General features: G+C 67.3%; 49 protein-coding genes and 1 pseudogene. 25 read left to right on the top strand and 25 right to left on the bottom strand.

Going from position 1 to position 50,493, the window contains the following annotated elements:
- Positions 1–458, top strand: a 458-nt coding sequence (locus MMG85_RS15375; protein ID WP_241046826.1) for an SRPBCC family protein, incomplete at its 5' end; no start/stop codon positions are given.
- Positions 459–557: 99 nt separating this feature from the next.
- Here the strand turns inward: MMG85_RS15375 and MMG85_RS15370 are convergent.
- On the bottom strand, positions 558–920 hold the full coding sequence (locus MMG85_RS15370) for a DUF6164 family protein (RefSeq protein WP_241046825.1): 363 nt from the start codon (positions 918–920) through the stop codon (positions 558–560).
- An 86-nt stretch (positions 921–1,006) separates the two neighbouring features.
- On the opposite strand from MMG85_RS15370, the gene MMG85_RS15365 reads away from it, so the two are divergent.
- Positions 1,007–1,441 carry an FKBP-type peptidyl-prolyl cis-trans isomerase gene (locus MMG85_RS15365; RefSeq protein WP_241046827.1) on the top strand — a complete coding sequence of 145 codons (435 nt, stop codon included), beginning with the start codon at positions 1,007–1,009 and terminating at the stop codon, positions 1,439–1,441.
- A gap of 144 nt (positions 1,442–1,585) precedes the next feature.
- On the opposite strand, the gene MMG85_RS15360 is transcribed toward MMG85_RS15365, so the two are convergent.
- Positions 1,586–3,184, bottom strand: a complete 1,599-nt coding sequence (locus MMG85_RS15360; protein WP_241046824.1) for a serine hydrolase — start codon at positions 3,182–3,184, stop codon at positions 1,586–1,588.
- Between the two features lie 97 nt (positions 3,185–3,281).
- On the opposite strand from MMG85_RS15360, the gene MMG85_RS15355 reads away from it, so the two are divergent.
- On the top strand, positions 3,282–4,544 hold the full coding sequence (locus MMG85_RS15355) for a TIGR03862 family flavoprotein (RefSeq protein ID WP_241046823.1): 1,263 nt from the start codon (positions 3,282–3,284) through the stop codon (positions 4,542–4,544).
- Between the two features lie 175 nt (positions 4,545–4,719).
- On the opposite strand, the gene MMG85_RS15350 is transcribed toward MMG85_RS15355, so the two are convergent.
- The 3 genes from MMG85_RS15350 to MMG85_RS15340 are packed head-to-tail and all read right to left on the bottom strand — an operon-like array spanning position 4,720 to position 5,930.
- Positions 4,720–4,932 (bottom strand): hypothetical protein, encoded by a 213-nt coding sequence (locus MMG85_RS15350; RefSeq protein WP_241046822.1) that lies wholly within the window; start codon positions 4,930–4,932, stop codon positions 4,720–4,722.
- A 3-nt stretch (positions 4,933–4,935) separates the two neighbouring features.
- Positions 4,936–5,280 (bottom strand): RidA family protein, encoded by a 345-nt coding sequence (locus MMG85_RS15345; protein WP_241046821.1) that lies wholly within the window; start codon positions 5,278–5,280, stop codon positions 4,936–4,938.
- 29 nt (positions 5,281–5,309) lie between these two features.
- A complete protein-coding gene (locus MMG85_RS15340) occupies positions 5,310–5,930 on the bottom strand; it encodes a DUF998 domain-containing protein (RefSeq protein ID WP_241046820.1) in 621 nt (206 codons plus the stop codon).
- 194 nt (positions 5,931–6,124) lie between these two features.
- Here MMG85_RS15340 and MMG85_RS15335 point away from each other — a divergent pair, with 194 nt between their 5' ends.
- Complete coding sequence (locus MMG85_RS15335) at positions 6,125–7,237, top strand: diguanylate cyclase (RefSeq protein ID WP_241046819.1); 1,113 nt, start codon at positions 6,125–6,127, stop codon at positions 7,235–7,237.
- A 9-nt stretch (positions 7,238–7,246) separates the two neighbouring features.
- Here MMG85_RS15335 and MMG85_RS15330 read toward each other — a convergent pair whose 3' ends face one another.
- The 4 genes from MMG85_RS15330 to trxC all read right to left on the bottom strand — a co-directional run bounded on the left by MMG85_RS15330 (position 7,247) and on the right by trxC (position 11,407).
- Entirely contained in the window at positions 7,247–9,217 is a 1,971-nt protein-coding gene (locus tag MMG85_RS15330) for a GGDEF domain-containing protein (protein ID WP_241046818.1), read from the bottom strand.
- 291 nt (positions 9,218–9,508) lie between these two features.
- Positions 9,509–10,318: an SAM-dependent methyltransferase gene (locus tag MMG85_RS15325; protein WP_241046817.1), complete on the bottom strand. Its 810-nt coding sequence runs from the start codon at positions 10,316–10,318 to the stop codon at positions 9,509–9,511.
- A gap of 41 nt (positions 10,319–10,359) precedes the next feature.
- A complete protein-coding gene (locus MMG85_RS15320) occupies positions 10,360–10,929 on the bottom strand; it encodes a GNAT family N-acetyltransferase (protein ID WP_241046816.1) in 570 nt (189 codons plus the stop codon).
- Between the two features lie 37 nt (positions 10,930–10,966).
- Complete coding sequence (gene trxC / locus MMG85_RS15315; protein WP_241046815.1) at positions 10,967–11,407, bottom strand: thioredoxin TrxC; 441 nt, start codon at positions 11,405–11,407, stop codon at positions 10,967–10,969.
- Positions 11,408–11,494: 87 nt separating this feature from the next.
- Between trxC and MMG85_RS15310 the strand changes: the two genes are divergently transcribed.
- Complete coding sequence (locus MMG85_RS15310; protein ID WP_241046814.1) at positions 11,495–12,574, top strand: tetratricopeptide repeat protein; 1,080 nt, start codon at positions 11,495–11,497, stop codon at positions 12,572–12,574.
- 10 nt (positions 12,575–12,584) lie between these two features.
- On the opposite strand, the gene thpR is transcribed toward MMG85_RS15310, so the two are convergent.
- The 3 genes from thpR to MMG85_RS15295 all read right to left on the bottom strand — a co-directional run bounded on the left by thpR (position 12,585) and on the right by MMG85_RS15295 (position 22,465).
- Positions 12,585–13,175: an RNA 2',3'-cyclic phosphodiesterase gene (thpR, locus tag MMG85_RS15305; protein WP_241046813.1), complete on the bottom strand. Its 591-nt coding sequence runs from the start codon at positions 13,173–13,175 to the stop codon at positions 12,585–12,587.
- Positions 13,176–13,592: 417 nt separating this feature from the next.
- Positions 13,593–15,713 (bottom strand): M13-type metalloendopeptidase, encoded by a 2,121-nt coding sequence (locus MMG85_RS15300; RefSeq protein WP_241046812.1) that lies wholly within the window; start codon positions 15,711–15,713, stop codon positions 13,593–13,595.
- A 209-nt stretch (positions 15,714–15,922) separates the two neighbouring features.
- Positions 15,923–22,465 (bottom strand): fibronectin type III domain-containing protein, encoded by a 6,543-nt coding sequence (locus tag MMG85_RS15295; RefSeq protein ID WP_241046811.1) that lies wholly within the window; start codon positions 22,463–22,465, stop codon positions 15,923–15,925.
- A gap of 376 nt (positions 22,466–22,841) precedes the next feature.
- Here MMG85_RS15295 and MMG85_RS15290 point away from each other — a divergent pair, with 376 nt between their 5' ends.
- Positions 22,842–24,917 carry a bifunctional diguanylate cyclase/phosphodiesterase gene (locus tag MMG85_RS15290; RefSeq protein WP_241046810.1) on the top strand — a complete coding sequence of 692 codons (2,076 nt, stop codon included), beginning with the start codon at positions 22,842–22,844 and terminating at the stop codon, positions 24,915–24,917.
- A gap of 64 nt (positions 24,918–24,981) precedes the next feature.
- On the opposite strand, the gene MMG85_RS15285 is transcribed toward MMG85_RS15290, so the two are convergent.
- On the bottom strand, positions 24,982–25,848 hold the full coding sequence (locus MMG85_RS15285; RefSeq protein WP_241046809.1) for an HDOD domain-containing protein: 867 nt from the start codon (positions 25,846–25,848) through the stop codon (positions 24,982–24,984).
- A 404-nt stretch (positions 25,849–26,252) separates the two neighbouring features.
- On the opposite strand from MMG85_RS15285, the gene MMG85_RS15280 reads away from it, so the two are divergent.
- A complete protein-coding gene (locus tag MMG85_RS15280; RefSeq protein ID WP_241046808.1) occupies positions 26,253–26,708 on the top strand; it encodes a PA2169 family four-helix-bundle protein in 456 nt (151 codons plus the stop codon).
- A gap of 118 nt (positions 26,709–26,826) precedes the next feature.
- Here the strand turns inward: MMG85_RS15280 and MMG85_RS15275 are convergent, their stop codons facing one another.
- Together MMG85_RS15275 and MMG85_RS15270 are read right to left on the bottom strand one after the other, a co-directional pair.
- Positions 26,827–27,093 carry a DksA/TraR family C4-type zinc finger protein gene (locus tag MMG85_RS15275; protein WP_241046807.1) on the bottom strand — a complete coding sequence of 89 codons (267 nt, stop codon included), beginning with the start codon at positions 27,091–27,093 and terminating at the stop codon, positions 26,827–26,829.
- A 94-nt stretch (positions 27,094–27,187) separates the two neighbouring features.
- Positions 27,188–28,114, bottom strand: coding sequence for a M14 family metallocarboxypeptidase (locus tag MMG85_RS15270; protein ID WP_241046806.1), 927 nt, complete (start codon positions 28,112–28,114; stop codon positions 27,188–27,190).
- A gap of 121 nt (positions 28,115–28,235) precedes the next feature.
- Here MMG85_RS15270 and MMG85_RS15265 point away from each other — a divergent pair, with 121 nt between their 5' ends.
- From MMG85_RS15265 to MMG85_RS15240, 6 genes are all read left to right on the top strand, one after another.
- Positions 28,236–29,078, top strand: coding sequence for an MnmC family methyltransferase (locus MMG85_RS15265; protein ID WP_241046805.1), 843 nt, complete (start codon positions 28,236–28,238; stop codon positions 29,076–29,078).
- A 213-nt stretch (positions 29,079–29,291) separates the two neighbouring features.
- Positions 29,292–29,453: a hypothetical protein gene (locus MMG85_RS15260; RefSeq protein WP_200947400.1), complete on the top strand. Its 162-nt coding sequence runs from the start codon at positions 29,292–29,294 to the stop codon at positions 29,451–29,453.
- Positions 29,450–29,920 (top strand): YaiI/YqxD family protein, encoded by a 471-nt coding sequence (locus tag MMG85_RS15255; protein ID WP_241046804.1) that lies wholly within the window; start codon positions 29,450–29,452, stop codon positions 29,918–29,920. The genes MMG85_RS15260 and MMG85_RS15255 overlap by 4 nt, the downstream gene beginning before the upstream one ends.
- Positions 29,921–29,934: 14 nt before the next feature.
- Complete coding sequence (locus tag MMG85_RS15250) at positions 29,935–30,246, top strand: DUF6122 family protein (protein WP_345778860.1); 312 nt, start codon at positions 29,935–29,937, stop codon at positions 30,244–30,246.
- Between the two features lie 270 nt (positions 30,247–30,516).
- Positions 30,517–30,825: a YkgJ family cysteine cluster protein gene (locus tag MMG85_RS15245; protein WP_241046802.1), complete on the top strand. Its 309-nt coding sequence runs from the start codon at positions 30,517–30,519 to the stop codon at positions 30,823–30,825.
- A gap of 10 nt (positions 30,826–30,835) precedes the next feature.
- Positions 30,836–31,102 (top strand): hypothetical protein, encoded by a 267-nt coding sequence (locus MMG85_RS15240; RefSeq protein ID WP_241046801.1) that lies wholly within the window; start codon positions 30,836–30,838, stop codon positions 31,100–31,102.
- 86 nt (positions 31,103–31,188) lie between these two features.
- Here the strand turns inward: MMG85_RS15240 and MMG85_RS15235 are convergent, their stop codons facing one another.
- A complete protein-coding gene (locus MMG85_RS15235) occupies positions 31,189–32,238 on the bottom strand; it encodes an LD-carboxypeptidase (RefSeq protein ID WP_241046800.1) in 1,050 nt (349 codons plus the stop codon).
- 153 nt (positions 32,239–32,391) lie between these two features.
- On the opposite strand from MMG85_RS15235, the gene MMG85_RS15230 reads away from it, so the two are divergent.
- The 3 genes from MMG85_RS15230 (at position 32,392) to MMG85_RS15220 (ending at position 35,208) form a co-directional block, all read left to right on the top strand.
- The gene (locus MMG85_RS15230; RefSeq protein WP_241046799.1) at positions 32,392–33,918 is read left to right on the top strand and encodes a hypothetical protein; all 1,527 of its coding nucleotides are present in this window, start codon (positions 32,392–32,394) and stop codon (positions 33,916–33,918) included.
- A 116-nt stretch (positions 33,919–34,034) separates the two neighbouring features.
- Positions 34,035–34,652, top strand: a complete 618-nt coding sequence (locus MMG85_RS15225; RefSeq protein WP_241046798.1) for a dihydrofolate reductase family protein — start codon at positions 34,035–34,037, stop codon at positions 34,650–34,652.
- A gap of 76 nt (positions 34,653–34,728) precedes the next feature.
- Complete coding sequence (locus tag MMG85_RS15220) at positions 34,729–35,208, top strand: VOC family protein (protein ID WP_241046797.1); 480 nt, start codon at positions 34,729–34,731, stop codon at positions 35,206–35,208.
- Positions 35,209–35,228: 20 nt separating this feature from the next.
- On the opposite strand, the gene MMG85_RS15215 is transcribed toward MMG85_RS15220, so the two are convergent.
- Both MMG85_RS15215 and MMG85_RS15210 read right to left on the bottom strand, forming a co-directional pair.
- Complete coding sequence (locus tag MMG85_RS15215) at positions 35,229–35,411, bottom strand: DUF2892 domain-containing protein (RefSeq protein WP_241046796.1); 183 nt, start codon at positions 35,409–35,411, stop codon at positions 35,229–35,231.
- A gap of 64 nt (positions 35,412–35,475) precedes the next feature.
- Complete coding sequence (locus tag MMG85_RS15210) at positions 35,476–36,018, bottom strand: hypothetical protein (protein WP_241046795.1); 543 nt, start codon at positions 36,016–36,018, stop codon at positions 35,476–35,478.
- 158 nt (positions 36,019–36,176) lie between these two features.
- Here MMG85_RS15210 and MMG85_RS15205 point away from each other — a divergent pair, with 158 nt between their 5' ends.
- The 4 genes from MMG85_RS15205 (at position 36,177) to MMG85_RS15190 (ending at position 41,020) form a co-directional block, all read left to right on the top strand.
- Positions 36,177–37,325, top strand: a complete 1,149-nt coding sequence (locus MMG85_RS15205; RefSeq protein WP_241046794.1) for an SPFH domain-containing protein — start codon at positions 36,177–36,179, stop codon at positions 37,323–37,325.
- 13 nt (positions 37,326–37,338) lie between these two features.
- Positions 37,339–38,664, top strand: a complete 1,326-nt coding sequence (locus MMG85_RS15200) for a TFIIB-type zinc ribbon-containing protein (RefSeq protein ID WP_241046793.1) — start codon at positions 37,339–37,341, stop codon at positions 38,662–38,664.
- Positions 38,661–38,921, top strand: a complete 261-nt coding sequence (locus MMG85_RS15195) for a hypothetical protein (protein ID WP_241046792.1) — start codon at positions 38,661–38,663, stop codon at positions 38,919–38,921. Before MMG85_RS15200 ends, MMG85_RS15195 begins: the two co-directional genes overlap by 4 nt.
- A gap of 1,244 nt (positions 38,922–40,165) precedes the next feature.
- A complete protein-coding gene (locus tag MMG85_RS15190; protein WP_241046791.1) occupies positions 40,166–41,020 on the top strand; it encodes a PA4780 family RIO1-like protein kinase in 855 nt (284 codons plus the stop codon).
- 27 nt (positions 41,021–41,047) lie between these two features.
- Here MMG85_RS15190 and MMG85_RS15185 read toward each other — a convergent pair whose 3' ends face one another.
- Positions 41,048–41,878: an NAD-dependent epimerase/dehydratase family protein gene (locus MMG85_RS15185; protein WP_241046790.1), complete on the bottom strand. Its 831-nt coding sequence runs from the start codon at positions 41,876–41,878 to the stop codon at positions 41,048–41,050.
- Positions 41,879–41,977: 99 nt separating this feature from the next.
- Here MMG85_RS15185 and MMG85_RS15180 point away from each other — a divergent pair, with 99 nt between their 5' ends.
- Complete coding sequence (locus MMG85_RS15180; protein WP_241046789.1) at positions 41,978–42,760, top strand: helix-turn-helix domain-containing protein; 783 nt, start codon at positions 41,978–41,980, stop codon at positions 42,758–42,760.
- A gap of 285 nt (positions 42,761–43,045) precedes the next feature.
- Here MMG85_RS15180 and MMG85_RS15175 read toward each other — a convergent pair whose 3' ends face one another.
- Together MMG85_RS15175 and MMG85_RS15170 are read right to left on the bottom strand one after the other, a co-directional pair.
- Positions 43,046–43,540: a hypothetical protein gene (locus MMG85_RS15175; RefSeq protein ID WP_241046788.1), complete on the bottom strand. Its 495-nt coding sequence runs from the start codon at positions 43,538–43,540 to the stop codon at positions 43,046–43,048.
- A 404-nt stretch (positions 43,541–43,944) separates the two neighbouring features.
- Positions 43,945–44,784, bottom strand: coding sequence for an amidohydrolase family protein (locus MMG85_RS15170; RefSeq protein WP_241046787.1), 840 nt, complete (start codon positions 44,782–44,784; stop codon positions 43,945–43,947).
- Between the two features lie 96 nt (positions 44,785–44,880).
- Here MMG85_RS15170 and MMG85_RS15165 point away from each other — a divergent pair, with 96 nt between their 5' ends.
- The 3 genes from MMG85_RS15165 (at position 44,881) to MMG85_RS15155 (ending at position 45,896) form a co-directional block, all read left to right on the top strand.
- Positions 44,881–45,177: an autorepressor SdpR family transcription factor gene (locus MMG85_RS15165; RefSeq protein ID WP_241046786.1), complete on the top strand. Its 297-nt coding sequence runs from the start codon at positions 44,881–44,883 to the stop codon at positions 45,175–45,177.
- Complete coding sequence (locus MMG85_RS15160; protein ID WP_241046785.1) at positions 45,174–45,554, top strand: hypothetical protein; 381 nt, start codon at positions 45,174–45,176, stop codon at positions 45,552–45,554. The genes MMG85_RS15165 and MMG85_RS15160 overlap by 4 nt, the downstream gene beginning before the upstream one ends.
- 87 nt (positions 45,555–45,641) lie before the next feature.
- A complete protein-coding gene (locus tag MMG85_RS15155; protein ID WP_241046784.1) occupies positions 45,642–45,896 on the top strand; it encodes a hypothetical protein in 255 nt (84 codons plus the stop codon).
- A 144-nt stretch (positions 45,897–46,040) separates the two neighbouring features.
- Here MMG85_RS15155 and MMG85_RS15150 read toward each other — a convergent pair whose 3' ends face one another.
- From MMG85_RS15150 to MMG85_RS15135, 4 genes are all read right to left on the bottom strand, one after another.
- Entirely contained in the window at positions 46,041–47,126 is a 1,086-nt protein-coding gene (locus MMG85_RS15150) for a carboxypeptidase-like regulatory domain-containing protein (protein WP_241046783.1), read from the bottom strand.
- A 335-nt stretch (positions 47,127–47,461) separates the two neighbouring features.
- Positions 47,462–48,586 (bottom strand): hypothetical protein, encoded by a 1,125-nt coding sequence (locus MMG85_RS15145; RefSeq protein ID WP_241046782.1) that lies wholly within the window; start codon positions 48,584–48,586, stop codon positions 47,462–47,464.
- Entirely contained in the window at positions 48,583–49,074 is a 492-nt protein-coding gene (locus MMG85_RS15140; protein WP_241046781.1) for a hypothetical protein, read from the bottom strand. The genes MMG85_RS15145 and MMG85_RS15140 overlap by 4 nt, the downstream gene beginning before the upstream one ends.
- A gap of 4 nt (positions 49,075–49,078) precedes the next feature.
- Positions 49,079–49,954, bottom strand: a complete 876-nt coding sequence (locus MMG85_RS15135) for a ParA family protein (protein ID WP_345778859.1) — start codon at positions 49,952–49,954, stop codon at positions 49,079–49,081.
- A 315-nt stretch (positions 49,955–50,269) separates the two neighbouring features.
- On the opposite strand from MMG85_RS15135, the pseudogene MMG85_RS15130 reads away from it, so the two are divergent.
- A pseudogene (locus tag MMG85_RS15130) lies at positions 50,270–50,493 on the top strand (hypothetical protein); the annotation flags it as partial.

Genomic DNA, 50,493 nt, shown 5'->3' with positions numbered 1-50,493 from the left:
CCGGAAACGCCATGACCACGCCTCCCGACACCGTCGATGTCACCGTCCATCGTTCCTTCGCCGCGCCGGCCGAACGCGTATTCGACGCGTGGCTGACGCCGCGCCTGCTGGGTCAGTGGATGATGGGCCCGGAAATCCGCGAAGAAAAACTGCTGCGCCTGGACGTGGACCCGCGCGTCGGTGGCCGCTTCTCGATGTTGGTCGAGCGCGACGGCGAGCGCATCGACCACGTCGGCGAATACCTGGTCATCGAGCGTCCGCACCGGCTGTCCTTCACCTGGACCATCGCCGGCGAAGCCGACCAGGACGGCAGCCGCGTCGATATCGTCATCACGCCGACACCCGACGGCTGCGCGTTGCGTCTGACGCATACCCTGCCCCGCGCCTGGGCCGACTACGCCGGGCGCACACAGCAGGGCTGGGCCACGATGCTGGAAGCGCTGCATGCGCTGTTCTGAGCTTTCACGTGCGCTCTAGAGTCATCCGGACCGGGCGCGTGAAGCGACCGCAGCTGAGGACCTACGGATCGCGTACTTACTGCCGGAAGCCACCTGATATCAGAGCAGCAGCCAGGGCAACGCCAGCGTCAACGCGATGATCGCGGCCATTGCCGCGAGCATGCCGATGACGTATCCCGGCCGCGACTGCAGCAGGCCCATGAACGTCTCTGCGCGACCTTCGCGCTCGTCCGCTGTCTGCTGGGTGCGGGCCTGCTCGCGACGCCGGGCCTGATAGTCGGCCATCAGGATTTTCGCGCGTGCCAGTTGATCCGCATCCTCGATCCACAGCCCGCCGGCGGAAATGCCCCACGGGCTGGGCGGGGTCTCGTAGAAGTCGATCGCGTTGGTCCGCAGCAGCTCACGTACCTCGTGGGCTTCATCGCCGGGTACGTTGCGCAGGTTGAGGAAAAGTTTCGCCATGGCGGCAGTGTAACCGCAGCCCAGGCGGGGTCCTTCGCCAACGATGGGTTACCCTGCGCGCCTTGCCGAGATCGATGAACCCCATGATGCGTACCCTGCTGCTCGCTGCTTTGCTGACCCTGCTCGCCGCCTGCGCTCCCTCCGGCCCACCGCCGGGCGGCAACGTCGCCGAACTCGAACGCATCGACACCGCCGCCGGCACCGGCGCCATGGCCACCAGCGGCAGCGATGTCAGCGTGCACTACACCGGCTGGCTGTACGACGAGAACGCGCCGCAGCAGCGCGGCATGAAGTTCGACAGCTCGGTCGACCGCGGCACGCCCTTCACCTTCCTGCTCGGCGCCGGCCAGGTCATCCGCGGCTGGGACGAAGGCGTGGCCGGGATGAAGGTCGGTGGCAAGCGCACCCTGAAGATCCCCGCCGACCTCGGCTACGGCAGCAAGGGCGCCGGTGGCGTCATCCCGCCGGGCGCCTCGCTGGTGTTCGACGTGGAACTGATCGACGTCAAGCCGCACGAGTGAGCGCGACGCTGCTCCTGTAGGAGCGACGTCAGTCGCGACCGCGCATTGGTCGACACCTGAACATCAACAGCCGCGCGACACAGAATTTTCAGGACACATTGGGCGTGCGGTCGCGACTCACGTCGCTCCTACAGCGGGCCGTCATTACTCCACCGGCACCAGCCGCAGGTCGTGGAAGTCGAAGCTGAAGTCGGTCAGCGGCGAGATAGCCTCCATCCGGGCTTCGTGGATACCGCCATCCGGCTTCAGCGAGTACGTCAGGAACGCATCGGCGTTGAGCCAGCGCTCGCGCCAGCGCACCACGAAGGTGTCGTGCTGCCAGGGCTGCAGGTCGCCCACCAGTTCCGGCGTGCGGCTGAAGCGCAGCACCAGTCCCTCGCCTTCCTGCGAAACCACCACGTCGCCGTACCACCGGTCGCGCAGCGTGCCGGCGTACTTCGCCAGCGGCAGCGAGGGCTTCGAGCTGGCGTCGCGTGCGGCCAGCAGCTTCTGCCAGCGTTCGTCGGCGTTGCCCTTGGCATGCGCCACCTGTGCCTGATAGGCGGCCAGCCAGTCGGTGCCGCTGTCGGCCAGGTAGGCATCCAGCACCTTCATGGTGATGGCATTGAACGCGGCGCCCACCTCCTGGTTGGTCAGCACCACGATGCCCAGCTTCTGCTCCGGCACCAGCGTCACCCGCGAGACCATGCCCGGCCAGCCGCCGGTGTGCCAGACCAGCTTGCGGCCCTGGAAATCCGAAACCATCCAGCCTTCCCCGTAACCGAGGAAGTTGGGCTTCGCCGCTTTCAGCGCCTCGATCTTCGGTTCGGCGATCGGGATGGGCGTGACCAGCGACCACATCGCTTTCTGCCGCGCCGGCGTGAACAGCGCCTGCTCGCGTCCCTTCGCATCGCGGTAGGTGCCGCCGGCGAGCTGCGCGTTCATCCATTTCGCCATGTCGGTGACGCTGGAATAGATACCTCCGGCCCCGGCGACGTTGCGCCAGGTCATGCGCGGCGCCGGCTGCAGCGTGGTGAAATCGGCCATGGCGTGGCCGGTGGCGACGTTGTCGCCGGCCTTCAAGGCATCGCTGTTGTAGCGCGTCTCGCGCATGCCCAGCGGCTGGAAGAAGCGTGTGCGCAGGAACTGCTCGTAGGACTGGCTGCTGGCCTGCTCGATCACCAGCTGCGCCACGCCGTAGAGGATGTTGTCGTAGGCATAACGCTCGCGGAAGCCGCCGCTCAGGGGCACGTCGCGCAGGCGCTCGGCCACTTCGCGGTTGCTGTAGGTGGTGGTGGGCCAGTACAGCAGGTCGCCCGCGCCCAGTCCCAGGCCGCTGCGATGGACCAGCAGGTCGCGCACTCGCATTTCGCGGGTCACGTACGGATCGGCCATCCGGAACCATGGCAGGTGGTCGATGACGCGGTCTTCCAGCGTCAGCTTGCCCTCGTCGGCCAGCATCGACAGCGATGCCGCGGTGAACGCCTTGGTGTTGGAGGCGATGGCGAACATGGTGTGCGCATCGACCCGCGCGGCCTTGCCCATCTCGCGCTCGCCCCAGCCCTTCGCCAGCACCACCTCGCCGTCCTTGACCACGGCCACCGCGATACCGGGTACGTCGAAGGCCTCGCGCACGGATTCGACATAGGCGTCGATGTCCTGCAGCGCAGCGGGGGGCGTGGCCGCGTTGGCCACGGCGCCGAAGGCGAGCAGGCCGAGCAGGCAGAGGGCGCGACCGTGGGTCGCCGACAGCTTCGAGCGCATCGTGTGTCCCGCATCTGGAGTCCTGGGCGACGATACCGCATGCCGCGCGCGCATTGCGCCTGCCGGAAGCCGCGGGTCGGCACGGCATACTATGCCGATGCCTTCGCCACGCCCCGACGATTCTTCCCCACCGCGCAGCGTCGCCGTCATCGGCGGAGGTCCTGCCGGGCTGATGGCCGCCGAGACACTGCGCGCTGCGGGCCTGCAGGTGGATCTGTACGACGCCAAGGGCTCGGTGGGGCGCAAGTTCCTGATCGCCGGCAAGGGCGGCATGAACCTGACCCACTCGGACCCCTTCGAGGTCTTCGTCAGCCGTTACGCCGAGCGCAGGCAGGAGGTCGCGGCCTGGCTGCGCGATTTCGACGCCGATGCCTTGCGCGAATGGGCGCGCGACCTGGGCGTGGAGACCTTCGTCGGCACCTCGGGCCGCGTGTTCCCGTCCGACCTGAAGGCCGCGCCGCTGCTGCGTGGCTGGGTGCGGCGCTTGCGCGAACAGGGTGTGCGCTTCCATGTGCAGCACCGCTGGCTGGGTTGGAACGACGACGGCGGCTTGCGCTTCGCGACGCCTGATGGCGAGCGCACGCTGCACGCCGACGCGACGGTGCTGGCGATGGGCGGCGGCAGCTGGCCGCAACTGGGGTCCGACGGCGCCTGGGTGGAGGCGCTGGAAGCCAAGGGTGTTTCCGTCGCAGCCCTGCAACCGTCGAACTGCGGCTTCGATATCGGCTGGAGCGAGCATCTGGCTTCGCGTTTCGCAGGCGAACCGCTCAAGCCGGTCGTCGCGCACTGGCGGGACGCCGACGGCGTGGCGCAGCAGCGCCAGGGCGAATGCGTCATCACCGCCACCGGCATCGAAGGCAGCCTGGTCTACGCGCTGTCGCCGATGCTGCGCGACGCCATCGCCCGCGACGGCGCGACGACGCTGATCCTGGACCTGTTGCCCGGGCGCGACGAGGCAGACCTTTCGCGGCGCCTGGCCAAGCCGCGCGGCTCGCGCAGCCTCAGCGAGCACCTGCGTCGTGAGGCGGGCGTCAGCGGCGTGCGCGCTGCGCTGCTGTACGAAGTGCTGGACAAGGCGGCGCTGGCCGACCCCGCACGCATCGCCCGCACGCTGAAGCGGTTTCCGTTCCGGCTGCAGCGTCCGCGCCCGATCGCCGAGGCGATCAGCAGCGCCGGCGGCATTCGGCTGGAAGCGCTGGATACGCACCTGATGTTGCGCGAGGTGCCCGGCGTGTTCGCCGCCGGCGAGATGCTCGACTGGGAAGCACCCACCGGCGGCTACCTGCTGACGGCCTGTTTCGCCAGCGGCCGCCACGCCGCGCGGGGCGTGATCGACTGGCTGGACGAACACAGCGCCTGATTGGTCGTCCGCAGGGGCTGCGGCGCGCACCGTGGGGAGTGCGTGCCGCAGCGGCTGCGGAACGTGGGCGCACGATACGCGACGAAGTGTTGAAGCCCGGTTAGCGTTACGCAGCAGTTTTGTTACAGCGACTTACGGCGCGATGTGCATGCTGGTCCTCGCGCGGCAGGCGGCGTCATTCTGCGTCCTCGTCAACCTGCGTTGCCGGCTCCGACGCGCGTCGCGCCTTTGCGGCCACGTACATGTTGTCGACCAGGTTGGGATAGCGTCGGCCCGCCGCCGTCGCGCGGGCGCGCGCTTCCTCCACCTGTGCCGGCGTCAGCTTCGACGCAGCCCCGCGACGCTTGGGCGCGGGGCGCTGCCAGGGACCGGGCTTGCGCGTGGCCATGACTCAGACGGCCGCGGTCACCACGATCTCGATCAGCCAGGCCGGCCGCGCAAGGTTGGCCTGCACGGTGGCGCGCGGCGGCGCATTGCCCTCCGGCACCCAGGCGTCCCACACGCGGTTCATCGCCTCGAAATCGTGCAGGTCCTTGATGAAGATCTCGGCGCGCAGGATCTTCGACTTGTCGGTGCCGGCACGGGCCAGCAGCGCGTCGATCTCGGCCAGCACCTGCTGCGTCTGCCCGGCGATGCCCTGCGTCGCGTCCTCGGCGATCTGCCCGGCCAGGTACACCACGCCGTTGTGGATGGCCATCTCGGACAGCCGCGGGCCTACGTCGAAGCGCTGGATCATGGGGTTTCCTCCGTTGTGAGGCCTGCAGCTTAGCGCTGCGGCCTGACCACCGCACCGGCGGCGGCGCGCCACAACCACCAGCCGCCCAGCCACAGGGCCAGGACGATCAGCGCGATCAGCAGCTTCTGCACCCAGCCCTGCCCCGCCGGCGGCCACAGTGCATGCACCCACAGCAGGGCGTAGCACGCGACCGACCACGTCGCGGCCAGCGGGAAACGGCGGCGCCAGGCGTCGTCCAGGCGGAACCGCCACGCCTGCAGCACCATGCCGGTGGTGACGCACAGGAACGCGCTGATCGCGCAGGTGTGGTGGAACCAGTGATGGAAGTCCGGCGCCACCTGCGGCAGCCACGAGTCCCCGATCGCCACGCCTGCCAGTGCCAGCGCACCGAAGCAGAGCAGCAGCCACGGCGCGCCACTGCGCGCCTTCGCCGACAGCTGTGCATACAGGCCGGTCGCCAGCAACACGATCGCGGCGGCCAGCACGCAGTACAGGGTGCGCAACAGCAGGCCACCGGGGCCCGACAGGTACTGGCTCAGCGTGGCCTGTCGCCAGTCGAGGTCGTCCCGCACGACCTGCAGCGAGCCCGCCACCAACAGGAACGCGCCTGCGCCTGCCATGGCCGCCAGCGCGGTCACGCGGGGCGGCATCGAAAAACGCGTATCGACTGTGGAAAGACGGGGCATGGACATCAACGGAAGCCGCGCGCGAAGGACATCCGATTATCGTCCACGCACTCAAGAATCCGCGCCTGCGGCCGCTGACGTGGCATCACGCCGCAGCGTGCCCACCATCACGCTTTCGCCTACACTCCGGCCATCCCGGGCGCACCGGGATGGCCGCCATGAGCAAGGGGACTCCAGCGCCAATGCCGTTCACCGCACCGTCGCCCGGCACCGATCCGGAGCGCCACACCCAACGCCTGCCGCGCCGGATCCATCGCCTGCGCATGCTGGGCATGGGGCTGGCGGCGTTGCCGATCGCCCTGGTGTTGCTGGAGAACCAGGCGGGCACGGGGCATTGGCTGTTCCTGTTCTTCACCACGGTGCTGTGGCCGCAACTCGCGCTGTGGCTGGCCGTGCGCCATCCGGCGCCGTTCCGCGGCGAGATCCGCAACCTGCTGGTCGATTCGATCCTGGCAGGCATGTGGGTGCCACTGATGGCCTTCAACCTGCTGCCCAGCGTGCTGCTGGTCACGCTCACCACCGTCGACAAGATCAGCACCGGCATCGATCGGCTGTGGTACTGGTCGCTGCCGTTGATGGCCGCGGGCGCGCTGGCAGTCGGGGTGTCGACCGGCTTCGAGATGCAGCCGATCACCAGCATGGCGGTGATGATCGCGTGCCTGCCCATGCTGATGATCCATTCGATCGCCGTCAGCCAGGCCAGCTACCGGCTGGTGCGCAAGGTGAAGCGGCAGAACCGGCAGCTCGACGAACTGAGCCGGCGCGACACGCTGACGGCGCTGGACAGCCGTCGCCACTGGCAGGAACAGGCCGCCCTGTTGATGGACCAGTGCGCGGCGACCGGCGAGCCGGCCACGCTGCTGATGATCGACATCGACCACTTCAAGGCGATCAACGACCGCCACGGCCATGCGGCCGGCGATGACGTGCTGCGGGCGACGGCGGAGGTGATCCGCCACAGCATCCGCAACCACGACGCGGCCGGCCGGCTGGGGGGCGACGAGTTCGCGGTATTGCTGCGCGGGTCCGACGTGGAGGCGGCGGGCATCGTGGCCCAACGGATCCGCGAGGGCGTACAGGCGCTGACGCTGGAGAGCGCGCCGGGACTGCGGCCGACGGTCAGCCTGGGGCTGGCGAAGGCGACCGGATCGGCCGAGGGACTGCGTGCGTGGCTGGAAGCGGCGGATCGCGCGCTCTACCAGGCCAAGAGCCGGGGCCGCAACCAGCTGGCGATCGACGAGGACCTGCAGCCGCTCGCCGACACGCTTTGACGCGGCGCCTCAGGCGCCGAGGTGCTCCGTGCGGTCGCGCTGCGGCATTTCCAGCACGTTGCTGGCGGCACGGACGTTTTCCTGCTCGGCGTCGTACACGCAGACGCGGTTGCGGCCGTTGTGCTTGGCGCGGTAAAGCAGCTTGTCGGCGTGCGAGAGCAGCTTGGCCAGGCTGTACCCGGAGTGCTGGCTGGAGGTCACGCCGAAGCTGCCGGTGATGGCGAACACGTGGCCGGTTTCGCGGGTCTCGATCTGGGCCAGCCGCACGCGGCAATCCTCGGCCACGCGCGAGGCGGCACGCAGGTCGCAGCCGTACATCAGGATGGCGAACTCTTCGCCGCCCAGGCGGCCCAGCACGTCGATGCGCCGGCAGAAGCCCTTGCTGGCTTCGGCGACTTCCTTCAACGCCCAGTCGCCGACGCCGTGGCCGAAGCGGTCGTTGATGTTCTTGAAGTGGTCCAGGTCGAACATGATCAGCGAGGCCTGTTCGCCATTCCGGGCGCACTCGGCCAGCGCGCGCTCGGCGCGGATGGTGAAGTGGTGGCGGTTGCAGATGCCGGTCAGCGCATCGGTCTCGGCCATCTTCTTCAGCGACAACTGCACGCGCTTGATCTTGAAGGCCCAGTAGCCGATGGAGGCGATCAGCAGTATCAGCAGGATGACGATCAGCCGGGTGTTCTGCGCCGCGGCCTTGTCGACCTCGCGTTGCAGCTGCAGGACCTGGTTTTCCTGGTCGAGTACGCTGATCTGCTGGGACTTCTGGAGGGTCTCCTGGCGGACGATCTGGTACGCCAGCTCCCGCGCCTTCACTTCATTGAGATACGCCTTGTCCGCTTCGGCGTACTTCCTGAAATAGTTGAGAGCCAGCTGTGCGTCACCCTTGCGCTGTGCCACGTCGTAAAGCGTGTGGTACGCCATGACGAGCGGCTGTGAATACGCAATATCGCTCGCATACGCGACGGCCGCTTTCGCATGCTGTTCGGCACCACCGAAATCCTCGTCTTCGAGCAGATACTGCGCAAGAAGCGCATGGACTTCGCCGATCAGGCGGGGATAACGGGTCGCTTCGACGTCACGCAAATGTGTCTGCAGCAGCGCGATGGCCTTGCTGCGCTGTCCGTTATCCGCCAATTGACGCGCCAGCAGTTGGCGTCCCAGATTGGACAGAATCGCCTCGCGGATCGAGGCGCAGAACTCGATCACCGACGCGATGTCCGCGCTGTCGGAGGCCTTGCCCATGAAGAACCGTGCTTCCGCTTCTGTGTACCGCGCGAAACACTGCTCGCGCTCGTTCAGGGTTTGCTGCTGCAACTTGGTGGCGTATTCCAGACCGTGCTCGTATTGCCCGATCAGGTTGTAAAGAATGCTGGCCGAGACCATCGCGTGAACGTGCATGCGGGGATCGTCACTCTCCGGCAGCCACTCCAGCGTGCGCTCGAGCTGCCTGAGTCCCTCGGCAAACTGCCGGGTAGCGCCGTAACTGTTCACCAGCAGCGCGCTGGCACGCACGCGCAGGTTCTTGTTCGTCGTGGTGGCAAGCAGCCTTTTGGTAGCCGCGATGGCCTCGGAGAAGCGACCCGAGGTGTTCAGCGCGTAGGCGTTCAAATAGTCCATCTGCTCGCGCTGTGCCTCGCTGGCATCCGCGCGCGACTCGTTCGCCTCGCTCAACAGTCGCCTGAAAGCCAGCGCGTCGGAACTGCGCAGCTGCTCAGCCCTTTCCAGCAACTCGCCCACGCGCTCAGGTCCCGCAGCAAACGCGGCGGGACTGGCCAGCAACACAAACGCAAACAGCGCCGTCATCCACGCATGGATGACGGTCTTCCTGACATCCCGACTGCGCAACTCAGTTGAGCGGCGCATCCTCATCCGGATGCTCTTCGCCATCTTTCTGTCCATCCCCATCCTCTCCTTCCTTGAGTGGGCTCTCCTCGGGCGCAAAGATGGCGCAGACCATCTGCGGCCGGCCACCCAGGAGATCATTGATACGCTGGACATCGCGGCCAAGCAGCGCTGACTGCTCAGCTTCGGGAAGCCCCATCGCACCCACCACCGCCGCGTACTGTTCGCGATTCAAGAACGATGCCGACGCATCGCTCCCCAGTCCTTCAAGACACTTCACCATACGGTCCGACATAGTTTCCCCCTAAAGCGCGACAAGAATGCGGCCATCCGTCGGGCCAGCTCGACAAACCGCTGCCCCTTATCCAGATTCGACCGTTCGCGAGACGGGGGTTTCGCCCCGTCCCGCCCCCGTCCGGAAGATAGCCGTTTTCAGGCGAAATCACTACCCTGCGCCCGGCCAGACAGCGCCAAGAGCCTGGCCACCATGGCGGCGTCCCGTTGCAAGGCGACCGCAGGCGGGATCACCAGCGTCGTTGCCAGACTCAAGGCAGCCTGAGGCAGACTTCCAAGCGGCATGCGATCGGCCCGGTGAGGAGCTATGGGGATGGTCGACGCCTCGTAGGCGATGACCTCATGGTCCTCGGGATAGTGCTGCGCCAGCAATTCCAGCAGCAGTTGCCTATAGGCCGCACCCGTGGCGAATCGTGCCAGCGATGGATCGCCAGCCACGCCGATCTGCCACAGCACCAGATAGGCAGATGGATCGATCGTTCGCCGGTAGAACATGAACTGACTGGCCTCGTAGTGCTGGCAGCCGACCGATCCGGGATCGATCCCGAGGTCCGCGTACAAGCAGTCTTCCGCAGACACTGCCGCTTCCATCACCGCGTCGAATCCTTCGGAGCGCGCCAGCGCGATGGCGCGATGAGGGACGACGGCAAATACGCCAGGATGGCCGTAGAAGGCACCGCACACCCGCTTGCCTGCGCGAACCTCCATCAACATCGCATCCACCATCTCGCGATAGGTATCCGTTCGCGGCTTCCCCTCGGAATAGAACGGTTGCAGGCTCCGCACGTCCTTACCCATGCCCTGAATCCATAACTCCACCAGCGGATCGGACACTGCAACGAATACGACATCCGCCTGCTCGATATGGCTGCGCGCCCGGGGCGCCAGATGCGCCCCCAGCGTCATGCCTACGCCCACGCAGGCGAGGCTTCCCTTGTGACCACTCATGCGATGAATTCCCCGTGTGCCCCAGACACGCAGTATCAGGGCTAAGTCGCCCCACGCCCAAGGCCTGTCGTCCATTGATCACGGGAGAGATGCCAATGAATCCGATCCTGACGCCCCGACATCTGCTGGAAACCCAGTTTGTTCATCAGGCCGATGGAGCGATGGTTCGATGGAAGTTGGCAGCCGTATTGGGCAGGCAGGCCCAACCGCGCGAATCCTTCGTCGCGTACACGACTCAGTGCCTCATACGCGTAGCCCTTGCCCTGTTGCGAAGGGACAATGACGGATCCGATCTCCGGCAGGCCTTCCCTCACCACCAGACCCACAAGGCCGACGGTATCGTCCGCCTCGCGTGTCGACGCCCTCCAGAGCCAAGCGGAGGGCTTCGGATTACGCATCATGGCAAGGCTCGCGCGGAACGCTCGCTGCGCCTGGGAATGATCAAGAGGGGCCCCGATGTGCGCCATCACAAGAGGATCGGAAAACCAGGCGCAGTAGTCGGCTTCATCCCGTTCCTGCAATGGATGCAGGAACAGGCGTGTCGTGCCCACGGGTGAGGCGGCTATCGCCGTCCCCGCGCATTCCGGGCCCAGCGAGATCCGTAGGCTCATGACACGGACGCCAGACAATGATCCTCGCCGGTTCGAGTCAAATCCGTTGTTCCCTCACCCACCGCACAATCCCCTCCGTCTGCATCGCCCCGCTCTGCCGGGCGATCTCGCGGCCACCCTGCAACAGCACCAGGGTCGGGATGCTGCGGATGCCGAAGCGGTTGCCCAGCCCCGGGCTGGCGTCGGTGTCCACCTTGGCCAGCCGCATGGCCGGCTCCAGCAGGCCCGCCGCACGCTCGAAATGCGGCGCCATCTGCAGGCACGGCCCGCACCAGGGCGCCCAGAAATCGACCAGCAACGGCAACGTGCTGCGCAGCGCGTGGCGATCGAAGTCCGCCTCCCCCAGCGCCAGCGGCACCCCGGTGAACAGCGCCTCGTGGCAGCGCCCGCACTGCGGCGCCTCGGCCAGCCGCTCCGACGGCACGCGGTTCATCGCGGCGCAGTGCGGGCAGGCGATCAGGTGGGCGGCGGCATCCATGCGCACATCCTAACGCCGGGGCCGCCCATGCTGCATCGCCACAGCGCATAGACTGCGAGCATCGTTCTCCTCGATGAGGGCCGCACGATGATCGCCACCCTGATGGCCGCCACGCTGGCCATGGCCGGACTGGCCCCCGCCGCCGCCCCGGCGCCCTCCGCGCAACCGCCGACGCCGGCCGAGGTCATGGCCCTGCCCGAGCCGCTGCGCCGCGAGTTCCACGCCAAGGTGCTGACGACGCCCCGCAAGTCCGAGCAGCGCCTGCGGCGGATGGTCGAGTTCCTGTTCTCGCCCGACGACCTGGGCATGCGCTACGACATCACCGCCAACCACACCGTGGCGGAGGCCTACGCCACCCGCCAGGCCAACTGCCTCAGCTTCACCCTGCTCGCCATCGCGCTGGCGCGGGAAGCCGGCTTGCAGGCCTACGGCCAGCAGATCGACGAAACCCTGGCGTGGCGGCAGGAACAGGACACCCTCTACCGCACCCACCACGTCAATGCAGGCGTGCGCATCCGGCACCGCCAACTGACGGTGGACGTCGCTTGGGACCAGGTGATCGCCCGCAAGCCGCCCCGCGAGATCAGCGACGCGCGCCTGCTGGTGCACTACTACAACAACCGCGCCGCCGACCTGCTGGAAGCCGGCCGACTGGACGATGCACTGCGCTATGCGGGCGTGGCGAAGGGGCTGGACCCCACCTACGCGGTGACCTGGAGCAACACCGGCGTGCTGCATCTGCGGCATGGCGATCCGGCGCAGGCCGAACAGCACTACCTGCAAGCGCTACGACTGGATCCCATGGCGCCCGGCGCCCTGTCCAACCTGGCCGCGCACTACCAGCGCACAGGCGATGTCGAAGCGGCCGGACAACTGCAGGCCCGCCTGCAGCGCGTGCAGGCACGGGACCCGTTCCATCACTTCCTGCAGGGCGCCCAGCACGAGCGCGAGGGCAACTTCGCACTGGCCATCCGCGACTACCGCCAGGCGATCAAGCTGTTCCCCGACGAACACCGCTTCCATTTCGGCCTGGCACGCGCCTACTTCCTGCAAGGCGACCACCGCCGCGCCGGCAAGGCGCTGGCGCGTGCAGAGCGTCTCAGCGAAGGCGACCAGCGCCGGCTCTACCACGCCAAACTGGATGCCTTGCGGCGGCTGGCGCACTGAATCGCCCGCTTCACCCCAGCGGCCACTCGCCCAGCACGTCGTAGTCCGCCTCGCCCTCGATACTCTGCAGCAGATGCACGCCCTGCGGGTGCAGCACCAACGGCGGCACGTCCACCGGCGCGGTGCGCGGCGGCACGTAGGCCAGGGTCAGGTGCGGCACGAAGCTGCGCCCCACGTGCTGTTTGAAGCCGGCGCGCAAAAGGCGCTGCTGAAGATTGCGCCAGAACGCCACCACCGCCGGCGACGGGTGCAGCGCCGCCAGCGTCAGCGCGGGCTGCTTCGGATTGCCCAGGCACAGCAGATGGTCGAGGGTGATCCCGACCGGTTCCGGCTGCCAGCCCTGCATGGCGTCGTGCGCCGTGCGCACCAGGTCCTCGCGCGGCCCATCGCTTTCGCCGAGGAAATGCAGGGTCAGGTGGTAGCGCTCGGGGCGCACCCAGCGTGCCTGCGGGAACGCCGCCTTCAGGTCGTCGGCGCGATGCCGCAGGCCCTCGCGCTCGCCGGCCGAGGGCACCAGCGCGAAGAACAGGCGATGCATTCGGCCCGGCTGCGGGCCGCCGAACAGGTCGCCTTGCGGGGTGGACGCGGGGGTGGCGGGCATGACGCGAAACGCACGGGAAACGAGGATGCCCCGCATCATCGGTGCGTGCGCCGGGCGATGCAAGCCAAACACGGGCATCGCGACCCCTTGAGGCCGCCTGCGTGTACGTAGCGTGCGCCATGCGCACGACCGCATTCCACGCGTCCCACATGCACGAATGCCGCATGCCGCGCGTGCCTCGTGCGCATGGCGCACGCTACGAAAAGCGAGGGGCGCCGCCTCCGGAGCGGCTACCCGTGTTCAGCGCGCGTGCCGGGCACAGGCATCGCGACTCAGGAGTCCCGTATGTACGTAGCGTGCGCCGTGCGCACGACCGCATTCAACCCGCCGCATGCACGCATTCGCCAAGCGCCGCGTGTCGTGCGCATGGCGCACGCTACGACGGGACGCCGCCGCTGGGGCGGCGTCCCGAGGCGGTCACCAGATCCGCACGCGGTCCTGCGGCACGATGTACAGCGGATCGCCCTGCTTCACGCCGAACGCGTCGTACCACGCGTCGATGTTGCGCAGCGGTGCGAAGGCGCGGATGTGGCCCGGCGAATGCGTGCCGTTGACCAGTTGCTGGCGCAGCGCATCGTCGCGCCACAGCGTACGCCACACCTGGCCCCAGCCCATGAAGAAGCGCTGGTCTCCGGTGAAGCCGTCGATCACCGGTGCCGGCTTGCCGTCCAGCGAGCGGTGATAGGCCTCCAGCGCGATGGTCAGGCCGCCCAGGTCGCCTATGTTCTCGCCCATCGCCACGCGGCCGTTGATGTGCATGCCGGGCAGCTGCGGGAACACGTACGCCTCGTACTGCGCACCCAGCCTGGCGGCCTGCACCTCGAACTTGGCCGCGTCCTCGGCGGTCCACCAGTCGCGCAGCACACCCTTGCCGTCGGACTTGCGGCCCTGGTCGTCGAAGCCGTGGATGATCTCGTGGCCGATCACGCCGCCGATGCCGCCATAGTTCACCGCCGGATCGGCGTCGGGATCGAAGAACGGCGGCTGCAGGATGGCGGCCGGAAACACGATCTCGTTCTTCACCGAGTTGTAGTAGGCATTGACGGTCTGCGGGGTCATGCCCCATTCGCCCTTGTCCACCGGCTGGCCGACGCGCTTGCGGCGGTAGTCCCACTCGAACTGGCCGGCGCGCTGCGCGTTGCCGAACAGGTCGCCGTTCTTCACCACCAGCGCGCTGTAGTCGCGGTACTTGTCGGGATGGCCGATCTTCAGGCCGAACCCGGCCAGCTTGGCGTGCGCTTCGGCCTTGGTTGCCGGGCTCATCCATGCCAGCGTATCCAGGCGGGCGCCCATCGCCGCCTTCACGTTGGCGACCAGCGCGTCCATCTTGGCCTTCGCATCCGGCGGGAAATACAGCTGCACGTAATCGCGGCCGATCGCTTCGCCCATCGCCGATTCGGCGAAGGACACGCCGCGCTTCCAGCGCTCACGCTGCTGCGGCTGCCCGGACAGGAACTTGTCGCGGAACTCGTACTGCGCCACCGAGAAGTCCTTCGACAGCAGCGGCGCCGCGTTGTCGGTGGCGTGGAAGGCCTGCCAGGCCTGCAGCGTGGCGACGTCGGTGTCGGCGAAGATCGCGGCGATCTTCGGGATGGCGCTGTCCTGGCGGATGACCGCACGGTCCGCGCCCTCGACGCCGGCCGCCGTGAAGAACGCGGCCCACGGGAAGCCCGACGAGGTCGTGGCGAAGTCGGCCAGCGCCAGCGGGTTGTAGGTCTTGTCGCGGTTGCGGCTCTCGGCACGGGTCCAGTGCGCCTCGGCGATGCGGGTTTCCAGTGCCAGGATCGCCTTCGCGTTGTCCTGCGGCTGCGCCCAGCCGGCCAGCTGCAGCATCTGCGCGATGTAGGCCTGGTAACGCTCGCGCTGCGGCGCGAAATTCTCGCGCAGGTACATCTCGCGGTCGCCCAGGCCCAGGCCGCCCTGGCTCAGGTACAGCGCGTAGACGTCCGGATTCTTCTGGTCATCGCTGACGCTGAGGTTGAAGAAGCTGTCGTAGAACCCGCCCCGCTGTCCCATGAGCCGGGCCAGGGCGTCCTTGTCCTGGGCCGCGCGGATGTCGGCCAGCACCGGCTGCAACGGCTTGGCACCGAGGCCCTCGACAGCGGTCTCGTCCATGAACCCCCGGTACAGCGCGGCGATCTTGGCGGCGTCGCCGCCGGTCGCGGGATCGCCCAGCGCATAGCCTTCCACCAGCACGCGCAGGCGCGCCTCGGACAGGTCGCGCAGGATGGCGAAACCGCCGTAGCTGGAGCGGTCGGCCGGAATCTGCGTGGTGTCGGCCCAGGTGCCGCTGACGTAGCGGAAGAAATCCGTGCCCGGCTCGGCCTGGCGGTCCATGCCGGCGGTGTCGATGCCCCAGCTGCCGAAGCGGCGGGCGGGGATCGTCGCGCCGGCGGCCGTGCCACCGGTGTCGGATTCGGCGAACAGCGACTGCAGCGTGCAGCCGTCATCGAGACAGGCGCGGTCTTCGTGGGCGGCCAGCGGGGCGGTGGTAGCCAGGGCCAACAGGGTGGCGGCGGACAGCAGGGTCTTCTTCAACAGCGTTCTCCGGAAGTCAGGGCGGGCGCGCATCGCGCGCGGGCGTGCCTGGGAGGGTAGCGCTGCCGCCGGTTTCCGGACTGTGCCAAAGGTGCTGGGAGCGCGGTCGACGTGCCGGGCACCGGCCGACAGATCGCAAAAAAGGAAGCCCGGCGATGGCCGGGCTTCCCGTGATGCAGAAGGCGATCAGAGGCCTGCGGACGGCCCGCTCAGCGTGGCGCCTCCGAGGGGTCCGCACACCGGCGTCCGCAGCGACGGGCGGCTTCACTGGCCGTCGTGCCGTCGTCCCGCACGAACCCGCCACTGGACGGCTGCCCGTACGACAGGCGCAGGCCAATGGTGCTGCCCTGGGTGCGGTTGCTGGCCTGCTCGTGGCCGAACAGCAAGGACAGCAGCCAGCCCGGGCGCAGCTTCACGTCCAGGCCCGCCGCCAGCGACAGCGCGTTGTCGTTGTAGCTCTGCATGCCCAGGCGGTAGTCGGTGGGATGCGGCCACACCACGTAGTTCATCGCGGCCTCGCCCTTGTCATCGATCGCCTGGCGATACTCCAGGGTCCAGAACGGCCGGTAACGCCCGTTCGCACCGCCGACCTGGTAGCTGCCTTCGATGCCCAGCGCGAACGTGCTGTTCTCCACTTCCTGCCGGCGATACGCCAGGTCGTAGATATCCAGCCCGTACTCGCGGTAAGCGTCGAGGGTGGTACGGCTGGCGTCGAACCGGCCATAACCGGTCAGCGCCATCCGTTCGCCACGGTGCTCGTAGCCCAGCGCCAGCGAGCCGAACCACTGCTCGCCGTCGCGTGCGGCCGTCCCCAGGGCGCCGGCGTCATCGCTCCAGCGGCGGATGTCGAAATCCAGGCGGCCGGTGGCCAGCATGCCGTCCACGAACAGATGCTCGCCGCGGCGCCACAGGCCGTACAGCGCCAGCGAGCGCTGGTCGGCCTTGAGCCGCGACGTGGTGCCGTCGAGATCGCTGTCGTTGCGCGCCAGGCTGCCCGCCACGCCCAGCAGCAGATGCTCGCCGACCGCACGGTCCGCACCCAGCGTGATGCCATCGCTCTGGAAGTCGTAGCCGCCCACCCGACCGCTCTTGCCGAACGTGGCCGTACCGGCTGCCCACGCACCCCAGCCTTGCGGCAGCGCCGGCAACGTGCCACCCGTCGCCTGCCCCACCGGTACCGACAGCCCCTGGCGGTCCTCGCCACCGGCGTACGCCAGCGTGACCGTGTTGCTGGACGCGTTGGCGCCGCTGCGCACTTGGCGCAAGCGGTCGCGGATGTTCGACTGCTGCGCATTGGCGAAGCGCACACTCGCATCCACCTGCGCCTGCAGCAGGCCGACCACGCCCGGATCGCGGGTCGGGTCGGGACGCACTTCGACCTGCAGCCGCATCTCCACGCTTGCCGCGGCGTAGCTGCCTGCGGCGGCCTGGGTCGCGGTGATGACGGTCTCGCCTTCCGCGTGCAGGGTCACGGTGCGGCCGTTGATGCTGGCCACGTCCGGATCGCTGCTGGTGAAGGTGAAGGCACCGGCACTGGGGCTCTGCGGATTGGTCAGGTCGAACGCGGGTTCGCCATAGACCTTGCGCAGCTCCTCCGGCCACACCAGCGTCGGCACGGCTGCGGCGATCTCCACCTCCAGTTGTGCCTGCGGCGCCGCCTGGTGGTTGGCATCGCCCGCCTGGTCGGCGGTCAGCGAACAGCGTCCCGCGGCCAGCATGGTGACGGTCGCACCGCTCACCTGGCACACCTGCGGCGTGGTGCTGGCGAACACCACCGGATTGCCGGAGACACCGCCGGTCGCCACCAGCGCGAACGTGCCGTTGGGCGTGAACACCGGTGCGGCAGGATTCGCGCCGAAGCCGGTGATCGCCTGCGCCGCCTGCGCCACGACCAGTTCATACGCCTGCGCGCCGGTGAAGCCATTCGCATCGCGCACTTCGATGGTGAAGGCGAAGCTGCCGGACTGCGCAGGCGCACCCGACAGCACGCCGACAGCGCTCAGCGACACGCCCTGCGGCAGCGAGCCTGCGGTCACCGTGTAGGTGTACGGCGCGGTACCGCCGCTGACCGTCAGCGTCTGGTTGAGCGCACCGGCGTGCGTGGCGGGCGGCAGCACCGGCAGCGCGAACACCAGCTGCGGTGCGGCTACCTGCAAGGTGTACTGCCGCTGCGTCGTGAACGGACCCAGACCCGTGCTGCTGTCGGTGACCTGGACGGTCAGGCTGAAGCTGCCCGCCGCCGTCGGCGTGCCGCTGATACGGCCGTCGGTGCCCAGCACCAGACCGGCCGGCAGCGCGCCGCCGGTTAGCTGGAAGGTGTACGGCGATGCGCCGCCACTGGCGACGAACGCATGCGTGTAAGCGTTGCCGCCGGTGCCGTCCACGGGGTTGGTCGCGTCCAGCGCCACGGTCGGCGCCGTGACGCTGATCGTCACCGTCGCGGCCGCGGTCGTCTGGTAGGCATCGCTGGCCGTGTAGGTGAAGCTGTCCGGCCCGGCATAGCCCGGGTTCGGCTGGTAGGTGATCGTGGTGCCGCTCGCGGTCGCGGTGCCGTGGGCGGGCGGCGTGACCACCGCGACCGAGGTCGCCGTGCCCGTGACCACCAGCGTCACCGGCGTGGCCGGCGCACCGTAGGCCAGCGTGGCGCTGGCGTCCGCAACATCGAGTGCCGGGATCGGCGTGACCGCGTTCGACGCCGCCGACGCCGCACTGCTGCCCGCACCGCCCTGCGCGGTCACCGAGAACGTGTAGGCGGTGCCACTGGCCAGGCCGCTCACCGTGATCGGACTTCCCACACCGGTGGCGGTGATGCCGCCGGGACTGGCCGTGACCGTGTAGCCGGTGACCGGCGCGCCACCGGTGAAGCCCGGCGCGGCAAACGTCACCGTCACCGAGGTGGGTGAGGCCATCGTGGCCGTGCCGATCACGGGAGCACCGGGCGCCACCGCATTCACCGCGAACGTCTGGCTGACCTGCGCAGCAGGCAGATGGCTGGCATCACCGGCCTGGTCGGCGGTGATCGTGCAGTTGCCCGCAGTGAGGAACGTCAGCGCACCGCTCGACGTGACCGTGCACACCGATGGCGTCGTCGAAGCGAAGCTCACCGGCAATCCCGAATCCGCCGTCGCCGACAGCGTCGGCGCGGTGCCGAAGTCCTGCGCACCCGGGTTGGCGAACGTGATGACCTGCGTCGCCGCCGTCACCACGGCATTGGACGCCGCCGAGGCCGGACCCGTGCCCGCGCTGTTCGTCGCCGTCACGGTGAACGTGTAGCTGGTGCCCGGCGTCAGGCCGGTGACGCGGATCGGACTGCCGGCCGCGCTCGCGGTGGCTCCGCCCGGATTGGCGGTCACCGTGTATCCGGTGATGGCGATGCCGCCGGTACTGACCGGCGCCGTGAACGCCACGTCCACTTCGGTCGGGCTGGCCATCGTGGCCGTGCCGATCGTCGGCGCGCCCGGCACTACCGCGTTGACGGTGAACGTACGGGTGACCTGCGGAGCGGCGAGGTAAGTGCCGTTCCCTGCCTGGTCGGCGTTGATCGTGCAGGTACCCGCAGTAACGAAGGTCAGCGCACCGCCACTGGTGATGGTGCACACGCCTGTCGTGGACGAAGTGAACGTCGGCGTCAGGCCCGAATCCGATGTTGCGGTCAGCGTCGGCGTGGTACCGAAGTTCTGCGCACCGGGGTTGTTGAAAGTGATGGTCTGCGTCGCCGCCGGCGTGATGCTGTTGGAGGCCGCCGACGCAGGACCCGTGCCCGCCACATTGTCCGCCGTCACGCTGAAGGTGTACGCCTGCCCGTTGGTCAGGCCGGTGACGACGATGGGCGACGACGCGCCCTGTATCGGCGCCACATCGGCCGGGTTGACGGTCACGGTGTAACTGGTGATGGCCGATCCGCCGATGTTCAGCGGGGCGGCGAACGCAACGCTCGCCTGCGTATCGCCTGCGATCGCGGTGCCGATGGTGGGTGCCGCCGGTACCACGGGCTGGACGCCAAACGACTGGCTGCGCGGCGGCGCCGGCAGGTAGCTGCTGTCGCCTGCCTGGTTGGCGTCGATCGTGCAGGTGCCCGCCGACAGGAAGGTCAGCGTGCCGCCCGGCGTGATCGTGCAGACGCCCGGCGTGGCGGAGGTGAACGACACCGGCAGTCCGGAACTGGCCGTCGCGCCGAGCGTCGGCGAGGTGCCGAAGATCTGCCCACCCGGATTGTTGAAGGTGATGGTCTGCGGCGACGCCGGCGTGACGCTGTTCGAGGCGGCGGAGGCCGCGCCCGTGCCGGCGGAATTGGTCGCGGTCACCGTGAACGTGTAGGACACGCCATTGGTCAGCCCGGTCACGGTGATCGGCGAACTGGAGCCGGTGCCGGTCGCGCCACCCGGGTTCGCGGTGACCGTATAGCCTCCGGCGAGGATCGACGCGCCGCCGGTGGACGCTGGCGCGGTGAACGACAACGTGGCCTCGGTGTCGCCCGCCGTCGCACTACCGATGGTCGGCGCGCCGGGCGTCACCGCGTTGACGGTGAAGGTCTGCGTCACCGTGGCCGCCGCATTCCACGCGGCATTGCCGGCCTGGTCGGCATCGATCGTGCAGGTACCCGCGGTGACGAAGGTCAGCGTGCCGCTCGCCGTGATCGTGCAGACGCCGGTGGTCGACGAGCTGAAGCTCGGCGCCAGTCCCGAGGTCGATGTCGCCGGCAGTGTCGGCGTGGTGCCGAAGTTCTGTGCGCCGGGGTTGGCGAAGGTGAGCGTCTGGCTGCCCTTCGGCGTGACGGCGTTCGACGCCGCCGACGCGACACTCGTTCCGATGGCGTTGGTCGCAGTCACGGTGAACGTATACGCGGTGCCGTTGCTGAGCCCCGCCACCGTGGCGGTACAGGCGGCCGGCCCTGCGCACGTGCCGAACGCACCGCCGGGACTGGCGGTGGCCGTGTACGTGGTGATCGCCGAACCGCCGTTGCTGTCAGGCACGACAAAGGTGACGCTGGCCTGGGCATCGCCGGCCGTGGCCGAGCCGATGGTCGGCGCGGAAGGCGCGGTGGGAATGGCGACGGTATGCGTTGACCCGCTGGTGAATGCCGCGGGCCCGCTGTTGCCGGCCGCGTCCGCAATATCGGTGAACCCGTTGAGATTCAGTCTCAGGTCGCCGTTGCCGGCAATGCCGCTCACGGTGACGTTGATCGAGGTGCCGCTGCTCGCCGAAACGCTGCTGATCGTGCCCGTGGCCGTGCCCGTCGTCGCCAGCGCGAAGTCATCGGTCGACACGTTGGCCACCGACTCGTTGAACGCCACCGTGAAGGTGACGCTGGTGGCGGTGCCCGCAGGCGAACCGCTCACGGTGATGCCGGTGACGGCGGGCGGTGCCCCATCCACCACCAACGCCTTGTTGGCTCCCAGCGACCCGGCCGTGCCCGGTGTGGCCAGCAGCAGCGAGGCGTCGTTGGAGGCGGCGTCCCTGATCGTGCCGCCGTTCAGCGCCAGCGAATTCGTCGACACATAGTCGAGATCGCCGCTGACGTCGCCAGCCTGCACGGTGTAGGCAAACGTCAAGGTGCTGGTGCCACTGCCGCTGGCGTAGTTGGCCGCGCGGTCGACGCTGCCGGTCTCCAGCGTCAGCTGCGGCGTGCCGATGACGGTCACGGACTCGCTGAAATTGACCTGCACGCTGATCGCCGCACCGGATGCATAGGCGCCATTCGATGTGGACGAAGTGATGGACGTGACCGTGGGCACGACGCCGTCGATCACCAGATTCTTGTTCGCACCGAGCGAGCCCGCCGCTCCGGGTGAAGGCAGTGTCAGTGTGGCAACGTTGGCGGCGGCGTCACGGATCGCGCCGCCATTCAGCGACAACGATGTGGTCGACACGTAGTCCAGATCGACCGCCGTGTCGCCGGCTTGTACGGTGTAGTTGAAGGTCAGCGTGCTGCTGCCGCTGCCGCTCGTGTAGTTGACGGTACGATCGGTGGTACCGGTTTCGATCGTCAGCTGCGGCGTGCCGACGACATCGACGTTCTCGCTGAAAGCCACCTGCAGTGCGATGACGCTTCCCACGCTGTAGGTACCGTTTGTCGCACTGGACGTCACCGAATCGACGGTCGGCGGCGTGGTATCCGGCGGTATGGCTGGATCGATGACGATGTTGTTCATCGAGTGCCAACTGCCCGCACCCCCGTTTACGCCACCCGCGGACGTGAACAGCCTGACGTCGTCCACATACGAGAACGTCGGCCCCAACGACACCGTCTGCGGCGTGCCGTCCGGATCGTAGCCCTGGAAAGTCATCGATGCCACCTGGGTGCCGTCCCGGTAGCCCACGACGGTATTGGTCATGGGCGAGGTCTCGCCCCAGCTGTAGTACCGGAACGACGTGAGCTTGAACTCGCTGCCGTCCGCAGAGCGGACCGCCATGCCCTTGGTGAACCCATTCGCGCCATCATCGAAGGTGAGGGCCGAATAGCCCAAATCGTCGCTGGAGATCCAGGCGCCGTCGCGCCAGTGGATCACGCCGACGCTGGCGCCGCTGACGTTGCTGATGTTGTAGACCTGTATCGACAGCCCGGGGATATCGCCCGACCCGCCGTCACCGTCGGAGGCAATGCCGTCTCCGAGACCGGTGTCGCTGGTGAACGTCAGTGTCGCCGCGCCCGCCGGTACTGCGGCCAGCATCAAACAGGCCAACAGGCCGTGGCCAAGCAGTCGCACGAACGCGGGCGCACGGCGCGTAGCGCCGCAAAGGTAAGGCAACATGTGGTTTTCCCCCGACACAACGTGATCGCTTGACCGCAACAGACGGCGAAACGCCGGTCGGCGCCCACCCGCATCGCCCGCACATGCCCGCCTTGAAGAATGACGTCCCCGACATGCCGGATCGAACGCTGCCCTTCCGCTTGACGGAAGGCAGCATTCGTACCGCATCTTAGCGGCACGGCCGCGCCTGCTCCAGTGCTCGCGCTCACCTGATCCCGCGATGCCTGTCATGCAAGCACTGTGCCGTGGTGAACCTCGCTGCTGCCGAGCAGGCCCAGGCTGCACGCGCCTGCGCTGCGATGCGACGCTCAAGAACAGCGAGACGGCGCCGATACCGTCATCTGGAGAGCCCTCCCCACGGGCCACGATCCTCCCCATGACCGGCACGTACAACGAGATCCTCGTTCTCTTCTCCCTGCTGGTCGCCATCCTCGCCTCGTATACCGCGCTCGACATGGCCGGCCGTGTCGCCACCACGCAGGGCACGGCGGCGCGCTGGTGGCTGGCCGGTGGCGCGTTCGCGATGGGGCTGGGCGTGTGGTCGATGCATTTCGTCGGCATGCTGGCCTTCGATCTGCCGATTCCGCTGGGATACGACCTCACCCTCACCTTCTGCTCGATGCTGGCCGCGGTCGGTTCGTCGGCGTTCGCGCTGTGGCTGGTGTCGCGGCCGCAGCTACCGCATCGCCGGCTGCTGCTGGGCGCGGTGCTTATGGGCAGCGGCATCGCGCTGATGCACTACATCGGCATGGCGGCGCTGCAGATGCAGCCTGGCATCGACTACCACCCCGGCTGGTTCACGCTGTCCATCGCGATCGCGGTGGCCGCGTCCGGTGCGGCGCTCTGGATCGCCTTCCACTTGCGCAGCGGTGGTCGCCGCAAGTACCTGCTGCGCGCGCTCGCGGCGGTGGTGATGGGCTTCGCCATCGTCGGCATGCACTACACCGGCATGGCGGCGGCGCAGTTTCCCACCGACAGCTGGTGTGGCGCCGCGCGCGACGGCGGCGTGCCCACCCAGTGGCTGGCGATCCTGGTGGTGGTGGCGACGGTGGCCATCATGGGCATCGCGCTGATCGTCTCGGTGCTGGACCGGCAGATGCACTCGCGAACGCACCACCTGGCGCATTCGCTGGCGCGCGCCAACGAGGAACTGCTGCAGGCCGCGCTGCACGACCCGCTGACCCGCCTGCCCAACCGCATCCTGCTGCAGGACCGCATCGAGCAGGCCATCGAGAAGGCCAGGCGCAAGCACGAACAGTTCGCGGTCATGTTCCTGGACCTGGACGGATTCAAGGGCATCAACGATGCCTACGGACACCAGGCCGGCGACACGCTGCTGGTGGAGGTGGCCACGCGTGTGCGCGGCCTGCTGCGCGGCCAGGACACGCTGTCGCGGCTGGGCGGCGACGAATTCGTGCTGGTGGTGGCCGCCACCGACCCCGAGGACGCCGCCATGGTGGCCCAGCGGATCATCGACGCCATCGGCACCACCGCCCTGCACGTCCACGGCGCCGAGTTGCAGGTGACGGCCAGCATGGGGATCGCGCTGTATCCGTCCGACGGCGACAGCGAGCGCGAGCTGATGGCGCATGCCGACGCGGCCATGTACCACACCAAGGACAACGGCCGGAACGGATACACGTTTTTCGCGCCCTCGATGAACATCAGCGCCCACCAGCAGCTGAAGCTGTTGAACGAACTGCGGCGCGCGGTCGAGCGCGACGAACTGGTGCTGTACTACCAGCCCAAGTTCTCCGCACCGCACTACGACATGGTCGGTGCCGAGGCGCTGCTGCGCTGGCGGCATCCCGAGCTCGGCCTGCTGGCGCCGGGCGCCTTCATTCCCGCCGCCGAGCGCAGCGGCCTGATCCTGCCCATCGGCGACTGGGTGCTGGACGAGGCCTGTCGCCAGATGCGCGCCTGGCGCGAGGAAGGACACGGCGTGACGAACGTGGCGATCAACCTGTCGCCGCTCCAGTTCTCGTCGCCCAACCTGGTGGCGATCGTCGCCGATGCGCTGCGCAGGCATGACGTGCCGGCCAGCAGCCTGACGCTGGAGATCACCGAGACCACCGCCATGCGCGATGCCGACGCCAGCCTCGGCATCCTCGATGAACTCACGCGGATGGGCGTGAAGATCTCCATCGACGACTTCGGCACCGGCTATTCCAGCCTGCTGTACCTGAAGCGGCTGCCGGCATCGGAGCTGAAGATCGACCGCGCCTTCGTGCGCGAGCTGGAATCCAATGCCGAAGACGCCGCCATCGTGTCGTCGATCATCGCCCTGGGCAAGACGCTCAACCTGCGGGTCGTGGCCGAGGGCGTGGAAACCCTCGGCCAGCGCCAGCAACTGCGACGCCTGGGGTGCGACCTCTACCAGGGCTATCTGATGGGCGAACCGATGGAAGCCGATGCCTTGTTCGCGGCGCAGGCGGCGCGCCAGCGCGCCTGAGGCAATGCCGCCGCCGCGATAAGCGCGCGCGTCGACCGACGCTGGACGAACAACGCGCCCGGCCTCAGGCCGCGTTGGCTACCGGCGGATTCTCCATCGCGTCACCGGCTTCGGGCGCCGCACTGGCCAGCACACGCGCGAGCGGACCGAGCGTCGCCACGTCGTCCGCCGTCTGCTCGCGCAGGGCCTGCATCAAGCGCTCGGACAGGCCCCACTCGCGGGCGACGGCGCATCCCAGTCGCGGCGACCAGCGGTGCAGCACCCTGGCCATCGCGGCCGCATCGGGCACGCGCCCCGCCGATCCTGCCGCCGCATCGCGCAGCACCTGCACCACGACGATGGCGCCCAGGCCCTGCAGCAGCGCCAGCAGTTGGGCGGCGAAGACCGCTTCGCGACCCGACGGACCGGCCAGCCGTGCCGCGACCAGCGCGGTGCGCTGGGTATGCTCCCAGACCAGTTCCGGCAGCCGCCCGAACACACCGCCTTCCACCCGCATCACCGGCTGCATCAGTGCCACCGCGACCAGATGACGCAGGCCATCCACGCCGACCATCGCCACCGCGCGGTCCAGGCTTTCCACTGCCAGCGTGTCGCGCCGGTAGAGCGCACTGTTGGCCAGCTTCAGCAGGTTGGCCGCCAGCGCCGGATCGCGCGCGATGATGCCGGCGATGTCGCGGCCCGAGGTGTCGTCATCGTTCAGCGCCCCCAGCAGTTGTGGCAACAGTTGTGGTCGCCGCGGCAGCCGCTGCGGATCATCGGCGAAGCGCGCCAGCGCGCCGCGGGCCGTCGCGAGCACCGCTCGACTGTCTTCCGGCGACAGGCACGCATCGGTATCCAGGTGCGCCAGCCGCAGCAGCGGCCCCGCCCAGTCGCGCGAAGGCGCCGCGTGCTCGGCCGCCACGACGCCGGTGATATCGGCGTGTGGCGCCATGGCCACGCTGGATATCGCGGCCTGGCGCCGTTCCCGCTTCCACCACCCGCTCATGATTGCCCGTAATGCCACGTGCGCACCTGCGATTGCATAGTCGACGACATCGTAGCGGCCGCGGTGCGCGCATCTTGAGTTCCGGTGCCGCAGTGTCCGACACGGCGAAGCTGAAACCCTGACACGAACAGACTGCCGTCGTGATCACGCATGCACGCGATTTTCGAATGGATGGCGTGGTCTCCCTTTCGCCTTTCGCATCACGCTCATGAAAATTTCACTAACGCTTCGCGCGGGAACGACATGCATGAATGCTTCACTCGCGCGGTCACACGATGTTGATGTGCGATGGGGGAAGTTGTCTCCCAAGGGCGCAACACGCCCTCTCCATCCCACGACAGGAGTTCATGATGAACACGCAGAAGAAGATCCAGCACAGCCTCAACGATCTGATCGAGATCGCCCGCGACGGCCACAGCTTCTACACCGAGGCCGCCGGCAAGGTGAAGGACCAGGAGCTGGCGGCGCTCTTCACGCGCATCGCCGGCGTCAAGCAGGACATCGTCGCGCGTCTGAGCGCCGTGGTGGCGTCCACCGGCGGTTCACCGGCCGAGCACGGCACCATGGTGGGCAGCATGCAGCAGTTCTACGGCAAGGTGCGCGCAACGCTGGGCGACACGACCTACGGTTACGTCGCCGAGCTGGAAGAGTCGGAAGACCGCCTGCTGAAGGCGTTCAACGAAACGATCAGCGATGAAGACACGCCGGCCACCGCCCGCGCCGAAGCCCAGGCCCTGCTGCCCAGCGTCCGCGAGTGCCACAACGTGATGCGCGACCGCAAGCAGGTGCTCAAGCGCGCCAGCTGAGCCACGCCCGCCACGCGGTAACGACGAAGCCCCGCCACGTGCGGGGCTTCTTCCTGAAGGGGCGACTAAAACGCATCTGCCGAGAACCCGGACGTGTATCCCACGCAGCGCGCGCCGATCAACGCAGCTGGCTGTCCTTGCTGCCGCGGCGGTTGTACAGGCCGGCGCCCTGTTCCTCGTGGTCGGCCGCTTCCTGGCAGCTCACGCACAGGCGCACGCCCGGCACGGCCTGCTGGCGTGCGACCGGAATCGGCTTCCCGCACTCTTCGCAGTGGGTCAGGCTCGGTCCCTTCGGCAGCGCGCGACGCGCACGCTCGATACCGTCCTTGACGGTCGCATCGATCTGGTCCTGCACGGCGCCATCGCCGGCCCATCCGGTTGCCATGGTCGTCTCCTCGCACGCACGGGCGCCCGGCCAGCTTACGCCGCCACCGGCACCACGGGTTCACGAAACGAAATGGGGCCGATGGCGCCTCGATTCAACGGTGCGCCAGCGCGTAGTCGATCGCCGCCACCACCGCGGCCACCTGCGCATCGTTGCACTGTTGCGGCGTGGCCTTCGGGCTGTCCGGATACACCTCGGTGATGGTGGTGTAGCGCGCGTCGGTGATGCCGGTGCACAGGCCGAGCGATTTGACCGGGTATTCGATGACGCCTTCGGCGACCACCGGCGAGCCGATGATCTCGCCGTTGGCGTCGGCCGGCGCGATGTGGGTGACCGTGGCCACCGCGGCGATCACCGCACGCTGGAAGTCCGGCTGACGCCGTTCGCTGTCGTCCACCAGATAGAAACCGTCCGGAATCTCGCCCGGCTCGTACGGCTTGCCATCGCGCGCGGCCAGCGCCGGACGGAATTCGGTCTCGTCGCTGTCGGTGGTCTCGTGCAGATCGATATGCATCAGCACGCGGTCCTTGATCGGGGCGACCAAGGCGATCAGCGCGGCGGACTCCTGTGCGGGACTGTCGGCGCGGAAGGAGCGGTTCGGGTCCAGCGCATCGGCGTTCCAGCGATGGATGCGTTCGTAGCCCCACGGGCTGACGCAGGGCACCACCAGCAGGTTGGCCTTGCCGGCATGGTCGCCCGCGCGTTGCTCAAGGAACTGCAGCGCGCCGTGCACGCCGCTGGTCTCGTAGCCGTGCACGCCGCCGGTCACCAGCATCGTGGGCAGTGCGTCATTCCAGTCGCGGCTGCGCACGGCGTACAGCGGATAGGTTTCGCCGGGGCCGTAGTCCAGCAGGCCGTACTGCTCCACGTCGAAACGCGCGCGCAGGCCCTCGATCGCGACGCCGACATCGTCCACGTAGCGGCGCCGCACGCGCTGCTGCGCGCGCCACTGCGACTTTTCGGCCGCGCCCCAGGGCTGGCCGGGGGTGCCGATGGGATGGAAACGGTCGAATGGGGTCATGGCGAAGGCAGCGCAACCGGCGGGGGCCGCACTATACCAGCGGCCTTCCGTGGCGCCTGCGCACTGTCCAGCGTGCGCCATCGGGGCGAAAATGCGGGCCTTCCCGAACCGCGACCTTACGATGCCCCACTACACCGGCCCCCTGCTGACCCGCGACGCCGCCGCGGCGCTGCTCGCCGCGCGCGACCGCGGCCAGGGCACATGGAGCGGATCGCTCGACCTGGGCCGCTCGCAGGGCGAGGCACGACTGGGTGCCGACCGCTGGCAGTGGCGGGACATCGACTACCCCTACCCCGGCAAGCTCAAGGACCGCACGCTGTACTGGTGGGATGGCGAGGACTTCGCGCCGGTGTCGCGCTACCGGGGTTCGCTGATCAAGCTGGTGCCCACCGCATGGGGCGCACCCACGTTCGAGATCGACGGCATCAAGATGCTGCCGACCTCGAAGGAATCCCCGCTGGACGACGCGCGCCGCAAGGTCGCGCTGGTCGAGCCGCGCGGCAAGACCGTGCTGGATACCTGCGGCGGGCTGGGCTACTTCGCGGCCTGCGGCCTCGACGCCGGCGCCGCGCGCATCGTTTCGTTCGAGAAGAACGAAGACGTGCTGTGGCTGCGCACGCTGAACCCCTGGTCGCCCGATCCGGAAGCCGCCGACGCCGGCGGCCGGCTGCAGCTGACCCATGCCGACGTGTCGCAGGCCATCGCGCAAGTACCGGATGCATCGATGGATGCCCTGCTGCACGATCCGCCGCGCTTCGGCATCGCCGGCGAACTGTATTCGCAGGTCTTCTACGACCAGCTCGCGCGCGTACTGCGCCGCGGCGGCACCCTGTTCCACTACACCGGCAACCCCAACAAGCTGACCAGCGGCCGCGACGTGCCCGGCGAAGTGGCGAAACGGCTGGAGAAGGCCGGCTTCAAGGCACAGCGCGCACTGGATGGCGTGACCGGCGTGCGCCGCTGACGGCGCGTCGTCCATGCCGCGAGCACGCCTCCTGGCCGTGCCGCACCGCGCATTCGGGCCTACGCGGCGACCCGCCTGGCCCCCTCAAGCCCTTGAAATCCGGGGCTCCGGTGCCCGCCCCTGCCCGCGCGCGGCGTATGCGGGCTATCGTGTACCCCTGCGCATCGCGCCCGCGATCCGCCCCACCCTCTTTCCTGGATACCCCCCTGCCCCATGCCCAAGCCCAACTATTCCTTTGAAAAGCGCCAGCGCGAACTGGCCAAGAAGAAGAAGAAAGACGAGAAAGACGCCAAGAAGCGCGCCGAGCGCGACGCTGCCCGCCCCGACGGCGGCCCCGAGGCGGACGAAAGCGGGTCCGACGCCGCACCGGAATGAGTGACGGGGCGGTCCCCGCCACCCAGGTCTGGGTGGATGCCGATGCCTGCCCGGGGCCGGTGAAGGAGATCCTGTTCCGCGCCGCCGAGCGCGCCCGGGTCCAGGTCACGCTGGTGGCCAACCAGTGGCTGCGTACGCCGCCATCGCGCTTCATCCGCGCGCTGCAGGTCCAGGGCGGCTACGACGTGGCCGACGATGCCATCGTCGAACGGGCGCAGGCCGGCGACCTGGTCGTCACCCAGGACATCCCGCTGGCGGCACGCGTGCTGGCCAACGGCGCGCAGGCGATCAACCCGCGCGGCGACCGTTTCACCCCCGACAACATCGCCGAACGCCTGTCCATGCGGAACTTCATGGACGAGTTGCGCGGCGCCGGCGTGCAGACCGGCGGACCGGCGGTGTTCAACGCGCGCGACCGCCAGGCCTTCGCCAACCAGCTGGACCGCTGGCTGGCCGCGAGGAGCTGATTGCCGTGCCCGACCTGGAACTGCGCGCCCCGCTGCACCTGCTGCTGCACGTCATCGTGCCGCTTGCGGTGGCGCGGCTGTGCTGGCCGAAGGACTGGAAGCGCGCCGCGCTGTGGATGCTGGCGGCCTGGGTGATCGACCTGGACCACCTGCTCGCCGACCCGGTCTACGCCCCCGGCCGCTGCAGCATCGGCTTCCATCCCCTGCACACCTGGCCCGCCATCGCCGTCTACGCCGGCCTGACCCTGCCCCGGAAGACCCGCTGGTTCGGCATCGGCCTGCTGATCCACATCGTGCTGGACGGCATCGACTGCCTGTTGATGTAGCGCCGACCGCCCAATCTGACCCGCGCGTTCAGTTCCACGGGCCTGCGGCGGGCGGGGATCGGGCCAGGGGCGTACCATGTCGCCGCTGCTTTCTCTCCTGCGTCCCGTCCGACCGCCGACAACGTCGCCCGCTGCGCTTTCCTCCATGCGTCCCGACCCCACGGGGTGGACGTCTCACCGGGAGCGCTCCATGCCTCGCTACCCCTTGCCTGTCCTTCCCCGCCCCGGCGTTCCGCCTCGCGGTGGCTGGCTGCGCCCGGCATCGCGACCATGAACGCCGTGGCCGTCCCGCTGTGCGAGCGCTGCGATGCCGTGTGCTGCCGGCTGACCGTGGTCCTGCAGCCGGAAGACCGGGTGCCCGAGCACCTGACCTCCTACACCGACGCCGGCCTGCACGTGATGGCGCGCGATGAGGAAGGCTGGTGCGTGGCGATCGACGCGGCGCGCATGTGCTGCTCGATCTACGAGACCCGCCCCGACATCTGCCGCCGCTTCGTCATGGCCGGCCCCTACTGCCGCGACGTGCGTGCCGAGTATCTCGATCGCACATCGCGCGGCATTCCGCTCACCCTCTACTGAAGGAACTTCCATGGCCCGTCCCCGCAAGAACGCCTCAGCCGACGCCCCCACCGACAGCGCCCAGGGCGCCAGCCGCGTGTTCGCCCGTCGCCCCGCGAGCCCGCGTGGCGCACTGACCAGCGACACCATCGCCGCCGACATGGACGCGTTCCGTCGCGCGGGCGGCACCATCGAGATCATGGGAACGACGAACACCCTACTGAAGATAGGACAGGTGAGCGCTGCGTCGTCCTCGCCGGCGAAGGCCGACAAGAGCCCGGCCAAGGCGCGGCGCTGACCGGGGCATCGGCGCGGCGGGGCGTTGCTTGCGGCATGGCGGAGGTCACCCCCGCCCGCCCCGGCCACAAGCCGCGATAGACGGGTTCAGCCCGCGAACACCGGCTCCAGCATCCGGAACGTGCCCGCGTCCGCATCCATCTCCACCTTGCCGCCGACCGGCACGATGAACTGCTGGCGGATGTGGCCGATCATCGCGCCGCGGTAGGTCGGCACCTTCAGCGGCAGGAAGTAGTCGTCGAAGATCTGCGGCAGCGTCAGCGAGCCGTAGCCGCCGCCGGGATCGCACTCGGTGCATTCGCCGAAGATGATGCCCTTGACCTTGTCCAGCGCACCCATCAGGCGCAACGTGCTGAGCATGCGGTCGATGCGGTACGGCGCTTCGGACACGTCTTCCAGGAACAGGATCTTGCCGCTGAAGTCCGGCAGGTACGGCGAACCCGCCAGCGCCACCAGCACCGACAGGTTGCCGCCCACCAGCTCGCCCTGCGCCTTGCCACCGGTGATCGTCACGGTGCGGTTCTTGCGTTGCACCAGTTCATCGCCCTTGTCGGCGCTGTTGGCGTACTGCATCTGCTCGCGCTGGAAGAACACGCGGCGGAACTGGTCGGCGTTGAAGCTGTTCCAGCTGCCGATGCCGATGGGGCCATGGAAGCTGACCAGCCCCGCCTGCGACAGCAGCGCGTTGTGCAGGGCGGTGATGTCGGAATAGCCCAGCAGGATCTTCGGGTTGCGGCGGATCATGCCGTAGTCGAGCAGCGGCAGCAGGCGCGCCGCACCGGAACCGCCCCGCGCACAGATGATCGCCTTCACCTCGCGGTCGGCGAACATCGCGTTGAGATCACCGGCACGTTCGGCATCGGTGCCGGCCAGATGGCCGCGACGCGCGGCCAGATGCGGCGCCACCTTGACCTTCAGGCCCAGTGCTTCCATGGCCTCGCGAGCTAGCTGCAGGTCGAGCGGCTCGTCGGTGGCGGCGGACGGACTGACCAGCGCCACGGTGTCGCCGGGCTTCAGCGCCGGCGGCAGCAGGCGCGCGCGCGACGGCGCTGCCGAGGCGGTGGAACCGACCGCGAACGGTACGGTGGATGCAGCGGCCATCAGGGCCGCACTGCCAAGGAAATGTCGCCTGTTCATGCCACCTCGATTGGACATCGCATGGATCGGGCCTTCATCGTACCCGCTGCGGGTGCGGCGGACACGCATCATCATGCGCCTTGCCACTGGCCCACCATCACTGCCTTTGTCGTAGAGCTGTGGTATCCATCGGCACTGCAAGGAGCGAACCCCATGGCCAGGATCCAGCGACCGTTCTATCCCATCATCTACGTCCGCGGTTACGCGATGACCCGCGACGAGGTGATCCAGACCACCTCCACGCCATACATGGGCTTCGAGGCCGGCTCCACCAAGATCCGCCAGGCGCAGGACGGGCGCATCGTGAAGTTCGTGTTCGAATCGCCGCTGGTACGGCTGATGAAGGACTACGACTACCGCGACACCTATGCGGCCGGCGCCGAGAACGCCGGCAAGCTATCGCCGCGCAGCATCGTGATCCACCGCTACTACGATGCTGCCGATCCCGCCTTCGGCGACGGCAAGGCACTGTCCATCCCCGACGCCGCCAAGGCGTTGGCCGCGCGCATCACCGATCTGCGCGACCGCGTCTGCGGCAACAGCGAAGCCGACCGCAAGGCCTTCCGCGTCTACCTGGTGGCGCATTCGATGGGCGGGCTGATCTGCCGCTGCCTGCTGCAGAACCCGGACATCGCCAGCGCCGAGGTACGCGGGCTGGTGGACAAGGTGTTCACCTACGCCACTCCGCACAACGGCATCGAGATGGGCGGCATCAACGTGCCCAGCCTGCTGTCGATCAACGACATGGACAATTTCAACCGCGGCGTGATGGCCAAGTACCTCAAGGTGCCGAAGGACAAGGTCAATACGCTCGGCGATTCCGGCTTCCCGCCCGAGCGCTTCTTCAGCCTGGTCGGTACCAACAGCCGCGACTACGCGGTGGCGCACGGCCTGTCGTCCATGGCGGCCGGGCAGATGAGCGACGGGCTGGTGCGGATCGAGAACGCCTACGTGGCGAACAGCCCGCGCGCCTTCGTCAACCGCAGCCACAGCGGCTTCTTCGGCATCGTCAATTCCGAAGAGGGCTACCAGAACCTCTCGCGCTTCCTGTTCGGCGACCTCAGCGCCACCGCCCGGCTGGACATCAGCGCGCTGCCGTTCCCGCCGGAGATCGAACAGGCACGCAAGCGCGGCAAGAAGATCGCCTCGTCGTACTACATCGAGACCACGGTGGCGCCACGCGGCGCCTACACCTACGACCTGACCTCGCGCACCAAGGCGCACGAGAGCGCGGTGCGCCGCGAATATGCCGAACTGTTTGGCCCGGACGGTACGCTCATCCGCAATGCGCGTGCGCCGGTGCTGTTCTCGGTCTACCTGGACAGCTCGAAGATCACCGCCGGCAGCGAAGTGTCCTTCTCGATCGACCTGGCGGTGTCCACCGCCGGTTACGAAGTCGACGGCGCCCTGTTCCTCAAGCAGCACATCCCGGGCGAGTACCTGTTCCGCGACACCCTGGTGCTGTTCGCCAGGCGCGACGACGCCGGCCGCTGGGCCCTGCGCTACGTATGGGCGGACGAACACTGGGCGACCGGTCCGAAGAACGCGGCCGAGGTCGCGCGCATCGGCCGCAAGGCGGTTGGCGCGAAGCAGGCCACGCCCATGCTGTTCGCCGTGCCGGTGGTGTCGAACAAGGGATTCCAGGCCCAGCTGAGCATCGCGCTGGCGCCCTGGGCCTAGCCGCGTCGCGTCCGCCGGGCTCCGGCGCGGACGGATGCTCCCTCGCCTGTCGATTTCCGGCCCTGCCGGTCGTCGTGGAAGAGCGGCGGACGCATCGATCCGCCAGGAAGCATGACATGCGCCGACTCATCGTGGCCGCCATGACCAGCGTCGACGGCGTCATCCAGGCGCCAGGCGGCCCCGGCGAAGACCGCAGCGGCGGCTTCGCGCACGGCGGCTGGGTGTGGCCGTATGAGGGCGACGACGCGGCGATGGACGGGCTGTTCACGCGGCCGTTCGCGTTGCTGCTGGGGCGCCGCACCTACGACATCTTCGCCGGCTACTGGCCGCAGGTGCCGAGCGATGCGCCGCACGGCGGCATCGCCGACGCGTTCAACGGCGCCACCAAATACGTCGCCACCCACCGTCCCGAGACGCTGGCGTGGCAGCACAGCCATGCGCTGGGCGCCGACATCGTCTCGGCCGTGCGCGCGCTGAAACAGCGCGAGGGGCCCGACCTGGTCACCCAGGGCAGCAGCGAGCTGGTGCACCAACTGCTCGCCACCGAGCTGGTGGACGAACTGCGCCTGCTGGTCTATCCCCTGCTGCTCGGCCGCGGCAAGCGACTGTTCGACGACGGCACCCAGCCGGCGGCGTTCCGGCTGGCCGCCACGCGCACCACGCCGGCCGGCGTGGTGATCAGCCGCTATCTGCGCGACGGCGAGGTGCGCAGCGGCTCCTCCGCGCACGACTGAGGCCGACGCTTCGCCTTTTCCTCCCGGGCGCGACGCGCGCCTTCCCATCTCCCCTCCACCCGACAACGAGCACACCATGACCCCGAAGAACACGATCTGCCTCTGGTACAACCACGACGCCGAAGAAGCCGCCCACTTCTACGCGAAGACCTTCCCCGACAGCGCGGTGAAGGCCGTGCACCGCGCCCCGTCCGACTATCCCTCCGGCAAGGAAGGCGACGTGCTGACGGTGGAGTTCACCGTCTGCGGCATTCCCTGCATCGGCCTCAACGGCGGCGAGGCGTTCACGCACAGCGAAGCCTTCTCGTTCCAGATCGCCACCGACGACCAGGCGGAGACCGACCGCCTGTGGAATGCCATCGTCGGCCACGGCGGCCGCGAGAGCGCCTGCGGCTGGTGCAAGGACACGTGGGGCCTGAACTGGCAGATCACCCCGCGCGTGCTGACCGACGCCATGGCCAACCCGGACCGCGCGGTGGCCAAACGCGCGTTCGAGGCGATGATGACGATGCAGAAGATCGACGTGGCGAAGATCGAGGCCGCGGTGCGCGGCTGAGCCGCGGCAGGGCCCGGGCGTCAGCGCCGGCAGGTGTTGACGCCCAGCAGCCGGTACAGCGGACAGACGTTGAACAGGCCGGTGGCCAGCGGCACCACGCCGAGCCAGGCCCACCACGGGCCACCGATCAGCGCCCAGCCGATCAGCAACGCGCCGACCACCACGCGCACCCATTTGTCAAAGCCGCCCACGTTCGCGTTCATCGCACCACCTCCTGACAGGAGTCCCCAGCGTCGCGCGGACCGCGGGCGTGCGCATTGATCCCGATCAACCGGCTGTCGCGGCGCCCCGCAGTTCCAGGTGCGCGGCCAGCGCCCGCCGCACGCGCTCGGCGTAATCCTGCGAGCCATAGCGGCCGGCATCGAACACACCGCCCGCGCCGGCGATCGCCGCCAGGCCGGAGACGGTCGGCCTCGGCACGATCACCACCTGCCACGGCGCGTCGTCGTGGTCGGCATCCTCGCTGCGGCGCACCTCCACCGCCGCCACGTTGGCCGCACTCAGCCGCGTGGTGGTGTGCCTGCCCCATTCGCGCCGCTCCACCCATACCTGCCCCGGCGGATACGTCCACACGTCGCCCCAGCCGGACAGGCCCGCACGCACGAACTGCACGCCCACGTAGCCGGCGCCGCCGATGATCGCCGCGAACACCGGCGTGGCGATGTTCAGCGGCCACAGCCCGCGCCCCAGCTCCCACAGCGGCATGACCACGGCGAACGCACCCGCCGCCACGCAGCCCGCGCGCACCGGCCACGGGAACTCGCGGCGCACCAGCGGCAGGTCGGTATCGAAGGCGTCGGCATCGGGCATGGCGCCATGCTAGCCAAGGCCGGGCGCGGGCGGCAGAGCGAGGTGACCAATGGCAGGTCGACGGCATGACCTCTGCGCCATGAAGCCGTCGTATCGCTCTGTATACTCGGTCACACTTGGCGGGTGCCCCTACCCGTCGTGAATCACGGAGCGATGTCATGGGTCTTGTACAGGCGGTGGTGGGTGCGGTCGGTGGCGTGCTGGGCGACCAGTGGAAGGACTTCTACACGGTGCCGCAGGGCCTGCCGTCGACGGCGGCGCTGTTCGCCGCGGTGCCGCAGGGCACCAACGCCGGGCGCGGTTCCAACACCAGCGGCTCGGCCAACATCATCACCAACGGCTCGAAGATCGTCGTGCCCGAAGGCTACGGCCTGCTGCTGATGCAGGACGGCGCGATCACCGCGTTCGTCGCCGAACCGGGCGGCTACGAGTGGCGCTCGGACGACCTCAACTCCAAGTCGATCTTCGCCGGCGACGGCATCGTCTCCACCTTCATCACCCAGAGCTGGGAGCGCTTCAAGTTCGGCGGCCAGCCGGGCTCGCAGCAGGCGGCGTTCTTCGTCTCGCTGAAGGAACTGCCGGACAACCGCTTCGGCACCCAGTCCGAGATCTACTGGGACGACGGCTTCCTCAACACCCAGGTCGGCGCGGTCACGCGCGGCTCCTACACGCTGAAGATCGTCGACCCCATCCTGTTCGTGAAGAACTTCGTGCCGGCCAGCTACCTGCAGCCGGGCAAGGTGTTCGACTTCACCGACCTGGACAACGCCGCCGCCACCCAGTTGTTCAACGAAGTGGTCGGCTCGCTGGCGCCGGCCTTCAGCCTGTACACCAACGATCCGTCCAAGGGCAACCGCATCACCAAGCTGCAGCAGGATTCGCTGGGCTTCGCGCAGAGCCTGTCGGCCGCGGTCGAACAGGGGTACCAGTGGAGCTCCGACCGCGGCCTGGCCATCGTCAAGACCGCCATCGTCTCCATCGAGTACGACGCCAACACGCGTGAGCTGCTGAAGACCGTGCAGCGCGCCGATGCGCTGTCCGGTGCGCGCGGCAATTCCAACCTGCAGGCCAGCGTGGCCCAGGGCATCCAGTCCGCCGGCGAGACCGGCGGCGCGGCCGGCCTGATGGGCGTGGGCATGGCCAGCGGCATGATGGGCATCGGCAACATGCAGCAACCGGTCGCGCCCGCCGCCCCGGCGGCGGACGATCCGGTGGCCAAGCTGAAGAAGGCCAAGGAAATGCTCGACCTCGGCCTGATCACCCAGTCCGACTACGACGCGCTGAAGGCGAAGGCCCTGGGCCTGTAAAGCGGACGCACGCATGTCCACCCCCCACCGTCCGGCGCCACCGCCGTTGCCGCCGGTCCCTCCTGCGCCGGGCCCAGGCTCGCCGCAGGAGGTGCCACCGCTGCCCGGGACCTTCCCGGTCGATCCCGCCACCCTGCCCGACGCGATCCGTGAGGAGATCGAGGCGCCCGATCCGGTCGCCCTCGACACCGCCGCGGCCGAGCTGAAGGACGGCCTGAACCGCTGCCCGAAGTGCGGCGCCACCGACATCCGCCACAAGCCCGGCAGCGACGTGCTGGTCTGCCTGTACTGCCGCAACGAATGGGTGGGCGCGCGGGTCGAGGAGGCCTTCGGCCTGGGCGAAGGGCTGGACCAGTTGCGCGGCACCGTCATCGCCAGCGGCGCGCGCGCCATCGACGCCGATGTCGCCAGCCTGATGACCTTCAAGTGCACCGGCTGCGGCGCCGAGGTGATGGTCAACACCGAAAGCACCATGACCGCCCGCTGCCACTGGTGCCGCCACGTGTTCGGCGTCAACGAGCAGATCGCCAACGGCGCCGTGCCCGACGCGGTGCTGCCGTTCCACATCCGCAAGGACGATGCGGTGGCGCGCATCCGCCAGTTCGTCGACAAGCGCCGCCTGTTCGCGCTGAAGGCGTTCAAGGACGAGTTCTCGCCGGAGAACGTGGTGGGCGTGTACCTGCCGTACATGATCGTCGACGGCAACGCCAGCGCCGAGGTCGCCGGCAAGGGCGAGATCCTCACCCGCACCTACACGCGCGGCACCGACAAGAACAAGAAGACCTATTACGACGCCGACGTCTACCACGTCGAGCGCGCGGTCGACTTCACCGTCGACGACCTGCCGCTGGAATCCTCGCTCGAGCGCGGCAACCTGGACGTCAAGGTCAACACGCAGAACATCATCAACACCATCCTGCCGTTCGACACCAAGAACGCGGTGAAGTGGAACGCCTCCTACCTGGCCGGCTTCACCTCCGAGAAGCGCGACACCGACGTCGAACAGCTGCGCCCGCGGCTGGAAGACCAGCTGCTGTCGATCGCCCGCGCGCAGGTGGAAAGCTCCGCGCGCCGCTACGACCGCGGCGTGCGCTGGGAACAGGAACGCCTGGACGTGCACGGCACCCGCTGGGTCTCGATGTACCTGCCGGTCTGGCTGTATTCGTACCACCAGCCCGGCAAGAACGGCGGCCTGCTGCACTACATCGCCGTCAACGGCCGCACCGGCGAAACGATGGGCAGCGTGCCCGTGCAGCAGTGGAAACTGCTGCTCACCGCGCTGACCGTGGGCACCTTCCTGGAGGGCATCGCCCTCTGGATCATCTGGGCAGGCGCATGAGCGACGACAACGGCCTATGGCTGCTGGCACTGGGCCCCACCGGCGCCGCCGCGCTGTACTGGGCCATCTACCGCTACTACCGCAACACCGACAAGTCGCACGCCTTCGAGCGCGAGACCGACGTGGTGGCCAAGCCGGTGACCGGCAGCGACCGCAAGATCGACGAGGTCAAGGGCACCCAGCGCACCCGCATCGACGGCGACAACCTGCGCGCCTACCGCCAGCGCGTGCAAAGCATCCGTAGCGACGACGGCTGAGCGGCTGTCCCCCTTTCCCCGCAAGCGGGGAGAAGGAAAAAAGAGGCACATCGGCCGTTCCCTTCTCCCCGTAAAACGGGGAGAAGGTGCCGAAGGCGGATGAGGGGCGCTTTGCCATCCGCGCTCGCAGACACCTGAGAGCACTTCTCCACCCGTGTTCACCCATCGCCCGGACACATCGTGCGCGATGACACACCGCGCCCGCCCCTCATCCGCCCTCCGGGCACCTTCTCCCCGCAGGCGGGGAGAAGGAAAGAGGAAGCACCCCGGCCGCTCCCTTCTCCCCGTAGAACAGGGAGAAGGAGAAAAGGAAGCGCCCTGGCCGTTCCCTTCTCCCCGTAAAACGGGGAGAAGGTGCCGAAGGCGGATGAGGGGCGCTCTACCATCCGCTCACGCGATACACGACCGCACTCGCAGACACCTGAGAGCAACTCTCCGCCCGTACTCACCCATCGCCCGGACACACCCCGCGCGATGACACGCCGCGCCAGCCCCTCATCCGCCCTCCGGGAACCTTCTCCCCGCAGGCGGGGAGAAGGAAAAAGCCGCACCCCGGCCGTCCCCTTCTCCCCGTTGCACGGGGAGAAGGTGCCGAAGGCGGATGAGGGGCGCTTTGCCATCCGCGCACGCAATACACGACCGCGCTCGCAGACACCTGAGAGCAACTCTCCGCCCGTCCTCACCCATCGCCCCGACGCGCCGCGCGCGATGACACCCCGCGCCAGCCCCTCATCCGCCCTCCGGGCACCTTCTCCCCGCAGGCGGGGAGAAGGAAAAAGCCGCGCCCTGGCCGTTCCCTTCTCCCCGTAAAACGGGGAGAAGGTGCCGAAGGCGGATGAGGGGCGCTTTGCCATCCGCGCACGCAATACGCGACCGCACTCGCAGACACCTGAGAGCACTTCTCCACCCGTGCTCACCCATCGCCCGGACACATCGCGCGCGATGACACACCGCGCCAACCCCTCATCCGCCCTCCGGGCACTTTCTCCCCGCAGGCGGGGAGAAGGACAAAGCCGCGCCCCGGCCGTTCCCTTCTCCCCGCAAGCGGGGAGAAGGAAGAAGCCGCACGGCATCCACATACCCCGGCCCTCATCCCGGGTGCGCTTCGCGTACCCGGGCTACGAGACTCCGCACACCGCCTCCCTCACGCTTCCCGCCCCCCGCCGCTGCACGCCGCGCCCGGTTCGGGCACACTGCGCGCCCAACGCGCATTTCCGCCGCGCGCCCGCTCCCACAAGGATTCCGTGAAGACCCCTGCCAGCCTGCTGATGCTGATCGACGAAGGCGTCATCGACGAGGTGCTGCGTCCGCTGAAGAGCGGCAAGGAAGCAGCCGTCTACGTGGTGCGCTCCGGCGACGACGTGCGCTGCGCCAAGGTCTACAAGGACATGGCGCAGCGCAGTTTCCAGAAGCGCGCGCAGTACCAGGAAGGCCGCAAGTCGCGCGGCAGCCGCGAGGCGCGCGCGGTCGCCACCGGCAGCCGCTACGGCCGCAAGCAGCAGGAAGCCGAGTGGAAGAACGCCGAGGTCGACGCGCTGTACCAACTGCGTGAGGCCGGCGTGCGCGTGCCGGAGCCGTACGGCTTCTTCCATGGCGTGCTGGTGATGGAACTGGTCACCGACGCCGAGGGCTTCTCCGCGCCCCGTCTGGGCGAGGTGGAACTGACGCCCGAACAGGCCCGCGACTATCACGCCATCCTGGTACGGCAGGTCGTGCGCATGCTGTGTTGCGGCCTGATCCACGGCGACCTGTCGGCCTACAACGTGCTGGTCGGCCCCGACGGCCCGGTGGTGATCGACTTCCCGCAGGTGGTCAGCGCCGCCGGCAACAACGCCGCGCGCACCATGCTGCTGCGCGACGTCAACAACCTCACCGCCACGCTCGGCCGCTGGGCGCCGGAACTGCTCGACACCTGGTACGGCGAAGAAATGTGGGTGCTGTTCGAGGCCGGCACGCTGTTGCCCGACACCCCGCTGACCGGCCAGTTCACCCCCGACGAACGCAGCGTCGACCTCGACGGCGTGCGTGATGCGATCAACGACGCCCGCGAACTGGCGCTGATCCGCCAGCAGGGCCGCGAGGCGCAGGACGAGGATTGACGGCGGGCCGCCGGCCGCGCGAGGGCGTTATGCCTGCCCGGCCGCCACCGCATCGGCCAGTCGCGGGAACAACGGCTGGAAGCCCAGTTCATCGCGGATGCGCCGCGTGTCCATCACCGCCGCAAAGGCCTGTGCGCGTTCGGGATCGCTGCCATCCGGCGGTGCATGACCGACCGAGGCGAACAGCGTGGCAAGGTCGGGCGCATCGTCATCAGCCACGTTGTAGATGCGATGCGCCGGCGACGGCGCCGCGAGCAGGCGACTCACCGCCTGCGCCACATCCGCATGGTGGCCGATGGACATGCGCTGAGCCGGCGGGAAGGTGCGCATGAACGGCACCACGTCCGCGATATGCGGGTCGCCATCGCCGTAGACGAACGGCAGGCGCAGGATGCGCACGTCCAGGCCGTCGATATCCAGCAGCATGCGCTCGGCGGCGAGCTTGCTCTGCGGGTACGCATCCCGCGGCGCGCAGGCATCGTCCTCATGCGCGGGGACACCGCCGTTCGGTCCATAGACCAGGCCGGTGCTGGTGAAGACGAATCGCCCCACCCCGGCATCGCGCGCGGCCTGCGCCAGATGCTGCGTGCCCAGGTTGTTCACCGCATGCGCTTCTTCCGGCGTGGCGCCGCGGAAGAACGCCGCGCAATGCACCACCGCCTCCACGCCCTGCACCGCCGCCGGCAGTGACGCCGGCTGCATCAGGTCGCCGACGACGAGCTCGATGCCGTGATCGGACAATCCGGTTGCACGCGCGGCATCGCGCACCAGGGCACGCACGGCGTGTCCCTGCTGCACCAGCCGCTGGGCGAGTCTGCTTCCCACTTTTCCGGTCGCGCCGGTGATCAGAATGTTCATGCAGCCCACGATAGGCGGCGCCGCCTGCCGCGCATTGGAAAAAACGGCCATCGCAGTCCCGGTTTGCCGCATGCCCGGCGCGGCGCTCACAATGGCCACATGTCTCCCCTCCTCTCCCGCGCCTCCGTGTTTGCCCCCGCGGCCACCCTGGCGCCGATCATGGCGATGACGTTGAGCGAGTACCCGCGCGACCGGCAGCGCGTCGCCATTCCACAGGTGGAAGCGCAGATCGTCGTGCGCTTCGGCCCGACCCTGCCCGACGGCGTCGACGTGCATGCGATGGGACCGCGCACGCAGGTGCAACGCAAGTTCATCCGCGGCGGACAACGCGCCGTGCTCGCGCGCCTGCGCCCCGGCACTTACGAAGCGGCGCTGGGCATCTCCGCCGCCGAACTGCAGGGCACGCCCGTGCCGCTGGACGCGTTATGGGGCCATGCGCCGGTCCATCGCCTGCGCGAACAGTTGGCGGCTGCCACCGATACCCAGGCCGCCAGCGCGCTGCTGGAAGCGGCGGTCTCTGCGCGCGTGTCACGGCAGACCGCGGCAGCGGTCGCGCCGGCCTTCCTGCATGCCGCACTGGAACGACTGCAGATCCACAACGTCGGCCAGGTGGCGCGCGACCTGGCCGTCAGCGAACGCCACCTCCGCCGCGTACTGCGCGATACGCTGGGGCTCGGCCCGAAGACCTATGCGCGCCTGCAGCGCTTCGCGCACGCGGTGCGTCTCGCGCAGTCCGCACCCGACGCCAACTGGTCCGCCATCGCCGCCGACACCGGCTACTACGACCAGGCCCACCTGATCGCCGACTTCCACGCCATCGCCAGCCGCACCCCGCGCGCACTGCTGACCGAGTTGCGCGAAGCCGATGGCGACACCCCGTAGCCCGGTTAGAGCGCAGCGAAAACCGGGACCTCGCCCGTCGACGCATCACCATGACCGGGTGTTCGCGCATCCCCGGGTTTCGCCTGCGGGTCTACCCGGGCTACGGCCGACTTTCGCAGCATCGGATTCCCGCACGCCCGTAGCCCGGTTAGAGCGCAGCGAAAACCGGGGATCTCGCCCGTCGACGCATCATCATGACCGGGTGTTCGCGCACCCCCGGGTTTCGCCTTCGGCTCTACCCGGGCTACGGCCTCGCGCCTGTGGGACACCGCCAAGGGATCATCCTCACGGATGGCCGGACAGGCAGTCCTCCATCCACGGTTCTGCCAGCAGCGCGTTGCGCTGGTCGTCGGCCATCGGCACGGCCTGGTAGTAGGCGAAGCAGGAGCGGTCCGCACGCGTCGAGTCGGAAAGCTTGCCATCACAGATGCGCAGCGGTTTGTCGATGGTCTGCCAGCCGTCTTCACATTCGGTATCGGACTCGACGCTCTGACGACCGCACACGTGCGTGCGCCGCGCCTTCGTGGACGAGTCCGCGTGCGCGACGATCCTGCCTGAGTACTCTTTTCCGGAAGCGAAATGAAACCAGGTGCCGCAGATGCGGCTGCCACGTTGCAGCAGCACGTAGCGGCTGCATTCCCCGGATACGGTGGTGCCTGGGCACGCCTCCCATTCGCCCGCGAACGTGCCGCTTGCGGCAGCTGAGGAAGGGGACGCTTCGCTGCCCGCCTCCCCGGTGCGCAGTCCCGTGCATGCCACCAGACCGAACAGCGCCACCATCGTCCATCTACGCATCCAGAATCCCTCCCGACCGGCGTCGTCCGATGCTACGACGCGACTCCCTCACCTACAACCGCATGCATTCACGGTCGCGATGAACCGCTTCAGATTGATGATGATGACAACGTGTGCTGACGCGCGTTGCTGCATGCGTTTACCACGGTGAATGTTGCTCCCTCGCGAACACAACACACGCATGAGCACTTCCCTTCTCCCCGTGCAACGGGGAGAAGGTGCCGAAGGCGGATGAGGGGCGCTGTTCCGTCCGCGCATGCGAGGCTTCCCACACACCATGACGACGAATGCATCACGGTCGCACCCTGCACGATGCATCATCGCGCTCGCCCCTCATCCGCCCTCCGGGCACCTTCTCCCCGCACGCGGGGAGAAGGGAAAAACTTGCCTCAGCGCCCGAACAGCTTGCTCGCATTCCCGCTGCGGATCTTCGTCTTCTCTTCTTCGCTCAGGTCCAGGCGGTCGAGCGCTTTGGCGGTGACGTCCAGGCCGATCTGCGGGTAGTCCGAGCCGAGCAGGACGTGGTCGAGGCCGACGTTGCGCAGGGTCCAGAGGAATTCTTCTTCCACCGGGGAATCGGCCACCACCAGCACGGTGGCGGAGATGTCGAAGTAGAGGTTCTCGAAGCCGAAGCCGTCGGCGGTGCGCGCCAGGGCGAGGATGTTCCAGAAGCGGAAGTTCAGGCCGCCGATGTGGGCGAGGATGAAGGTTGTCTTCGGCACGCGCACCACCAGGTTGAACAGCTTCTCGCTGTCGCCGGGCAGGATGTTGGCGTTGTCCATCAGCACGGTGACGCCGAGTTCGCCGGCGCGGCGCGCGAGCGCTTCCACGCGCGGGTCGGCCACGTCGAAGCCCTGGGTGTGGGCGTGGATCTTCAGCACCTTCACCCCGGCGGCGGCCACGCGGGCCAGTTCGGCCAGGGCGGCGTCGCCGTCGTAGGGGTGGACGGTGGCGATGGGCAGCACGTCGGGATGGGCCTTCGCCAGCGCAATCACGCGGTCGTTGCCGGCGCGGATCTTCGCCAGGTCACCCTGCCGGGCCTGGTGCGGGCCGCCGAACCACATCACGCCGATGCCGGACAGCTCCAGACCGGCGGCGCGGACCTTGTCGCGGTATTCGCGCAGCGAGGTTTCGCCGTCGCGCAGGTGGACGTGGACGTCGAACACGGGATCGGCGGCGAGGGCCACCGGGGATATCAGGCAAAGCGACAGGACCAGCGCGCGCAGCATGCGTCGTCTCACAACAAGGGGATGTGTGCATGGTGCCACGCCCCGCCCCGACGGATGGCGCTTGACACATTTCGATGTTTAGCTAACTATCGCACCATGAGCCAGGTCTTCCGCGCCCTTTCCGATCCCACCCGCCGCCAGGTGCTGCAGTTGCTGCGCCAGGGGCCGCTGAGCGCGGGTGAGCTGAGCGATCAGTTCGACGTGTCCAAGCCGACCATGTCGGCGCACTTCGCGGTGTTGAAGGAGGCCGACCTGGTGCATGCGGAAAAGGTCGGCAAGTCGGTGATCTACCACCTGAAGCTGTCGGTGCTGGAAGACGCGCTGCTCGGCTTCGTCCACTCCTTCGGTGCGGGCAGTGCCGCGCCGAAGTCCAAGAAAGGAGCTGCGAAATGAACAAAGAAGTGATGTCCAGCCTGGCCTGGGGAATCGGCATCGTGGTGCTGGCGCTGTGCGCCACGTTCGCCCGCTCACGCGGTTACATCGACGGCGAGATGGTCGACCGCATCGTCATGGGGGCGATCGGCCTGATGGTGGCGTGGTTCGGCAATCAGATGCCCAAGCGCTTCGTGCCCAGTGCGCGGGCGCGGCAGGCGCAGCGCGTAGCCGGGTGGTCGATGGCGCTCAGCGGGCTGGTGTATGCGGGGTTCTGGATCGCGGCGCCGAAGGACGTGGCGGTGGTCGGCGGTTCGCTGGCGATCCTGCTGGGCATCGGGGTGACGGTGGCCTATTGCCTGTCGCTGCGGAACAAGGCGCGGGTGTCGGGCGCCTGAGGCGGGTGCCGGCGGGGGTTTTCCCGCCTGGCGCGCGGGGGGTCCGGGCGCCGTTGGATCGTTTCGGGTCAGCGTTGGATGTTTTTGATGCAACGTTCGATCGTTTCGATGGAACGTTGGGTCTTGGTGTTAGAAGAACCGATGTTTTCGATCCAACGTTGGATGTTTTTGATGGAACGTTGGGTCTTGGTGTTAGATGAGCCGATGGTTTCGATGCAACGTTGGATCTTTTTGATCCAACGCTGGATGTTTTTGATCCAACGCTGCATGTTTTTGATGCAACGTCGGGTCTTAGTGTTAGAAGACAACGCCGGGAAACAGGCGACGATGCGTCTTCTGTGAGAAGCGCCGGCGGCGGGCCGAGGCCCGCCCTACGTGGCCGACCGTGGGGGCAGCGAGAACGTCGGCCCCGGGTGCGCCGCGCTTACCCGGGCTACGGGGGGACGCAAGCGCCGACGGCCCTGCCCCGTTACGGCGGCGGTGCGCTCAGCGGCAGATGAAGAAGCAGCCCAGCATCGACTTGTCCAGGCTCACCTGCAGGGCTTCGCCGTCCTTGAGGTGCACGGTCTTGGAGAAGGTGGTGTTCTTCTTCACGTCCTCGAACCAGTAGGCGACCTGGTCGTTGGAGCCGATGTGCTGGTTGCCGACAAACACGTCGGTGCGGCCGGTTACTTCGCTGCGGGTCACGGTCTCTTTGTAGGAGAAGTCGGCGATCAGCAGGTACTCGCCGGGCGGCAGCCGGGTGAAGCGGAAGCTGCCCTGGTCGTCCAGGATGGTGGCGAACATGAAGTGTTTGGCGATGCGCTCGGGGATCCGGTCCGGCATCTTCTGGCTCTGCTTGACCGTCTCGAACCACTGCTTGAACTCGTCGCTCATGTGGATCAGCCCCACCCGCTGGCTGCCCTTCGGCGGGTACTGCTTCTTGGCCAGCAGCGCGCCCTTGTAGAAGGCGGTGCCGGCGATGGTGCCGGTGCCTACCAGCCGGATTTCGGCGGTGGCCTCGGCCAGGCTCTTGCCGCCGGTGTAGGGCTTGCCGGCCAGGCAGTCGAGCATGGCGCTGCGCGCCTGGTCCAGGCCGTCGTAGGACAGTGCGAACACGTCCACGCCGTCCACCCGCGCGGTCATGCCGGTTTCTTTGGGGCGCATGGAGGCCATGGTCTGCTTCAGGTCGCCGACCGGGATCATCACGAAGCCGCCGCCCTTGGCGTCGCTGGCCGGCATCAGCGCGCCGCGCAGGGTGGCGGGCGGCAAGCCATCCTGTTGTACCTGCACGCTGACTTCCTGCGCGGCCGGGGGTGCGGCGATGCGGGGGCCGTGCAGCAGGAGGGCGCCACTGGGCGTCTTGGCGCTGGGGCCGATCAGGGCCAGTTGCGACTGGTCTTTCTTGGCGGCGGTGAAGCGGGCGACGCAGCCTTTGCCGGGCGTGCCTTCGGGCTGTTGCAGGAACCAGGCGCCGTCGGTGTTGCGGGTGATGAGGCGGCCTTCGTCGTCGGCGGCGTGTGCCGGGGCGGTGAAGCCGAGGGTGGCGGCCAGCAGGGTGAGCAGTGCGGGGGTCACGCGGCGAGGCGTCATCACGGGCGTCCGATGTCCAGGTGCGTGGGATTGTGACGGGTCGGCGTAAGGTTCACGAGTGACGTTGGTCCCGTGTTGGAGGGCGTTGGTCACCGCATCCTTCGCTGCGATCAATCATGAAATCCTTTGTGCGAGCTCAAGCCCGCCATCGCGCACACCCGGCGTCAACGCTCCCCCATCCCATCCAATGCAATCGGCTCACACGCCCAATCAACACGCGACACCAATTTCCGGTATCGAACGACCCTTAGTGTTGATAAGAAGGACCCTGCGACGGTAGGGCGGAGAAGTCCGCCTCACGAGTTGGACCACACTAATCCCGCGCTTCTCGAAAACTAGTTTTGTAGCCAACGCTGAATTGCGATTCGCGCCAGCGCCCGCATCTTCTGCCGCCAATAGAGATCTCTCTCGGCAGAAGAATTTAATGGAAATGAGAATGGAACCAACACCTTCTGGTGTTGCCCGCGCCTACCATGTGCGATCTCATTCCTTCTGGAATAGAGTTTGGCAGTCAAATCATCTACAGAAGCAACATCGAGAATCGACGCCGCCAAGGACTCATCCAACATTGCTTGATCAACTATCTGACCGAGCACCTGACGAAGCGCGAACGTATCTTCGATCCTGGCAATAGAGCGTACTTCACGAAGTAGAGATGTCGCGTCCAGCTTCCCGTCCTTTCTCCACTCATTCAACTTCGACTCAATAACTAAGTCAAAACACGCCTCAAGGACGCGGTAGTAGTAGAGAAACGCGACCAGAGGCTCGCTCTCCTCAGCTCGATTGAAGAATGCAACAGCCCAAGGATGAGTCGTAGAAAACGAAGTATCAAGAATATGAGGGTCGTCAGAAGCATCTTCGAGACTCTCACCCAGCACATGCTGCGAAGTCAACGATACATACTCAAAAGAAGCATCCGGAAACCAGTCCCTCAAAGAGTACAGACACACCTCTGCAATATCTGCGGCACTATCCAAATCCACACCTTTGATGACGAGCGTCGTTAGCGCCGTCGGATCAGGCAACGTGGAATTTACTTCAGCGGAAGGCAGTGCGACTAGACGCTGAAAGAAGAAAGAAGCATGGGCAATAGTAGCCTCAACCCCGTCAGCAAACTGTATCTTGTATCGCTCGTTACCCGGCGCAAGAATCGGAGGAACTCGATCACACTTAATTGCAATCTCAGAAACTCCCTTCATCAACAAACCACGATCCTGGATTAGTTTAATCCTATTCTTTTGGGCGAAATCATTAGCATGCTGATAACTGCTCACCTCATGAATTCCAACCAAAAATCCATGCGAGGCGGAAACATCAAGCTTTAGCCTTTGGTCGCTCAAAAGAAACTTACTGTCATCGACTCGCTTCAATGACCACCAAGAATTAGCATCCGGCGCGCGCCCAAAAAGCCGCTCCGCGACCTCATCAGCGCCAAGTCCATTTAGATCCTCAGGATTCATTTTTCAGGCTTCGACAAAATATCCGCCCAATCACTCAGGGACGAATCGCGCCTACGAAGAAATGATTGACGAATTGAACTGTAGCGCGCCTTGCGCTCTTTCTCGGGAAAATTTGCGATTCTCTTTACGGCCCAATCCACAACAGCGTCCCTGCCGGCCTTTCTAACAAGCGAATCCGGAATTTCACCGACGATTCCATCTAAGAAATTAAGAAGATCAGTTTTCGTGGGCAAGAACGAAGTATCGGAAATAATTGCTCGAATCTCGCGAGAGTAGATTTCCCACGCGCGATCAGAAGCGGGCTCAGAAAAACTCTGCACCGCGTCACTCCTCCTCTTCGCAGCGAGGAAAACTCCCCTTATTCGATACGCCTCTTCACGCCCATAAAACTCTTCGACAAAGCTCAAGAAGTCCGCCCGGGAAACCCCGGCAAGCTTTCTTATTAGCAGAAGAATTTCCGCCCCTAGAATTTCGTATTGTTCGTCCACAGCATTACCTTGATTTTGATATGAACTCTTCAACTACCGCAGCCATTTCTTGAGCGTATTTACTTCTCGGCTCCGATCGAAAAACTGGCAACGACTGACGAGAACTCCACGCATATTTCGTTGAAGCTGAAATATGACTTTTGAAAACCGGATAACCTAAATTGACCGCAGTCTTATTCAGGTCATCCATACTCTCTCTAGTCATATTAAGCTGCTCATTCACCATCGTATATATAACCCCTATTGACTTAAGGGATTTCGGAAGATATTCCGCCCTCCTAGCTATCTTCTGCTCGTACAGGCCCTTCAATACTTGATCCAGAAGCGGGATACCAATAGTGGATAAAAATTCTGGCTTAACCGGAACCACGAAACTCTGGGAAGCCTCAAAAGCCGCCATAAGCATTCGAGACACGGTTGGTGGACAGTCGATAAGCACGTAGTCGTAGTTCTCACCTACCTGCTCAATGAACCAGCGAACTTGATCATTCATATGACCATGTCCTTCTTGGAACCCGATAAGACTTAACTCCAGCTTGGACGCAAGAAGGTCCAAGCTGCCGTCGCGGCCGGTGTAGACACGTTGAATGAACTGCGACGGATCAGCCAACGGCTTCCGGCTCAATGCCAGATCACCTTCTCGAGACTCCGTATACACATCGACGATCGTCTTCTTCGTAGCACCTGCACCCAGATAGATGCTGCGATACGACTGCTGCGAGATCAGGTACTGCGTGGCGTTTGCTTGCGGGTCAAGATCAATGAGAAGGACGCGAAGATTGTGGAAGAATGCAAGCCCATACGCCAAGTTGACACAAAGAGTTGTCTTGCCCACTCCACCCTTGAGATTTATCAATGAAACGACATGTGGATAGTGCACAGCGTGGCCCCTACCTGAAATAGCGAAAATTATGCTGGAGCGAACCTGCCGCAGCTAGCCAGACGTCACACACTCATCCTACAACGCCGAAACGAGGCACCCAGACTGAGGCTTCTGAATGGAGAGTAAGAGACCGCTACAGTTGGTCTCGAGTCTGTGCTAAAGGCCAACTCTACTAGATGCTGAACGCCAATACCGGCACTTGAGCATCAACTCTTTGCAACGTAGCCGCCTTGCACCTCAACGGGTAAGGTCACCGCAAACTTTTTTTGAACATCACCATGAAATCCGCCTCCCCCGACGCCCTCACCCCACATGAGTGACGCGCCAAGCCGCACACGCGCGGCGTCGCTGAGTCCGCTGGACAGGGAAGACCTCCACATCAAACGGCACGAGCGCAGCATCGCCTCGCTGGTGAGCCTGCTGGTGCACGTCCTGTTCCTGGCCGCCCTGTTGTACTCCTCCAGGATCACCCTGTCCCAGCCCGAGAGCAGCAGCGCCGGCGGCGCGCGCGTGAAGGTCGACTTCCTGGGCGACCC

The sequence above is a fragment of the Pseudoxanthomonas sp. LH2527 genome (assembly GCF_022539275.1).
Classification (GTDB): domain Bacteria; phylum Pseudomonadota; class Gammaproteobacteria; order Xanthomonadales; family Xanthomonadaceae; genus Pseudoxanthomonas_A.
This window is presented reverse-complemented; position numbering and strand designations above follow the sequence as displayed.

Bases quoted from the DNA above. Each gene is read 5' to 3' on its own strand.
- MMG85_RS15325 (WP_241046817.1), bottom strand. From the start codon at position 10,318: ATGAGTGGTCACAAGGGAAGCCTCGCCTGCGTGGGCGTAGGCATGACG.
- MMG85_RS15245 (WP_241046802.1), top strand. From the start codon at position 30,517: ATGAACGCCGTGGCCGTCCCGCTGTGCGAGCGCTGCGATGCCGTGTGC.
- MMG85_RS15265 (WP_241046805.1), top strand. From the start codon at position 28,236: ATGCCCCACTACACCGGCCCCCTGCTGACCCGCGACGCCGCCGCGGCG.
- MMG85_RS15295 (WP_241046811.1), bottom strand. From the start codon at position 22,465: ATGTTGCCTTACCTTTGCGGCGCTACGCGCCGTGCGCCCGCGTTCGTG.
- MMG85_RS15225 (WP_241046798.1), top strand. From the start codon at position 34,035: ATGCGCCGACTCATCGTGGCCGCCATGACCAGCGTCGACGGCGTCATC.
- MMG85_RS15230 (WP_241046799.1), top strand. From the start codon at position 32,392: ATGGCCAGGATCCAGCGACCGTTCTATCCCATCATCTACGTCCGCGGT.
- MMG85_RS15290 (WP_241046810.1), top strand. From the start codon at position 22,842: ATGACCGGCACGTACAACGAGATCCTCGTTCTCTTCTCCCTGCTGGTC.
- MMG85_RS15160 (WP_241046785.1), top strand. From the start codon at position 45,174: ATGAACAAAGAAGTGATGTCCAGCCTGGCCTGGGGAATCGGCATCGTG.
- MMG85_RS15355 (WP_241046823.1), top strand. From the start codon at position 3,282: ATGCCTTCGCCACGCCCCGACGATTCTTCCCCACCGCGCAGCGTCGCC.
- MMG85_RS15195 (WP_241046792.1), top strand. From the start codon at position 38,661: ATGAGCGACGACAACGGCCTATGGCTGCTGGCACTGGGCCCCACCGGC.
- MMG85_RS15150 (WP_241046783.1), bottom strand. From the start codon at position 47,126: ATGACGCCTCGCCGCGTGACCCCCGCACTGCTCACCCTGCTGGCCGCC.
- MMG85_RS15240 (WP_241046801.1), top strand. From the start codon at position 30,836: ATGGCCCGTCCCCGCAAGAACGCCTCAGCCGACGCCCCCACCGACAGC.
- MMG85_RS15270 (WP_241046806.1), bottom strand. From the start codon at position 28,114: ATGACCCCATTCGACCGTTTCCATCCCATCGGCACCCCCGGCCAGCCC.
- MMG85_RS15280 (WP_241046808.1), top strand. From the start codon at position 26,253: ATGAACACGCAGAAGAAGATCCAGCACAGCCTCAACGATCTGATCGAG.
- trxC (WP_241046815.1), bottom strand. From the start codon at position 11,407: ATGGATGCCGCCGCCCACCTGATCGCCTGCCCGCACTGCGCCGCGATG.
- MMG85_RS15330 (WP_241046818.1), bottom strand. From the start codon at position 9,217: ATGATCTCCTGGGTGGCCGGCCGCAGATGGTCTGCGCCATCTTTGCGC.
- MMG85_RS15335 (WP_241046819.1), top strand. From the start codon at position 6,125: ATGAGCAAGGGGACTCCAGCGCCAATGCCGTTCACCGCACCGTCGCCC.
- MMG85_RS15345 (WP_241046821.1), bottom strand. From the start codon at position 5,280: ATGATCCAGCGCTTCGACGTAGGCCCGCGGCTGTCCGAGATGGCCATC.
- MMG85_RS15235 (WP_241046800.1), bottom strand. From the start codon at position 32,238: ATGAACAGGCGACATTTCCTTGGCAGTGCGGCCCTGATGGCCGCTGCA.
- MMG85_RS15180 (WP_241046789.1), top strand. From the start codon at position 41,978: ATGTCTCCCCTCCTCTCCCGCGCCTCCGTGTTTGCCCCCGCGGCCACC.
- MMG85_RS15175 (WP_241046788.1), bottom strand. From the start codon at position 43,540: ATGGTGGCGCTGTTCGGTCTGGTGGCATGCACGGGACTGCGCACCGGG.
- thpR (WP_241046813.1), bottom strand. From the start codon at position 13,175: ATGCCCGCCACCCCCGCGTCCACCCCGCAAGGCGACCTGTTCGGCGGC.
- MMG85_RS15360 (WP_241046824.1), bottom strand. From the start codon at position 3,184: ATGCGCTCGAAGCTGTCGGCGACCCACGGTCGCGCCCTCTGCCTGCTC.
- MMG85_RS15205 (WP_241046794.1), top strand. From the start codon at position 36,177: ATGGGTCTTGTACAGGCGGTGGTGGGTGCGGTCGGTGGCGTGCTGGGC.
- MMG85_RS15215 (WP_241046796.1), bottom strand. From the start codon at position 35,411: ATGAACGCGAACGTGGGCGGCTTTGACAAATGGGTGCGCGTGGTGGTC.
- MMG85_RS15165 (WP_241046786.1), top strand. From the start codon at position 44,881: ATGAGCCAGGTCTTCCGCGCCCTTTCCGATCCCACCCGCCGCCAGGTG.
- MMG85_RS15350 (WP_241046822.1), bottom strand. From the start codon at position 4,932: ATGGCCACGCGCAAGCCCGGTCCCTGGCAGCGCCCCGCGCCCAAGCGT.
- MMG85_RS15285 (WP_241046809.1), bottom strand. From the start codon at position 25,848: ATGGCGCCACACGCCGATATCACCGGCGTCGTGGCGGCCGAGCACGCG.
- MMG85_RS15275 (WP_241046807.1), bottom strand. From the start codon at position 27,093: ATGGCAACCGGATGGGCCGGCGATGGCGCCGTGCAGGACCAGATCGAT.
- MMG85_RS15210 (WP_241046795.1), bottom strand. From the start codon at position 36,018: ATGCCCGATGCCGACGCCTTCGATACCGACCTGCCGCTGGTGCGCCGC.
- MMG85_RS15310 (WP_241046814.1), top strand. From the start codon at position 11,495: ATGATCGCCACCCTGATGGCCGCCACGCTGGCCATGGCCGGACTGGCC.
- MMG85_RS15255 (WP_241046804.1), top strand. From the start codon at position 29,450: ATGAGTGACGGGGCGGTCCCCGCCACCCAGGTCTGGGTGGATGCCGAT.
- MMG85_RS15365 (WP_241046827.1), top strand. From the start codon at position 1,007: ATGCGTACCCTGCTGCTCGCTGCTTTGCTGACCCTGCTCGCCGCCTGC.
- MMG85_RS15320 (WP_241046816.1), bottom strand. From the start codon at position 10,929: ATGAGCCTACGGATCTCGCTGGGCCCGGAATGCGCGGGGACGGCGATA.
- MMG85_RS15370 (WP_241046825.1), bottom strand. From the start codon at position 920: ATGGCGAAACTTTTCCTCAACCTGCGCAACGTACCCGGCGATGAAGCC.
- MMG85_RS15145 (WP_241046782.1), bottom strand. From the start codon at position 48,586: ATGAATCCTGAGGATCTAAATGGACTTGGCGCTGATGAGGTCGCGGAG.
- MMG85_RS15260 (WP_200947400.1), top strand. From the start codon at position 29,292: ATGCCCAAGCCCAACTATTCCTTTGAAAAGCGCCAGCGCGAACTGGCC.
- MMG85_RS15200 (WP_241046793.1), top strand. From the start codon at position 37,339: ATGTCCACCCCCCACCGTCCGGCGCCACCGCCGTTGCCGCCGGTCCCT.
- MMG85_RS15340 (WP_241046820.1), bottom strand. From the start codon at position 5,930: ATGCCGCCCCGCGTGACCGCGCTGGCGGCCATGGCAGGCGCAGGCGCG.
- MMG85_RS15185 (WP_241046790.1), bottom strand. From the start codon at position 41,878: ATGAACATTCTGATCACCGGCGCGACCGGAAAAGTGGGAAGCAGACTC.
- MMG85_RS15170 (WP_241046787.1), bottom strand. From the start codon at position 44,784: ATGCTGCGCGCGCTGGTCCTGTCGCTTTGCCTGATATCCCCGGTGGCC.
- MMG85_RS15155 (WP_241046784.1), top strand. From the start codon at position 45,642: ATGCAACGTTCGATCGTTTCGATGGAACGTTGGGTCTTGGTGTTAGAA.
- MMG85_RS15220 (WP_241046797.1), top strand. From the start codon at position 34,729: ATGACCCCGAAGAACACGATCTGCCTCTGGTACAACCACGACGCCGAA.